This window comes from Nonomuraea sp. NPDC050202 (assembly GCF_040656115.1).
In the GTDB taxonomy this organism is placed as follows: Bacteria; Actinomycetota; Actinomycetes; order Streptosporangiales; family Streptosporangiaceae; genus Nonomuraea.
In genome coordinates this window covers 112,324-167,521 of the sequence record NZ_JBFALF010000014.1, presented here as the reverse complement: position 1 = coordinate 167,521, position 55,198 = coordinate 112,324, and the positions used below count along the sequence as shown (strand labels likewise).

Sequence of the window (55,198 nt, the reverse complement as noted above, 5' to 3'; positions counted from 1 at the left end):
TCGTCCGCTACGGGCTGGAGATGTGCCGCCACTGGCGCTCCCTGGGCCGCGCCGACACCTGCGCCGACACGATGAGCACCGAGCTGGCCCAGCTCCGCGGCACTCCGGAGATCCGCGCGCAGCCCGAGCTGGCGGCGGCCGGCGAGCTGCCGCCGTGGCTCGGCGACGAGCGCCTGCACCTCAGCCACCGCTCGGCCCTGCTGCGCAAGGACCCGGGCTTCTACCGGCCCGTCTTCGGGGACGAACCGGACGACCTCGACTACGTCTGGCCTCGCTCGGACCGCCTGCCCGGCTGAGCGCGCGTGAGGCCGGATCAGACGACCTCGAAGGCGGCCATCATCGCCATGTCCTCGTGTTCGAGGTTGTGGCAGTGCAGCACGTACCGCCCCCGGTAGTCGGTGAAGCGGGTGACGATCTCGACGGTCTGGGCGTCGCGCAGCTCTACGGTGTCCTTCCACTCCGGCGGCCCCTGCGGGCGTTCGCCGTTGACCGACAGCACCTGGAACTGGTCGAGATGCACATGCACCGGATGCGCGACGTCGCTGGTCAGCCGCCAGACCTCGATGTCGCCCAGCTTGGGCCTGGCCTCCATGCGCCTGGCGTCGAACGGCCGGCCGTTGATCAGCCACCCCGTCCCTCCGTGCATGCTCCCGCTGCTGAACTCGAAGTCCCGCGTCACCGCCGCCCTGGCGGGATCGAGCGCCTCCACGGTCGACAGGCGGGCCGGCACGGCGGAGTCGTCGCTCTCGTCCCGCTCCACCGCGAAGCGCATCACCCGCGCCTGCGCCCCCTCCCCCGCCAGGTTCCGCAGTTCGACGTGCTGCCCCACCCGGTACGCCGAGAAGTCCACGACCACTTCGGCCCGCTCCCCCGGCGCCAGCCGGATCTGCCTCACCGTCCTGGGCGCCGCCAGCAGCCCCCCGTCGCTCCCGATCTGCACCATCGGCCCCCCGGTGGACAGCTCGTACGCCCGCGCGTTCGAGGCGTTGCACAGCCGCAGCCGGTACCGCGCCCTGGCCACCCGCAGCTCCGGCCACGGCGCCCCGTTCACCAGGATCACGTCACCGAGCACGCCCCCCATGTACGCCTCCCGCACCCCGGGCTTCCCCTCCAGCGCCGGGTACAGCAGGTGGCCGTCGGCCGCGAACGACCGGTCGCAGATCAGCAGCGGCAGGTCCCGCTCCCCGGACGGCAGCGGCAGCGCCTCCTCCTCCGCGTCCCCGACCAGGAACATCCCCGCCAGCCCGCGCCAGACCTGCGGCCCGGTGTAGTCCATGCGATGGTCGTGGTACCAGAGGGTGGCGGCCCGCTGCTCCAGCGGGAACACGTACTCGCGCGAGGCGCCGGGCGCCACCAGATCCGTCGGGTAACCGTCGGACTCGGGCGGCGTGTGCCCGCCGTGCAGGTGCAGGACGGTCGGCTCGCCGAGCTGGTTGACCAGCTTGACGACCGTGCGCCGCCCGCTGCGCGCCTTGATCGTGGGGCCGGGGAACGTGCCGCCGTACCCCCAGATGGGGGTGCGCAGCCCGGGCAGCAGCTCGGCCTCCGCCGCCCGCTCGGTCAGCTCGTAGAAGTCCACCTCGCCGGCGCTGCGGACCGGCCGGGCGACCTCGGGGACCGGCAGCGGCACCGCGTACGGCTTGGGCAGCGGGGCCGCGCTGGCCAGGAGCTGCGGCTGCGGGGTGCCGGCGAGCAGCGAGCACCCCTGCGCCCCGGCGGCCGCGACGGCCCCGAGCCCGAGCAGCCGCAGCACCTCCCGCCGGGTCGGGCTCATGCCCGTCCCGGCCGCGCCATGACGCGGATGAGCTGGGCCACGCCGCCGCCGAACAGCAACACCCCGAGCGGCAGGTGAACGGTCTTCACATGCATCATGCCGAGCGCCGCCGCCACGATCGTGAACACGAACAGCCCCGCCGCCGGCCCGATGAACCTCGCGCTGCCGCCGCCCGGCCAGCGGACGAGGATCGCGGCGACCAGGTGGAGCAGCCCGATGACGGCCAGGGCCATACCGGAGGCCGCGTGCAGCGCCCGCCCGCCGGGCGAGGACAGCAGCATGCCCGCCGTCACCGCCTGGAACAGCAGCGCGACCACGTGCAGCACGGCCACGGCCTTGAGTGTCTGGACGGTCCAGGTCGCCGGGCGGGCGGCCATGGTGGGGGAAGCGGTCATGATCGGCTCCTGGGACAGGTTCTCTCCATGGCCGCCATCGTGGTCTCACGGACCGCCGCCGGTCGTCGTGCAGCGGGCGAATCCTGCCGCTACGACACGGGACGCAGGAACGGCGGGCGTACTACGCCGGGAGTAGTAGCGAGTTCCGCCCGGGCGCCGACGACCGGCGCCCGGATCACGCCCTAATCTGCAGGAATGAGCTCTGCGCGCGGATGGCGCTCCTTCGCCCTCGACGGCGCCCTCGCCGCCGTGGTGGCCGCCATGCTCTCGCTCACCGTGCTCGCGACCCCCGGCGCGGGAGTCCTGGACCTGGCCGCGGTCCTCATCGCCGCCGCCTCGCTGCTGGCCTGGCGCCGGGCGCCCCTGGTGTCGCTGGCGATCAGCACGGTCTGCATGCTGGTGTTCTCGGCGCACGTCCAGCCGGGGCCGCCCGCCGCGTTCCCCGTGCTGGTGTCGGTGTACGGCGCGGTCAGGGCCGGGCATCGCCTGTTCCCGGTGCTGGCCGGGGTGGTGTTCCTGGGCTCCAGCCTGGCGGGCAGCCTGACCGACGCGACCGGCGCCGCCCAGGAGCAGCAGGTCCTCCAGAACACGACGCTGCTGCTCGGCTGGTTCCTGGCCGCCGGGGTGACGGGGACGGTGAGCATGCACCGGCAGGCGTACGTGGAGCAGGCCGAGCAGCGTGCCGCCGAGGCCGAGCGCACCCGCGAGGAGGTCGCCCGCCGCCGGGCCGGCGAGGAGCGGCTGCGCATCGCCAGGGAGCTGCACGACTCGCTCACCCACAGCATCTCGGTCATCAAGGTGCAGGCCGGGGTGGCGGTGCACCTGGCGCGCAAGCGCGGCGAGGAGGTGCCGGCGGCGCTGCTCGCCATCCAGGAGGCCAGCGGCGACGCCATGCGGGAGCTGCGCACCACGCTGGAGCTGCTGCGCGACGCGGACGGCGAGCCCGGCGAGCAGGACGGTCCGAGCGGCCTGGCCCGGCTCGGCGACCTGGTGGAGCGGGCCCGCTCGGCGGGGCTGCCCGCCACGGTGACGGTCTCGGGCGAGCGCAGGGAGCTGCCCGCCGAGGTGGACCGGGCCGCGTACCGGATCGTGCAGGAGGCGCTGACCAACGTCTCCAGGCACGCCGGCGCCGCCGCCGCGGCCGTACGCGTCGACTACGGCGGGGCGGAGCTGGTCGTGCAGGTGGACGACGACGGCAAGGCCACCAGGGACGCCCCGCCCGTACCCGGTGTGGGCCTGCTCGGCATGCGCGAGCGCGTCACCGCGCTCGGCGGCCGCCTGCTCGCCGAGCCCCGTGCCGAAGGCGGCTTCACCGTACGTGCCGAGCTCCCCCTGGGAGAACCCTCATGATCCGAGTCCTGCTGGTGGACGACCAGGCGCTCATCCGCGGCGGCTTCCGCGCGCTGCTGGAGGCCGAGGACGACATCGAGGTGGTGGCCGAGGCCGCGAACGGCGAGCAGGCCGTCGCGCTCGCCCTCGAACACCTCCCCGACGTGGCCCTCGTCGACGTGCAGATGCCCGTGATGGACGGCATCGAGGCGACCCGCCGCATCGCCGCCGACGAGCGGCTGAGCGGCGTGCACGTGGTGATCCTGACCAACTACGGCCTCGACGAGTACGTCTTCAACGCCCTCAGGGCGGGCGCCGGCGGCTTCCTGGTCAAGGACACCGAGCCCGCGGACCTGCTGCAGGGCGTCAGGGTGGCGGCCAGGGGCGACGCGCTGCTGTCGCCCGCGATCACCCGGCGCCTGATCGGCGAGTACGTGGCCCGCCGCCCCGAGCCCGAGCCCGCCGGGCTGGACGTGCTCACCAACCGGGAGCGCGAGGTGACCGCCCTGGTGGCCCGCGGCCTGTCCAACGACGAGATCGCCGCGCACATGGTGATCAGCCCGATGACCGCCAAGACGCACGTCAGCAGGGCGATGACGAAGCTGCGCGCCCGCGACCGCGCCCAGCTCGTGGTCTTCGCCTACGAGTCGGGCCTGGTCGTCCCGCGGGCGGGTCGTTGACCGTGACGAAACGGGCCCGTGGTGAAATGGCCTCAGGAGGGGGCCATGAGCATCATTTCCCGCGGTTTCCGCGGAAAGCGCAGAGACGACGGCGACCGCGTTCCGCCGGGCCAGTACCTGGTCGACGACTTCCCCGTACTGTCGGCAGGCCCGACGCCGCGGGTGCCGCTCGACCGGTGGGAGTTCGCCATCGACACCGAGGCGGAGCAGACCCACCGCTGGTCGTGGGAGGAGTTCATGGCGCTGCCCAGCGAGACCCCCACGGCCGACATCCACTGCGTCACCAAGTGGTCGAAGCTGGACACCACGTGGGAGGGCGTCTCGCTCGACGTGCTCTTCGAGGACGTGGAGACCGCCGCCGAGTACGCGCTGGTCTACTCCTACGGCGGCTACACCACCAACCTGCCGCTGGAGGACCTGCTCGACGGCAAGGCGTGGATCGTGCACCGCTTCGACGGCGAGGAGCTGGAGCCGCGCCACGGCGGCCCGGCCCGCCTGATCGTGCCGCACCTGTACTTCTGGAAGTCGGCCAAGTGGGTGCGCGGCATCCGGCTGCTGAACGAGGACTGGCCCGGCTTCTGGGAGACCGCCGGCTACCACAACTACGGCGACCCGTGGCGCGAGCAGCGCTACGAGGGCGACTAGGGTGCGCCGCCTGACGTGGCGGCCGGCCGAGCTGGTGGACGGCTCCGCCGAGACCGCGACCGCCCGCACGCTGCGGTTCCGGGTGCCCGGCTGGCCGGGGCACCTGGCGGGCCAGCACGTGGACGTGCGGCTGACGGCCGAGGACGGCTACACGGCGCAGCGCAGCTACTCGATGGCCTCGCCGGCCGACGGCGACCTGGTCGAGCTGACCGTGGAGAGGGTGCGCGACGGCGAGGTGTCGCCGTACCTGACGGAGGAGCTGCGGGTCGGCGACCAGGTCGAGCTCCGCGGCCCGGTGGGCGGCTGGTTCGTGTGGCGGACCGAGAGCAAGGCGCCGGTGCTGCTGGTGGGCGGCGGCTCGGGGATCGTGCCGCTGATGGCCATGATCAGGGCGCGCAGGCAGGCGGGCAGCCGCGTGCCGTTCCGCCTGCTGTACTCCCTGCGCGACCCGGAGCGCCGCTACTACGCCGAGGAGCTGCGCCGGCCCGAGCCCGGGCTGGACATCACCTACCTCTACACGAGATCGGCGCCCGAGGGCGTCTCCCGGCCCGCGGGCCGCATCATGCTGGACGACCTGGCCGAGGGCGGCTGGCCTGCCACGTTCGAGCCCGACTGCTACGTGTGCGGGCCGACGGAGTTCGTGGAGGCCGCTGCCGACCTGCTGCTCGCGCTCGGGCACGCGCCCGAGCGCATCAGAACCGAACGTTTCGGTCCCACCGGAGGCTGACATGACCGAGCACCTGGACGGCAACGCCCTGGCGGGCCCGCTGGGCGAGATCTTCGCCGTGGACGTGACCTCCGCGGTCGGCCGCTGCGCGAGCTGCGGCCTGACCGGCCCGGTCGCCTCGCTGCGCGTGTACGGGCCCGACCCGGGCCTGGTCGCCCGCTGCCCCGGCTGCGAGGAGGTCGTGCTCCGCCTGGTCCGCGGCCCCGGCACGGCCTGGCTCGACCTGCGCGGCACGGTGTCGCTGCGGGTGAACCTGCCCGAGTGAGGGCGCAACTCCCTGTCTGACTGAGTACACTCAGGCACGATCAACGGCCGAGATCTGTACGGCGAGGCTCTTGGCCATGGGCGGTGGCCCGCGGCCCCGTCCTGTGGGAGTCACGTGAGCAGCGGGCTTGTCGACGCGCCGCCCTCCGAACCCGGCACGCCGCCGCCGCGGCGGCGACGCCGCTGGCTGCGCTGGGTGATCGCGGTCACGGTGACCGTCGTCCTCCTCGTCACCGGCGTGGCCGTCGGCGTGTACGCGCGCCTGACCGGCAACATCGAGCACGAGGACGTCACCGCCGAGGACCTCGGCGCCACCCGCCCGCCCAAGGTGGCCGGCACCGCCATGAACGTCCTGATCGTCGGCTCCGACCAGCGCAACGGCAAGAACGCCAAGTACGGCAGGGTCGCGGGCGAGCGCACCGACACGATCATGCTGGCCCACCTGTCGTCCAAGCGCGACAACGCGATGGTGATCAGCTTCCCGCGCGACTCGGTCGTCCAGCTCCCCGCCTGCCGCGCCACCAAGGGCCTGCCCGGCCAGCAGGCGCACGTCGGCATGATCAACGAGTCGTTCAACTCCGGCGGCATCGCCTGCACCTGGAAGACGATCGAGGCGCTCACCGGCATCCACATCGACCACTTCGTGAAGGTGGACTTCACCGGCTTCAAGGGCATCGTGAACGCCATCGGCGGTGTCGAGGTCTGCCTGCCCGAGGCGATCAACGACAAGAAGGCCCTGCTGCACCTGCCCGCCGGCAAGCAGACGCTCAACGGCGAGCAGGCGCTCGGCTACGTGCGTGCCCGCTACAGCCTCGGCGACGGCTCCGACATCGGGCGCATCCAGCGGCAGCAGATGTTCATCGCCTCGATGGTGAAGAAGGTGATGAGCGGCGAGACGCTCACCGACCCGGCCAAGCTCCTGGGCACCCTCGACGCCGCCACCCAGGCGATCACCACCGACCAGGGCCTGACCACCGGCGTCATGAGGGACCTCGCGGGCAGCCTGCAGGGCCTGGACATCAGCAAGATCCGCTTCATCACCACCCCGTGGCACTACTCCCTCACTCAGCCGGGCCGGGTGGAGTGGGTGCCGGACCAGTCCAAGCGGCTGTTCCAGATCGTGGCCAAGGACCAGAGCGTGGAGGGTGTCAAGGGCGGCCAGGCCAAGGTGGGCCGCTCGAAGATCCAGATCGAGCTGCGCAACGGCACCTGGCGCGGCGGCCTGGCCACGGAGGTCGCGGCCTTCCTCGAACAGCGCGGCTACCACATCGCCAAGATCGGCGACTCGGCGAAGAAGCCGCAGGCGAAGACCACGATCTTCTACGGCCCGAACGGCGAGACCCGGGTGCCCACGCTCCGCAACGACCTCCAGGGCTCCGCCACGCGGGCCGTGCCGGGCGCCAGGACGAACCGGCTGATCCTGGTGATCGGGAACGACTGGAAGGGCCTCAAGCCGCTGCGCACGGACGACACGGAGGCGATGAAGGGGTTCGACGCCACCCACGACACCTGCGCCACCTGATCACAGCGCCTCTGACAGGCCACGCCGTCCCGCACGATCCGATCACAGCGCTCCGGCCGGCCGCGCACTCCCGCGCGGCCCGATCACAGCGCCTCTGACAGGCCGCCCCCGTCGATGGCGGTGAACCCGGCGTCCTCGATGAGCGGCACCACGGCCTTCTTGGCCTCGTCGTCGTCGCCCCAGTAGGGCATGTCGGCCCGCGCCCCGCCGCGCTGGCCCGCGATGCCGAGTTCGAGCAGCTCGTTGGGGTACTTCGTGTTGAACGTGCGCACCAGGCGTACCTGGTCGCCCAGCACGTGCTGCTGGTACTGAGGGCTGGTCAGCCCGCCGGGGACGGCCACCACCACGGCCGCGCCGTCGCGCTCGCTGATCGGGTTGCTCGGATCCACGACGATCTTGCCGGCGAGCGTGCCGTCCAGCTCCGCCACCACCGCGGGGAACGACTCCCACCCGACCGCCATGATCACGACCTCGCCGAACCGCGCCGCCTGGCCGGGCTCCCCGCCCCGCGCCTGGCCTTCGGCGGCGCGGGCCGCGGCGGCCGCGCGGGCGGGGTCGGCGTCGCTGAAGAACACGTCATGGCCCGCCACCGCGAGCAGTCGGCCGAGCGGCGAACCCAGCCTTCCGGAACCCACGATTCCTACGCGCATGTCTTGATCTCCTCGTTCCCGGGGGATGTGCCCACAGCGGCGGGCGACATGCCTGCGTTCGCAGACCTTTGCCAGTTGATCAGGCGATGAGGGCGCCCAGGGTGGCGATGGCGTCGACGACCTGGCGGGCGTCGGGGGTGGCCTCGGGATCGAGCAGCCACTGCAACATCAGCCCGTCGGAGATCGCCACCACGACCGACACCAGCACCTCGGGCGCCATCGGCAGCTCGACCCCCAGCTCTCCGCTCGCCCGCCGCAACATGTCGGCCCCCGCCACCCGCGTCCTGGCGTACGCCTCGGCGAGCCTCTCCCGCAGCACGGGCGCGCGCAGCGCCGCCGGATAGCCCTCGACGCACAGGATGAGCACGGGCCGCAACTCGTCGAAGACGTCCACCAGCTCCGCCATGGCCCGCTGTAGCATCTCCCGCGGGGAGCCGAGCTCGGCGCCGAACAGCGCGCGCTCCACCCGCTCCGTCCACTGGTCGAAGATGGCCGCGATGGCCTCGTTGAGGAGCGCGTCCTTGCCGCCGAAGTGATAGCCGATGGAGGCCAGGTTGGTGCCCGAGGCGGCGACCAGGTCTCGTGCGGTCGTGTGGGCGTAGCCCTTCTCCTGCAGGCAGCTCACCGCTCCCGCCAGCAGCCGTTCGCGGTATCCACCGGCGTCTGTTCTTGCCACAGGAATCATGCTACAGATGTATACGAGCGTCTATGACGTACGTACGTCTACATGGAGGACCGACGATGATCCCACCCGGCCCGAAGATGCCCGCGCTGGCGCAGACGGCATGGTTCATGGCCGACGCGCCGCGCGCGTTCGAGAGCTATCACCGCAAGTACGGGCCGATCTTCACGGTCCGCTATGCCGGCTTCCCGCCCGAGGTCTACGTGACGACGGCCGAGCTGGCCGAGCAGGTCTACCGCACCGACCAGAGCGGCGACGGCCGGGCCGGGGAGGCGCGGCGCGACTTCCTGGAGCACATGGTGGGCGCGCACTCGGTGCTCACGCTCGACGGCGAGCCGTGGTGGCGGCACCGCAAGGCGCTCAACCCGCCGCTACGCGCCAAGCAGGTCGCCGGCTACCACGACGACATCGCGGCGATCGCGGCCGAGAAGATCGCGACCTGGCCGCTGGGCCGGCCGTTCGGGCTGCGCGACCGCGTGCAGGAGATCACGCTGGAGATCATCATCCGGCTGATTTTCGGGATCACGGACGCCGGGCGTGTCCGCCGGCTGCACACGCTGCTGCCCGAGCTGATCGAGACCGGCGGATCCATGCAGGTGACGCTGCTGCCCGAGCGGCTGCGCGCGCTCGCGGGCCGGGCGCCGTTCCTGCCCTACAGCCGGTTCCTGCGGCTGCGCGCCGAGGTGGACGCCATCCTGTTCGACGAGATCCGCCGGCGCCGCACCGCCCCCGGCGGGGACGACGTGCTCGGCCGGCTGCTGGAGACGGAGCTGGGCGACCAGGAGCTGCGCGACGAGCTGATCACCATGCTCATCGCCGGCCACGAGACGACCGCGACCGGCCTGGCCTGGGCCTTCGAGCGGCTCCTGCGCATGCCCGAGGTGCTGCGCCGGCTGCCGGACGACGAGCCCTACCTGGACGCGGTCGTCAAGGAGGTGCTGCGGGTCCGGCCCGTCGTGTATGAGGCGCCGAGGCTGCTCGACGCCCCCCTGCGGCTGGGCGGGTACGAGATCCCGGCCGGCTGGTACGCCGGGCCGTACATCCCGCTCGTGCACCGTGACCCCGCCGCCTTCCCCGCGCCCGGGGAGTTCCGTCCCGAGCGCTTCCTGGACGGGCACCAGGGCAAGGCCTGGATGCCATTCGGCGGCGGGCGGCGCTTCTGCGTCGGAGCGCAACTGGCGCTCCTGGAGATGCGCGTCATCATCCGCGAGGTGCTGCACCGCCTGGAGCTCACGGCGCCCGATCAGGCGCCGGAGGCCAGGCGGCTGAAGAACGTGACGCTCGCCCCCGCGAAGCTGACCCGCGTCATCGCCCGCGCTCGGACTCCTGCTCGGACGGCGTAGGCAGGTACATCTCCTCGCGTCGCTCGTCTGCGCCCAGCTCCTCGCGGAGCCGGTCGTAGTCGATGTTGTGGTTGGCGTACTTCAGCTGGCGAGCGACCTTCGTCTGCTTCGCCTTGGCTCTTCCTCGGCCCATGGCAACTCCCTAGTCCCCGCTGTCATGCTATCCGACAACATAGCGACTTGAAGAATTATGCAACTGCACTGGATTACCCTGACAATATGCACGTGGAGGTCTACCAGGCCAAGGCCGACTTCTTCCGAACGCTCGGCCACCCCGCTCGCATCCGAGTGTTGGAGCTACTCCAGGAAGGGCCACTGCCCGTCAGGGATCTACTGGCCCAGATCGACATCGAGGCCTCGAGCCTCTCCCAGCAGCTCGCCGTCCTGCGCAGGGCGGGGATCGTCAGTGCGATCCGCGAAGGCAGCACCGTGGTCTACACGCTCGCCACGCCCGAACTGGCCGACCTGCTGGGCGCCGCCCGGCGCATCCTCACCGACATGTTGGCCGATCAGGGGGAGCTGCTCGCGGAGCTGCGGGCCGAGGTGACATAAATCACACCATGAGGATCACGAACACGTGGACGGTCCAGGGCAGAAAACCTGAGCAGGCGGCACCTCAAAGACGTTCCTGAATTGACATGTCGAAACAAGAACCTCCTGTCAAGATATGTCAACATAGGAACATGAGCCTTCGACACGCCGTGCTGGGACTGCTCTCCGAGGGGCCCGCGAGCGGATACGACCTGATGAAGACGTTCGACGTCTCGCTCGCCAACGTCTGGCCGGCCACGCAGAGCCAGCTCTACTCCGAGCTCGGCAAGCTGGCCGAGGCGGGGCTCGTGGACGTGGTCGCGGAAGGGCCGCGGGGCCGCAAGGAGTACGCGATCACCGAGGAGGGCCTGGCCGAGCTGCGGCGCTGGGTCGCCGAGGTGGAGCCGACCAAGGTGATGCGCAGCGACATGCTGCTGCGGGTCTTCTTCCTCGCCCAGGTCTCGCCCGAGCAGGCCCGCGACTACCTGCGCCGGCAGGCCGGCGAGGCGGCCAAGGACCTGGAGCACATGGAGGGCATCCGCGAGTTCGTCGAGAGCGGCGCCGACAACCTCTCCGTGTACGGCCGCCTGGCACTCGACTACGGCATGCGCCTGGCCAAGGCCCAGAAGGAGTGGGCCGAATGGGCCGAAGGGCGCATCCACTAGGCTGCCGACCATGGTCTCCGAGCTGTTCGATCCCAAGGCGTGGCAGCCGGTCGAGGGATTCGACTTCACCGACATCACCTACCACCGGGCGGTCGACCAGGGCACCGTACGCGTCGCCTTCAACCGTCCGGAGGTCCGCAACGCCTTCCGCCCGCAGACGGTGGACGAGCTCTACCGCGCGCTCGACCACGCCCGGCAGACCACCGACGTCGGCTGCGTGCTGCTGACCGGTAACGGGCCCTCGCCCAAGGACGGCGGCTGGGCGTTCTGCTCGGGTGGCGACCAGCGCATCAGGGGCAAGGACGGCTACCAGTACGCCGACGGCACGCCCGCCACCGGGCGGCTGCACATCCTGGAGGTGCAGCGGCTCATCCGGTTCATGCCCAAGGTGGTGATCTGCGTGGTTCCGGGGTGGGCCGCGGGCGGCGGGCACAGCCTGCACGTGGTGGCCGACCTCACGATCGCCAGCGCCGAGCACGCCCGGTTCAAGCAGACCGACGCCGACGTGGCCAGCTTCGACGGCGGGTTCGGGTCGGCGTACCTGGCGCGGCAGGTCGGGCAGAAGTTCGCCCGCGAGATCTTCTTCCTCGGCGACACCTACACGGCGGCCGACGCGCACCGGATGGGCATGGTCAACGCCGTGGTGCCGCACGAGGAGCTGGAGAGCACGGCGCTGGAGTGGGCGCGCAAGGTCAACGGCAAGTCGCCGACGGCGCAGCGGATGCTCAAGTTCGCCTTCAACGCCGTCGATGACGGGCTGGTGGGGCAGCAGGTGTTCGCCGGCGAGGCCACGCGGCTGGCGTACATGACGGAGGAGGCCGCCGAGGGGCGCGACTCGTTCCTGGAGAAGCGCGAGCCCGACTGGTCGCCGTTCCCCTGGCACTACTAGGAGGTCAGCCGCAGGCTTGGCCGATGGGCCCCGCGACGGTGCGGTGGCGCAGGTAACGGTCGATGGCGTGCGGGGTGTCCTGGTTCTCGACCTCGATCTGGCTCAGCGGCGTCCCCCACGCGCGCTCCAGCGGATGGCCGAGCGCCACGATGTCGTTCACGTCGTACGTGGTCAGCCACCGCACGCCCGGATGCCGGGTCCCCCTGGCCAGCAGGTTGCGCTGGATCGTGGGCAGCCCGAGCGGCGAGCCGGCCGTCACCCAGAACACGACCCGCCTGCGGACCTGCTCCTCCACGAGCAGGTCCCTGGCCACCACCGTCCCCAGGCTGTGCGAGACGAGCACGATGTCGCCGGAGGCGGGCAGCAGGCGGCGCACCTCGTCCAGCACCGGCTTGCGGCCGTGGCTGAGGTAGACGGCGACGTCCTGCAGGAAGACCTTGATGATCTCCTTGTCCACGCTGGAGTTCCTGGAGACCCAGGTGAGCAGGCGCCGGGCCAGCGTCCAGGACAGCAGGTCGGAGATGCCGAGCATCTCCTGCGACGCTCCGGCGCTCGCGGCCAGGTCGGCGAGCAGCAGGCGCTCCAGCTCTCCGACGTCCTCCGGCAGGAAGGGGTGGAACGGCATCTCCTCGTCGCCGCCGGCGGGCAGCGGCAGGGCGGCTGCCTCCTTGGCGGCCTGGGCGGTGACCCGGTGCAGGACGTTGCCGTAGTACGGCAGCACGCACGGCACGGTCAGCCTGGGCACGCCCAGCCCCGCGGCCAGCGCGGAGCACCACTCCCCCTGCAGCGCCCGCGGGTCCTTGCCTTCCTGACCCCGCCCGTGGATGAACACGATCGTCGCCGCCATGGCCGCCCTCCCTGCATCGGGGGCCGTCAGCGTAGGCACGGCCCCCGTCGCGCCGCCTCAGGGTTCGCATAAGGGGAAGCCCTAGACCTGCGGCCCTTGGCACACTGGGGGTCATGAGGATCAAGGTGCCGGAGGCGCTGACCGCGTCACACCTGAAGTACCCGCAGGACGCCGGGCCGGGCTGGAACGCCGCGCTGCCCGCCCTGGCCGAGCGTTATCTGGACGAGTGGGACCTGCGGCTGGACGGCGAGCCGAGCCACGGGATCGTCGCGCTGGTGCTGCCCGTGGTGCGTGCCGACGGCACCCCCGCCGCGCTCAAGCTGCAACCCGTGACCAGCGAGACCGTGGACGAGGCGCTGGCCCTGCGCACCTGGGCGGGCGACGGCTCGGTGCTGCTGCTCGACGCCGACCCGGACACCGGCACCATGCTGCTCGAACGGCTGGATCCCGGCCGGTCCCTGGCCGACCTGCCCGACGTCATGGACTCCCTGGACCTGCTGGCGGGCCTGCTGCGCCGCCTGTCGTCCCACCCGGCCCCCGCGGGCGTGCGCCACCTCGGCGACCTGGCGCAGGGCATGCTGGACCGCGTGGACGGCGCCGTCGCCAAGGTCTACGGCGAGCGCGACCGCTACTGGCTGCGCTGGTGCGCGGGAGCGGTCGCCGAGCTCGTCTCCGAACCCGGCGACCGGCTGCTGCACTGGGACCTGCACTACGAGAACGTGCTGGCGGGCGAGCGCGAGCCGTGGCTGGCCATCGACCCAAAGCCGCTGGCGGGCGACCCGGGGTTCGAGCTGCTGCCCGCGCTGTGGAACCGGTGGGACGAGGTGATCACGGACGGCGACGTGCCGCGCGCGGTGCTGCGGCGCTTCGACTTCATGGTGGACGCCCTCGGCCTCGACCCGCGGCGCGCTGCCGGCTGGACGCTCGGCCGGGTCCTGCAGAACTTCCTGTGGGACGTGGAGGACGGCGACCGCATGCTCTACGAGGTCCTGATCCGGGTCGCGGAGGCCGTACGCGCTAGATGGTGATGACGATCTTGCCCTGGCCGTGGCCGGTCTCGATCTCCCGGTGCGCGTCCGCCGCCTCTTCCAGCCGGTACGTCCTGCGCACCGGGAACGTGAAGGCGCCCTCGGCGTACAGGGCCGCGTAACGCCCGAGCCGCTCGGCCGAGCGGTCCCCCTGGACCAGCCGGACGCCGAGCTCGGCGGCCCTGCCGTGCTCGACCAGCGTGACGATGCGGGAGCGGTCGCTCACCAGCTCCATCGAGACCTCCAGCGCGTGCCCGCCGGCCCCGTCCAGCGCCGCGTCGACGCCGCCCGGGGCGAGCGCGCGCACCCGGTCGGCCAGGCCCTCGCCGTATACGACGGGGATGGCGCCCAGGTCGCGCAGGTAGTCGTGGTTCGCCTCGCGGGCGGTGCCGATCACGGTGGCCCCGCGCCTCCTGGCGATCTGCACGGCCGCCGTGCCCACCGAGCCGGCCGCGCCGTGCACGAGCAACGTCTCGCCCTCGGCCAGGCCCACCCCGTCGATGGCCAGCTCGGCCGTCTGCACGCCCGCGGTCAGCCCGCCGGCCACCTCCCACGGCACGCTTGCGGGCTTGGCCGTCACGTTGGCCGCGGGCACCACGACGTACTCGGCGTAGCTGAACAGCGCCGTGAACCCGAGCACCTCCGCCCCCACGGCCACCCCGGTCACGTCCTCGCCCACCTGGTCCACCACGCCGGCGAACTCGTTGCCGGGGACGCGCGGGAAGGCGACCTCCCCCAGGTACGGCGGCAGCCACCCCGCCCGCACGGCCGCGTCGAACGGTTGCACCCCGGCCGCCCGCACGCGTACCCGCACCTGTCCCGGGCCCGCCTGGGGCTTGGGCAACTCCATCACCTTCAGCACTTCGGGGCCACCGGGTTCGGCGAACGCCGCCGCTCTCATCAGTTCTGTCATGCGGGCCAGCCTGCTGCCTCAACCACACTTGAGGTCAAGACACCAACCGGTTCGGGAACTTTCTGCTTTAGGTGTGCTTTATCTGTATATAGTCCGACAGGACATCACAGGGGGACTTGTAGCACCGAGGCGGGATGACCGACTTCTTACACATCGCACTGAGCTTTCCGACTGTCATTTTCACTTTCCTTCTCGTGGTGGTCGCCGTCTATTGGCTGACCGTCATCACCGGCCTCTTCGAGGCGGATGACGACGCCACGTGGCTGGGCCTCGGGGGAGTCCCAGCGGGGGTCACGCTCTCACTGCTCATCGCGCTGGCCTGGCTGCTCTGCCTGATCGGCAGCGTGCTGGCGCCGGCCGGCGCGCTCATCGCCGTGCCCTTCGCCGCGGTGGCCCTGGCCTGGCTGGCCGTGCGCGGCCTGCTGACGCCGCTACGCAGGCTGTTCCCCGAGGGGGACACGCGCTCGCGCGGCGACTTCGTCGGCCAGATGTGCGTGATCCGCACCGGCACGGCCACACCGGACTTCGGCCAGGCCGAGGTCACCGCCGCCGACGGCTCGTCCGCGGTCGTGCAGGTCCGCACGACCGGCCGGGACCGCCTCGCCCGCGGCGACAACGCACTCATCTTCGAATACGACAAAGACGGCGAATTCTTCTGGGTCATGCCGTACGAAAGCGAGCACTGATGGACGTCATCTCCACTGGCTTCGGGATTTTCCTGGCCGTCATCCTCGTCATCGTGATCGGTCTCCTCTTCGTCATCGGCCGCCTTTTCCGCAAGGTCGAGCAGGGCAAGGCGCTGATCGTCTCGAAAGTCAACAAGGTCGACGTGACGTTCACCGGCGCCGTGGTGCTGCCCGTGGTTCACAAGGCCGAGATCATGGACATCTCGGTCAAGACCATCGAGATCGAGCGGACCGGCCGCGAGGGGCTCATCTGCCGGGACAACATCAGGGCCGACATCAAGATCACGTTCTTCGTCCGCGTGAACAAGACCGCCGAGGACGTCATCAAGGTCGCCCAGGCCATCGGCACCGCCCGCGCCAGCGACGAGGGAACGCTCCAGGAGCTGTTCAACGCCAAGTTCTCCGAGGCGCTCAAGACCGCCGGCAAGCAGCTCGACTTCGTCGACCTCTACACCAAGCGCGACGAGTTCCGTGACGAGATCGTCCGGCTGATCGGCACCGACCTGAACGGCTACAGCCTCGAGGACGCCGCGATCGACTACCTGGAGCAGACCGCGCTGCACCAGCTCGACAAGAGCAACATCCTCGACGCGCAGGGCATCCGCAAGATCACCGAGCTGACGGCCATCGAGCACGTGCGCACGAACGAGTTCCAGCGCAGCGAGGAGAAGGAGATCACCCGCCAGAACGTGGACGCCCGCGAGGCCATCCTGGAGCTGGAGCGCCGCCAGGCCGACGCCGAGCTCAAGCAGCGCCGCGAGATCGAGACCGTCAAGGCGCGCGAGGAGGCCGAGATCGCCCGCGTGCAGGCCGAGGAGCGGCTGCGCGCCCAGGCCGCGCACATGAAGACCGACGAGCAGCTCGGCGTGCAGAACGAGAACCGGGCCCGCGAGATCGCCGTCGCCGAGAAGAACCGCGAGCGCGTGATCGCCATCGAGTCCGAGCGCATCGAGAAGGACCGGCTGCTGGAGGTCATCGCCCGCGAGCGGGAGACCGAGCTGTCGCGCATCGCCAAGGACAAGGAGGTCGAGACCGAGAAGCGGTCGATCGCCGAGGTCATCCGCGAGCGCATCGCGGTCGACAAGACCGTGGCCGAGCAGGAGGAGTCGATCAAGCGGCTGCGCGTGGTCGAGGAGGCCGAGCGCACCCGTCAGCAGGTGATCATCGCCGCCGAGGCCGAGGCCCAGGAGAACCTGGTCAAGGACATCAAGGCCGCCGAGGCCGCCGAGGCCGCCTCCAAGTTCAGGGCGCGCGAGGAGCTCGTGCTCGCCGAGGCACGCCAGCAGGCGGCCGAGCTGGAGGCCAGGGCCAAGATGCGGCTGGCCGAGGGCGTCCAGGCCGAGACCGCCGCCTCCGGCCTGGCGCAGGTGCAGGTCAGGGAGCGCGACGCCGAGGCCATCGAGAAGGTGGGCCGCGCCGAGGCGCTGGTGCTGAAGGAGAAGCTGGCCGCCGAGGCCGACGGGGCCAGGGCCATGGCGCTGGTCGAGGGCGACCGGCTCAAGGCGCAGGCCGCGGGCGAGCAGGCGATGGCCCTGGCCGGCGCCGCCGCCGTGGGCGAGAAGCTCAAGGCCGAGGCCGAGGGCCTGACCCAGAAGGCCGCCGCGATGGCCGCGCTGGACGAGGCCAGCAGGGCGCACGAGGAGTACCGCCTGCGCCTGGAGGCCGACAAGGAGATCAGGCTCAAGCACATCGACGTCAGCCGGCAGGTCGCCGAGTCGCAGGCCAGCGTGCTGGCGGCCGGGCTGGCCAAGGCCAACATCGACATCGTCGGCGGCGACACGATGTTCTTCGACAAGGTGGTCGGCTCGATCACCGCGGGCAAGGTCGTGGACGGCTTCGTGGACCACTCGCGGGTCGCCGGGGCGATCGTCTCGCCGTACGTCAACGGCAGCGCCAGCCTGGCGGCCGACCTCGCGAGCGTGGTCGGCGGCGTCAGCACCGAGGACCTGAAGAACCTGACCGTGTCCGCCCTGCTCATGCGGCTCATCCAGGACGGCGGCCCGCAGTCGACGGCGCTCGGTGAGCTGCTGGAGACGGCCCGCAGGCTCGGCGTGGCCGACTCGCCGGTGGCGGCGCTGGCCGGCGCCAGGTGAGCATGACGACGACGACCGAGCTGGAGGCGGGGACGTACGAAGTCCTGCGTAACCGCCTCCAGGCGCAGGCCAGGACCCTGGCCGCGGCGGCCGAGGCCGTCAACCAGGAGCGGCTGAGCGTCTTCGGCGGCGCGGAGCTGCGCCTGCTGGGCACCGAGCGGATCAGGACCGAGAACAACTGCGTCCCCAGGGACATCGTCTCCCTGGGGAACGTGATGCTCTTCGGCTACAACGTCTTCATCGGGCTCAAACCGGAGACGACGGTGGCGGACGTGTTCGCCGTGCACCGCTTCTCCAGGGACGGCGACGCCTTCCGGTTCGACGCCGACAAGCTGGAGGCGCTGGACGACCCGGCGTTCAGGAAGGACTTCGCCGAGCTCTACCGCTACTACAAGGAAACCAGGCTCCAGCAGTTGCGGCGGGCCGAGGGCAAGCTGCTGGCCGTGTTCCGGACCGGACCGGCGGACACGCGGGTGCTGCGCTGGACGGTCAGCACCGGCGGGGTCCCGAGATATCAGGACAATCGCGGGGAGCGGGACCACACGTTCCCCCCGTCCCACGACTTCGAGTGGACGCCCACCACCCGCGACGACCACGTGCTCGGCCGCCACCCGCACATCTCCATCGGCGGCGAGGTGTTCGTCGAGACCGTCGGCGGCGACCTCACCATCAAGATCGAGGACAACACGGAGACCGGCGCCGGCATCTACTCCGAGCCTGTCGCCGAGCCGCTGCAGAGCCTGGCGGACGCCGACGTCGAGTACGCCCGCGTGGGGCCGCTGATCCTCATGCGGATCCGGCCGTACAAGGAGACCGGCCGGCGGCACCTGGTCTTCAACGTCCGCACCAAGGCGGTCGTCCGGCTCGACGGCATCGGGCAGGCCTGCCAGCGGCTGCCCGAGGACCAGGGGCTGATCTTCCCCGGCGGCTACTACCTGGCCACGGGGGTCAGCAAGACGTTCGACACGGACGTGACGGACCTGGAGTTCGAGCGGGTCGTCCGCTCCCCCAACGGCGAGGACGTCCTGTACGTCTTCCACGCCAGGGGCGACGGGCGGTCGCTGCTGCTGCCGTACAACCTGATCAGGAAGGAGGTGGCCACCCCCATCGTCTGCCACGGGTACTCGCTGTTCGACGACGGCACCATGGTGGTCTTCCGCGCCACCTCCGAGGAGCCGACGCGGGTGCACCCGATGCAGGTGTGGCAGACGCCGTACGTGTCGGACACCTACGCCGCCGCCCAGCCCACCGGCACGGGACCGCTGGAGCGCATCGGCAACGCCGAGCTCGTCCGCGGCATCTCCGACTGCCTGTCCGTGGCGCGCATGGTCGAGGAGATGGCGCCGTCGGCCGGCACGTTCGAGGGCCTGATCGCCGCCTGCACCCGGGCGTTCGACTCCTACCACTGGCTCGGCGAGCACGGCCTGCGCGGGCCGCTCGCCGACGTGCGCGCCACCGCCGAGCAGGTGCTCGACGAGTACGAGAACGTCGAGCAGCTCACCCGCCAGGCCGCGCAGACCCTGGCCACGGCCACGCAGGAGACCACCCAGCTCGTCCGCCGCGCCAGGGCCGACGACCCGGCCACCGCCGACGCCTGGGTCACCCTGCTGGCCACGCTGCGCCGCGCCCAGGGGCACCTGGTGACGCTGCGCGAGATCCGCTACCTCGACCTGGACGCGCTGACCTCGCTGTCCGCGTCCGTGCTCGAAGAGCTGGAGTCGGCAGGCAAGCGGGCCGTCGCGTTCCTGTCGGGCCAGGACGCGTTCACCGCCTACCACGCGGCCGTCGAGGCGCTGGCCGCCGAGGCCGCCGCGATCGGCACCGTGGCCGAGGCCGAGCCCGTCGCCGACCGGCTGGCCGAGCAGGCCGAGGGGCTGGAGGTGGTCACCGAGGTCGTCGGGTCGCTGGACATCGCCGACGCCACCGTCCGCACCTCGATCCTGGGCCGCATCGCCGAGGTGCTCGGCGGCGTGAACCGGGCCAGGGCCGTGCTCGACGGGCGGCGGCGCGAGCTGCTCGGCGCGGAGGGACGGGCCGCGTTCGCCGCCGAGTTCGCCCTGCTGGGGCAGGCCGTCACGGGCGCGCTGGCCATGGCCGACACGCCGGAGAAGTGCGACGAGCAGCTCGGGCGGCTGATGCTGCAGGTCGAGAACCTGGAGTCCCGCTTCGGCGAGTCCGGCGACTTCGCCGCGCAGCTCGCCGCCAAGCGGGACGACGTCTACGAGGCCTTCTCGGCCCGCAAGCAGACCCAGCTCGACGACCTCGCCCGCCGCGCCGACCGCGTCTTCGCCTCCGCCGAGCGCATCCTCGGCAGCATCACCCGGCGGCTGGGGACACTGTCCTCGCCGGACGAGGTCAACACCTACTTCGCGACCGACCCGATGGTGGCCAAGGTCCGCTCGGCCGCCGCCGACCTGCGGAGGCTGGGCGACGCCGTGCGGGCCGAGGAGCTCGACGGCAGGGTGAAGGCGGCCCAGCAGGAGGCGGGGCGGGCGCTGCGGGACCGCCTCGACCTCTTCTCGGACGGCGGCGAGACCCTGCGCCTGGGCCGCCACCGCTTCGCCGTCAACACCCAGCCGATCGACCTGACGCTGGTGCCGCACGTGGAGCGGAGGAGCTCCGGGGGAGAGAGCGAGGCACGAGCCAACGAGCCCGGAAGCGGCCGCGACCATGAGCGCGTGGCCATGAACTTCGCGATCACCGGCACCGACTACCGGGCGCCCGTGCCCGCCTCCTTCGACGACACCCGGGCGTTCTGGGACCAGGTGCTGGTCTCCGAGACCGCGGACGTCTACCGGGGCGAGCACCTGGCCGCCTCGCTGCTCGACTCGGTGACGGCGGGCGCGCCGCTGGACGAGCTCGTCCGCCGGGCCGCCGAGGAACGCTACGACGAGGGCTACGAGCGCGGGGTCCACGACCACGACGCCACGCTCATCCTCGACACGCTGGTGCGGCTGCGGGAGGGCGCCGGGCTGCTGCGCTATCCCGCCGCGACCAGGGCGGCGGCGCAGCTCTTCTGGACATTCGGGACGGACGAGGTTTCACGTAAAACATTGGCCGCCCGGGCCGCGTCGCTGGTCAGAGCCCGCACGATCTTCGGTATCACGCCCGCCCTGGGCTCGCTCGCCGACGAGCTGGACAGGTCGATCGCCGCGTTCCTGCCGGGCCTGGGCCTGCCCGCGGTGGACCTCGCCGGCGAATACCTCGTCGAGGAGCTGGCCACCACGCCCGCCGGCTTCGTCACCGCCAAGCCTGCCCTCGACCTCCTCGACGGGTTCCGGCACGCCCTCGGGCCGGTCAAGCTGCGCGAGTTCGAGGACGACCTCAAGGCGCTGCCCCTCCCCGAGCGCGTCCAGCTCGCCCAGGCCTGGCTCACCGCCTACCACCAGGGGCCGGAGGTGGCGGAGGCGCTGGCCGTACAGCTCTGCGACCACCTGCCCCGCCACGACTCCAGCGCCACCACCGCGGACACCGTGAACGGCCTCCTCGGCGCCCACCCGCGGATCAAGGACCGCAAGCTGGAGATCCGCCTCGACGAGCTCCTGCCCAGGACCCGGCGCTTCGCCCGGGAGCGCGTCCCGGCCTACCGCGCCTACCAGCGCCGCAGGAACGAGCTGGTCGAGGCCGAGCGCCGCCGCCTGCGCCTGGACGAGTACCGGCCGAAGGTCATGAGCGCCTTCGTGCGCAACCGCCTGCTCGACGAGGTGTACCTGCCGCTGATCGGCGACAACCTGGCCAAGCAGCTCGGCGCGGCGGGCGCGGGCAAGCGTACCGACCAGATGGGCCTGCTCCTGCTCATCTCGCCGCCCGGCTACGGCAAGACGACGCTGATGGAGTACGTGGCCAGCCGCCTCGGCCTGGTCTTCGTCAAGGTCAACGGCCCCGCGCTGGGCCACGAGGTCACCTCGCTGGACCCGGCCGACGCGCCCGACGCGACGGCCAGGCAGGAGGTGGAGAAGATCTCGTTCGCGCTGGAGGCGGGCAACAACACCCTGCTCTACCTGGACGACATCCAGCACACCTCGCCGGAACTGCTGCAGAAGTTCATCTCGCTGTGCGACGCCCAGCGCCGCATCGAGGGCGTGTGGAACGGCCGCACCAGGACGTACGACCTGCGCGGCAAGCGGTTCGCGGTGTGCATGGCGGGCAACCCGTACACGGAGTCGGGGCAGCGCTTCCGCATCCCCGACATGCTGGCCAACCGCGCCGACGTGTGGAACCTGGGCGACGTGCTGTCAGGCAAGGAGGAGCTGTTCGCGCTGAGCTACGTGGACAACGCCCTCACCTCCAATCCCGTCCTCGCTCCGCTCTCCGGCCGCGACCGCACGGACGTGGAGCTGCTCGTCCGCCTGGCGAAGGGCGACCCGGCGGTCCGCCCCGACCAGCTCAAGCACCCCTACACCAAGCCCGAGCTGGACCAGCTGCTCAGCGTCCTGGCCAAGCTGGTGCGGGTGCAGGAGGTGGTGCTGGCCAACAACCAGGCCTACATCGCCTCCGCCGCCCAGTCGGACGCGGCCCGTACGGAGCCGCCGTACCGGCTGCAGGGCTCCTACCGGAACATGAACAAGCTGGCCGAGCGCATCGTGCCCGCCATGAACGACGACGAGCTGGAAGCGATGATCGACGACCACTACCTCGGCGAGGCGCAGACCCTCACCTCCGACGCGGAGGCGAACCTGCTCAAGCTCGCCGAGCTGCGCGGCCGCCTGACCCCCGCCCAGGCGGAGCGCTGGGCGGCGGTCAAGGCGGCCTACCTCAAGGCCAGGGCCCTGGGCGGGGCCGAGGACGACCCGATGGTGCGGGCGGTGGGCGCCATCGGCCTGCTGGCCGACCGGGTGGGCGAGGTCGGCACGGCCATCAGGGAGTCAGAGCGCTGAGCCCTCGTGCAGCTCCAGGTGGGAGCCGGTGAAGGCGGCGCGCATGCGGCGGTCGTGGGTGACGATCACCAGCGCGCCCTCGTACGAGGTCAGCGCCTCCTCCAGTTGCTCGACGAGCTGCGGCGACAGGTGGTTCGTCGGCTCGTCGAGCAGCAGCAGGTCCACGGGCTCGCTGACCAGGCGGGCCAGCTCGACCCTGCGTCGCTGCCCGTACGACAGCTCGCCCAGGCGCAACCGCAGGTCCGAGGGCCGGAACAGGCCCAGGGCCAGCAGCGCGTCCGCGTGCTCGTCGAGCGAGCCCGGCCGGCCGGCGGCGTAGGCCCCCAGCACGGTCCGGTCCGGCGGCCCGGCGGGCTCGTCCTGCCTGAGGTGGCCGATCCGGCCCGGCCGCCGTACCGTGCCCGCGTCCGGCTGGAGCTCCCCGGCCAGCACCCGCATGAGCGTGGTCTTGCCCGCGCCGTTCGGACCCGTGACGAGCAGCCGCTCGCCGGAGCGCACGGTGAGGGCGTCCAGCCGCAGCCGGCTCCCCACCCGCACCCCGTCGAGCACGGCCACGTCGCCGTCCACCGCATCCGTCGCGAAGGCAGGCGTGAAGCGGAGCGGGTCGGGCGGCCGGGACGCCGGGTTGTCCCTGAGCCACCGCATCCGCTGCTGCGACTGCCGTACGCGCCCGGCCGCGCCGTGCGTGCGCGACCGGGCCCGCCAGGCCCCGGTGCCCATGCCCGCCTTGGCCATCTTGCGCGGTATGGCGGCCATGCGGCCGGCGTTCGCGGTGACCAGCCCGGAGTGCCGGGCCAGCTCCTGCTTCCACTCCTCGTACGCCCGCAGCCGCGCCGCCCGCTCGGCGGCCTTGGCCACGAGGTAGCCCGGGTACCCGTCCCCGTAACGGCGTACCTGCCCTTCGGCGACCTCCAGGATCGTGGCGGTCACCCGCTCCAGGAACACCCGGTCGTGCGTGATCGCCACCACGGTGCCCCGGTGGGCGCGCAGCCGCTGTTCGAGCCAGGCCACGGCCCGGTCGTCCAGGTCGTTGGTCGGCTCGTCGAGCAGCAGCAGCTCGGGGTCGGCCGCCAGGGTGGCGGCCAGGGCGAGACGGGAGCGTTCGCCGCCGGACAGCGTGCCGACCGGGCGCGCCCGGTCCAGCCCCGGCAGCCCGAGCCCGTGCAGCGCGGCGTCCACCCGCACGTCGGCCTCGTAACCGCCGCGCGCCTCGAACTCCGCCACCAGCCGGGCGTAGACCGCTGCGGGCCCGGTGGAGCCGCCGGCCTGCCCCTCGCGTCCCGCACCCGCTTCGGGGTCGGGCTCCGCCAGCGCGTGCTCGGCGGCCCGCATCCGGGCCTCCAGCTCGCGCAGCTCGGCCAGTGCCAGGTCGATGACGTCCGCCACCGTCGCGTGCGGCGGCAGCTCCAGGGACTGCGGCAGGTATCCCACCCCGCCGGGCGCGACGACCGTGACCTCGCCGTTGTCGGCCCGCTCGACGCCCGCCATGAGTCTGAGCAGCGTCGACTTGCCCGCCCCGTTGTCGCCGATCACCCCGATCCGCTCGCCGGGTCTGACCGTGAAGGACACGCGGTCCAGCACGACGCGGGTGTCGTAACGCTTGGTGATCTCGGTAAGTGCCAGTTGGGCAGCAGCAGTACGCATAAAGGGCCCACCCCCTCTTCTCGGCTCGGGAAATGACCGTGTGAGGCGGCACAGGCGGAGCAGTCAGCTCAACGCGTGTGCGCCTCTGGCGCGAGAATCACAGGGAACCCATATCGGTCGGAAACGCTAACCCTGATCCGCCTTCGTGTCCACCCCTTGTTCTCCGGCGAGCGCGCGGGTGGCCTCCCGCTGCGCGGCCGTGGACCGGTGGACCCAGTCGAGGATCACTGCCAGCTCGTCGTCGCTGTAGTGCGCGTACACGCGTTCCAGCGCCGCCGCGTACGGCTCGGACAGCTCCGCGAACCCGGCCAGCCGCTCGTGGTTGATCTCGACGATGACCCGCCGCCGATCCCGCAGGTCACGTACCCGCCGCACCAGCCACTTGCCCTCCAGCCGGTCGATCAGCCCGGTGACCGTCGCCGGAGCCAGCCCCGCGTGCTGCCCGATCTCTCCGGCGGTCAGCGGCCCGAGGCGGCGCAGCAGGTCGAGCGCCTTCTCCTCGGCCGGGCCCAGCCCGAGCCGCGCCCCCACCGCGTCGCGGTGTCTCACCGTGGCGTCGCTCTGCTCCCGCGCCGCCGCGCCGAGCGCGTCCAGCAGGCTCTTCCGCCGCTCCTCTTCCGCCACAGCCTCCCCTAACGCGTGATATTTCGTTCCACCGAACGAAATATCACGATGGACGGGGCCTAGGCGAGGGCTTGCGACACCGCCTCGGCACTGGCCGGCACCAGCGGCAGCCGCACGTCGGGCGTGGGGATCAGGCCACGGGCGTGCAGCACGCCCTTGAGCACGGTGGGGTTCGGCTCGGCGAACAGCGACGCGGACAGCCGGGCCAGCCGGCGCCCGAGCGCCCTCGCCCGTACGACGTCGCCCGCGTGCCAGGCCTCGGCCAGCTCCACGAACGCGCCCGTCTCCACGTGCGCGGAGGCGAGGATGCCGCCCACGGCCCCCATCGCGAGCAGCGGCGAGACGAACACGTCGTCCCCGCACACCACCTCGAAGCCCTCGGGCAGGTCGGCGAGCAGCTCCACCGTCTCCTGGGTGATGCCGCCGGCCGCGTACTTCATCCCCGCGATCATCGGGTGCGCGCCGAGCTCGCGCAGTGTGGCGGCGCCGACGGCCTGACCGGTCCGGTACGGGATGTGGTAGATCACCAGCGGCACCGGCGTCTCCTCGGCCAGCGCCGCGAAGTGCGCGACGACCCCGCGCTCGCCGGGCCGCAGGAAGGACGGGACCGTCACCAGCGCCGCCCCCACCCCCGGCGGCAGCTCCCGCAGCGCCCGGGCCGTGGAGCGGGTGTCGCCGCCCGTCACCCCCACGGTCAGCAACGCCTGCCGCTCGGCGCACACCTGCGCGCACGCCTCGATCACCCGAGCCCGCTCGCCGGGGTCGAGCGCGGCCACCTCGCCGGTGGTGCCCAGCGCCACCAGGCCGGCGGCCCCCTCGTCCAGCACCTGCCGGCCGAGCTTCTCGATCGCGTCCACGGCCACCTCGCCCGACGCGTCGAACGGCGTGACCAGCGGTACGTGGATTCCTCTCAGCATGCTTCGAGCTTGGCCGACGGCAACCCGTTAGCACCAGCACGGATTTCTACGGTTGAGCTTAAGCTGAGCTTATGCTCGATCCACGCAAGCTCCACCTCCTGCGCGAGCTCGCCAGGCGCGGCACGATCGCCGCGGTCGCCGAGGCGGTGACGTTCACGCCGTCGGCCGTCTCCCAGCAGCTCAGCGCGCTGGAACGGGAGGCGGGCGTGCCACTGCTCGAACGCACGGGGCGCACGGTCACGCTGACGCCCGCGGGGCAGCTCCTCGTCGAGCACGCGCAGGCCGTGCTGGAGCAGCTCGAACGCGCCTCGGCGGCGCTCGCCGCCGCGCGGGGCGGGCCGTCGGGGCCGCTGCGGATCGGCGCGTTCCCCACGGCGGCCCGCGTGCTGCTGCCGCCCGCCCTCGCCGGCCTGACCGGCGCCCACCCGGGGCTGGAGCCGATGGTGGCCGAGATCGACCCGGCGCACGTCTCGGCGGCGCTGCGCGCGGGAGAGCTGGACGTGGCGCTCGTGCACGAGTACGACTTCGTCCCGCCGGTCACCGACGCGTCGATCGAGACCGAGCCGATGTTCAGCGAGCCGATGTACCTCACGGACCGGCCCTCGATCGCCGCCGCCCGGGACGAGGCGTGGATCACCAACAAGCCCGGCACGCTCTGCCACACGATGGCGATCAGGGCCTGCCAGGCGGCCGGGTTCGAGCCGGTCGTACGGCACCACCTCGACGACTTCGACACCGTGCTCGCCTTCGCCGCGGCCGGCCAGGGGGTCGCGCTCGTCCCTCACCTGGCGGCGACCAGCCCACCGCCCGGCGTACGGCTCACCCGCCTGCCGCTGAGCCGCCGCACGCTGGCGGCGTTCAGGCGGGGGAACGGCGGCCACCCGGCGATCGTCGCGGCCGTGACAGCCTTCCGCTCAGCCGTCACCCACCTCCCGCTCTGAACAGCGCTCTGACCAGCTCGGCGAAGCTCGCCGCCAGCCGCTCGTGCTCCCCCGCCCGCAACTGGCTCGCGATCGGCTCCATGTGCAGGGTGCCGAGCAACATGTGGGCGATCTCCTCGGCGTCCACGTCGGGCCGCCCTCGGGCGATCAGCCCGGACACGTGCCGATGCCAGGACACGTAGATCGGGTTGCTCTCCCTGCGCTCCTCGGCGGCACCCTTCCTGGTGGCCATGGCGTGCTCGTGCGCCGCCATGAGGTTCCCGTTGCGCGCCCCCAGCTCGGCCACGCGGGCCAGGAACGCGACCAGCCGTTCCACCGGCTCCGCGCCGGGCCCGAGCGGCGGCGGCCCCTCGGCGACGGCCTGCTCCAGCTCGCGGGCCCGCTCGGCCATGAGCTCGCGCATGAGCCCGGTACGGCTGCCGAACCGGTGGAAGACCGTCCCCTTGCCGACGCCGGCGGCGGCCGCGACCCGCTCGACGGAGACCTGCTCGGGCGGGTGACGCCGCAGCAGTTCCTCGGCCGCCCGCAGGATGGCCTGCCTGTTACGGGCGGCGTCGGCCCGCTCTCGACGTTCCATCCGGCAATTCTTTCCCATGGACAACTTGACCACTGGTCCATATATTAAGTGGACCATCGGTCAACTTAATCGGAGCAACCATGCGCGCGATCGTCCTGACAGCCAGGGGAGAGCCGGACAAGCTGCAGCTCAGCGACCTCCCCCACCCCCGCCCCGAAGCCGGGCAGGTCCTGATCCGTGCCCGCGCCATCGGCGTCAGCTACGCCGAGACCCAGATCCGCGCGGGCACGCTCCCGTTCCCGCTCCCCCTGCCCGCCGTGATCGGCGCGGAGGTGACGGGCGAGGTCGTCGAGGTGGGCGAGGGCGTGGCCGAGAAGCTGATCGGCAGCATGCTGGTGGGGGTGACGGGCGGGCTCGGCGCGTACGCCGAGTACGTGCTGCTCCCGGCCGCCATGACCAGCCCGGTGCCGGACGGCCTGACCCCCGAGCAGGCCCTGGCGGGAGCCACCCCCGGCGCGCTGGCGCTCGCCCTGCTGCACAAGGCGGCCCTGACCGGCGGGGAAACGGTCCTGGTCGAGGCCGGCACCAGCTCGGTGGGGACCTACCTGGTGCGCCACGCCAAGGAGTTCGGCGCCGGGCACGTGATCGCCACGGCCGGATCCCCCGCCAAGCGCGACCGGGCCGCCGAGCTCGGCGCGGACACCGTGCTCGACCACAGCTCCCCCGGCTGGCCTGCCGCCCTGCCGGACGTGGACGTGGCCTTCGAAGCGATCGGCGGCGCGCCGGCCGGCCAGGTGCTCGGCCACCTCACCCCCGGCACCGGCCGCATGCTCTGCTACGGCCTGCTGAGCGGCGAGCAGCCCGCCGTCACCGCCGCCGACCTGATGACCCGTGGCGTGACCGTGACCGGCTGCAGCGCCCCCGCCTGGGCCGGGCAGGTCTTCGGCACGCACTACCCGGAGATGCTGGCCAGGCTGGCCTCGGGCCGGAGCGAGGCGTACCTCGCCCGCACGCTCCCCCTGGAGCGGGCCGCCGACGCCCACCGCCTCCTGGAGAGCCGGGCGGTGACGGGCCGCGTCCTGCTCACCCCCTGAGCACGGCGTCCAGCACGGCCTGGGAGCTGCCGATCCCCGTGTCGTACTCCCCGGCCGTCACCGCCACGACCAGCCCTTCCTCGGGCACCACCACGAGCCGCTGGCCGCCGTTCCCGATCCCCTCGGCCCGCCGCCCGCCGTCACCGAGGTACCACTGGTAGCCGTAACCGCCCCCGCCCTCCATCGCCACGCGGGGCCGTAGCATCTCCTCGATCCACTCGCCGGGCACGATGCCCCGGCCGCCGTCGAGCACGAGCTGCCCGACGGCGGCCAGGTCCACCGGCCGCAGCCGCAGCCCGGACGCCGCCCTCGTGACCCCGTCGCCCCCCTTGGACCACTCGTGGGCGGAGATGCCCAGCGGCGCGAACAGCTTGTCCGCCGCGTACTCCGCCAGCGACCGCCCGGCGCCCCGGGTGATGATCTCGCCGATCAGCGCCGTGGCGCCGCCGCAGTAGTGCCACCGCTTGCCCGCCTCCTCCACGACGGGCCGCTCCAGCACGTACCGGTGCCGGTCGGGGGCGAGCTCCATCGCGATCTCGCTGTTGGCCGGATCGGTGTAGGGAAGCTGCTCGTCCCACTCCAGCCCGAGAGTCATGGTCAGGGCGTGCTCGACGGTGAGATGCTCCCGCCCCGCGATCCCGTACTCGGGGAACTGCCGCACGAGCGAAGCACCCGGCTCCGGCACCAGCCCCTCTTCCAGCGCGATCCCGTACACGAGCGCCACCACGCTCTTGGACACGGACCTGAGGTCGTGCAGCGTGTCCCGGTCGAACTCCACGTGCCCGAGCGGCACGTTCATCGCGTGGTCGGCCCCGGCGCCGTACCGCTCCAGGACGACCTCCCCGCCACGCAGCACCACGACCCCGTGCACGTGCGGCGCCCCGCCCCCGCGCAGGACCTCATCGACCCGCTCCGCCATTCCCACGATGTACCTCCTCCAAAGTCGGCACATCCTGGCATAAGGCCTCACACGGTGTCAGACACAATCTCCCTCGACGGACTCAGGGACCTCATCGCCGCTTGGACGGTCTGACACCCAACTCCGCCAGCGCCCGCCCCCAGGGGTCGTCCCCCGGATCCAGCACCACGCGTACGCCGTCGGCACGCAGGTCCTCCAGGCTGCGGCGGTACGGCGTCCGGGCGGCCAGCGCGTCGTTGACGAACGGCAGCACGACCACCGGAATGCCCAGCCCCGGCGCCTCCGCCAGCACGCCCAGGGCGTAGGTGTCGGTGATGCCCTGGGCGAACTTGTTGATCGTGTTGAACGTGGCGGGCGCCACGATCATGGCGTCGGCCCTGGGCGGTTTCGGCTCGTGCGGCCTGCGGTAGCGGGTGCGTACGGGCCAGCCCGTCCGGCGCTCCAGCTCGGCCACGTCGATGAAGTCCAGCGCGGACGGGGTGGCCACGATCTGCACGATCCACCCCTCGTCCTGAGCCAGGGTGACGAGCCTGCCGACCTCGGCCGCCGTTTCCGCGGCGCTGACGACGACGTAGAGGACCTCGCCGGATGATTCGGTCACGCGATGCACTCCTCCGGGATAGTTCACTGAGATCAAGGATCCCCTCACGCGAATCCTCCGCGACGGCGGGCGCCTCTCATAAGTGCTGAATCGGAATACAGGGAGGTTGTCATGTCAGTTGCCGCCATCGTCGCCGTGGCCGTCGGGGCCGTGCTCGTCTGCGCCTGCGTCGTGGCGCTGCGCAGGAGGGGTCGTTCGCGTGGGTGAGTCCACCTGGCCGGGCGAGCGGCTGATCGTCGCGGCGCAGCGCGGCGACGTCGAGTCGATCTCCGCGCTGGTGTCCGGCTCCCACCCGCACGTACGGCGCTTCGCCCGCACGTTGTGCGCCACGCCCGAGGACGCGGAGGACGCCGCCCAGGAGGCGCTGATCATCCTGTACCGGAAGATCGGCACGTTGCGGGCGACGGGCGCGCTGGCGTCGTGGATGTTCCGCATCGTGCGCAACGAGTGCCTGCGCAGGGCCCGCCTGTCGCTGCGGCGGCCGCCCGAGCCCGGCGGCGAGACGCGGGCGATGTCGGCCGAGGACGAGGTCATGCGGCAGCTGGAGGCCGACAGGGTGGCGGCGGCCGTCGCCGCGCTCCCTGCCGACCAGCGGAACGTGCTGATCATGCGTGACGTCCAGGGGTTGAGCGGCCGGATGGTGGCCGGGGCGCTGGGCCTCAGCGTCCCGGCGATGAAGTCGCGGCTGCACCGCGCCCGCGCGGCGGTGCACCGCTCACTGGAGAGCGCGTCCGTGGGAGGCGGCGATGACTGACGTACTCAGGAAGGCGGAGATGGCCGACAGGCTGACGGAGGCGTCCCGCGCGGCGGCGATGGACGGCGACGTGACGGAGGCGTCGCGGCAGGCCAGGACGGCTGGTGGGCGGAGCTTCGGGAGCACGTCCCTGCCGCGGCACCTGCTGCGCGGCGCGGCCGGGTTCGGCGCGCTGATCGGCTCGGTCGCGCTGATCCCGGTGCTCGGCCTGGTGAGCCTGGCGCTCGCCCCGCTCGGCCTGCTCGCCCTGCGCGGCTGCCCCGCGTGCTGGGCGATCGGGCTGGTGCAGACCGTCTCGATGGGCCGCTTGCGACGGCAGTGCGCCGACGGCCGTTGCGAGCTCACCCGAGCGCCGGCTGCCCGCGCCCGCTGAAGGGGGCTCACCGGCGTCGTGCCGCCCGCACTCGCTGAAGGGCTCACGGGCGCGTACCGCCGCGCTCGCTGAAGGGCACGCTGAGAGGCCCCTCAGCGTTTCTCAGGCGTGGCTCAGGGGCCGGGACGCAGGCTGGGCACCATGGATCAACTACTGCGCAGCCCGGCCATCGCCGCCGGGCTGGCCAAGGTGGAAGCCAGGATCCGGCGGCTGAGCGGCTCCTCCGCGCTGCCCGCCATCAACGCCGGCGCCGGACGCGTCGTCTCGGCGGGCGGCAAGCGGCTGCGGCCCGCCATGACGCTGGCCACCTCCCTCGCGCTCGGCAAGACGCCCGACCGCCGCGTGATCACGGCCGCCGCCTGCGTCGAGCTCGTCCACGCGGGCTCGCTGGTGCACGACGACCTCATGGACCGGGCCACCGAACGCCGGGGCGCCAGGACGCTCAACGCCGAGCTGGGCGACGGCAAGGCGCTGGTGATCGGGGACTTCATGCTGGCCAGGGCCGGGCTGGCGGCGATCACCCACGTGTCGAGGCCGGTGGCGGAGGTGCTGGCGGCGGCCGTGGTGGAGCTGGCGGAGGGCCAGTACCTGGAGACGGCCGCCCTGTTCGACGCGGCGCGTACCCGGGAGAGCGCGCTGAGGTCCATCACCGGCAAGACGGCCGCGCTCTTCAGGGCCGGTTGCCTGGTGGCGGCGGTGTGCGCGCACGCGCCGGCCGAGGACAGGGCGCGGATGGCGACGTACGGGGAGAAGTTCGGGCTGATCTTCCAGGTGCTCGACGACCTGCTGGACCTGACCGCCACCAGCGAGCAGCTCGGCAAGCCGGCGGGGAACGACCTGCGGCAGGGCGTCTACAGCCTTCCCCTGCTCATGTCGGGGATCGAGCTGGGCGAGCTGCCGGGCCGGGGCATCACCGACGAGCAGGTGGCGGAGGTGCTGCGCAGGGTGCGGGCGAGCCGCATGACGGCCGACACGATCGCGTACTGCCGGGGCCTGGCCGCCGACGCGGTGGCCGCCCTGCCGGTGATCCACGACCGGGAGATGGCGGGCCTGCTGTACGGTCTGCCGTCGGCGTACATCGATCATGCGGAGAGCTTGACTCACCTGACTTCGGTGAGTTGAGATTTGTTGGAACAATTGGTAGGAATCTCGGCCCATTCCCGAAAAATGCGCTCATACTGGAGTCACAGCAACCAGGAGCGCGCTCATGCGAAAGATCTCCCATCGCATGGTCAAGGAGGACGACGACCTGGCGCCGAGCCAGTTCCTCCAGCTTGCAGCGGTGGACTTCAACGGTGTCTACGCGGTCCACCTCGCCGCGAAGGAGGAGCGGCTGAAGATGACCAGGCTCTCGCTGAGCCTGTTGTCGGGGCCGTTCTTCGCCGCCATCGCGCTGGCCAGCGCCAAGGTGGTCGACCCGCAGAGCCTCACCAGGTGGCAGGCCGTCCCTTGGTACCTGTTCGCCCTGGTCGTCGCGTTCGGCGTGCTGAGCGTGCTGCCGTACCTGCGCCTCATCGAGGCCGTCAACGCGCACGCCCGCACCGCCCGCGCGATCAACAACTTCCGGTTGCTGTACACCACGAAACTCAGGGACGACCTCGACTGGAGCCCGAACCTACCGGTCGATCCGCGCTTCCCCGAGACCTACGCACCGCTCGCCTGGCCGGGCGTCAACGTCATGGTGCTCGCCACGGTCAACTCGACCTACCTGACCGTCGGCGTCACCGGCCTCAGCGGCCAGGAGCCCAACCTGCTCCTGCTCATGACCGGCATCCTGCTCGTCGCGCTGGTGCACTACGGCGTCTACTACGTCCGCTGCAACGTCAGCAGACGGCGCCGGCTTCCTCGCAACCCGTACCGAATTTCCAATATGGAGGGATAAATGCCCGGCCCAGCAGAATGGGCGTCGTGTGGGGAGGCGTGGATCAGGTTGATGCGCCATGTATGGTCGGCGGGCACCCTCGCCGACGACGATCGGGGTCCGGTCATCGAGGCACCGTCCGTGCTGTTCGAGATCGCGCGGGTCAGCGGGGACGATCCGATCATCGCGCGGTACGGCGACACGGACCGGCTGGCGCTCTACCGCAGGAAGTTCAGCGAGCAGACGGTGGTGCCGCCGTTCAAGTACAGCTACGGGGCGAGGATAGGCGGCCAGCTCGGATGGGCGGCCGACCTGCTGCGGGCCAAGCCGTACAGCAAGAGCGCGTGGATCTCGCTGACCGCGCCCGGCGAGGGGTACGACTCGGTGCCGTGCCTGGTCGGGCTGGCGTTCCGGATCAGGGAGGGCGCGCTCGTCATGACTGCGGCCTTCCGCTCCCAGAACGCCTACACCAGTTACCTCAACTACCTGCCGCTCGCCGACCTGCACACGGCGATGGCCGCGAAACTGGAGGTGGAACGGGGACCGATGCGGGTGTTCGTGGACGTGCCGCACCTGTACCTGTCCGACAGCCCCCGGGTGTTCCCCGTGATGTGGCGTCCGCTGTCATGAGCCGCTGGGAGGCCATCACGTCGTGCTCGCCGTCGAGAGCGGCGCCGCGATGGCCTCCAGCCCCTTGCGCTCGGCCTTGACGCCGAGGAACAGCTCGACCAGCCCGGCGGCGATCATGATGATCGCGCCGATGCCGAACGCGAGCGCCGTGTCCCCCGGCACCCCGCTCTCCACCAGCGTGGAGAACACCAGCGGCCCCGCGATGCCGCCGGCCGCGGTACCGATCGCGAAGAAGAACGCGATGGCCATCGCCCTGGTCTCCATCGGGAAGATCTCGCTGACCGTCAGGTAGGCCGAGCTGGCCCCGGCCGAGGCCACGAACAGCACGACCGACCAGCACGCGGTCAGCGTGACCGCGGTGAGCATGCCCTCGTTGAACAGCCAGGCCGTGCCCAGCAGGAGCAGCCCGGACCCGATGTACGTGGCCGAGATCATGGGGATCCTGCCCACGGTGTCGAAGAGGTGGCCGAGCAGCAGGGGGCCGAGGAAGTTCCCGATCGCGATGACGGCGAAGTAGTAGCCCGTGTGCGTGTCGATCTGGAAGAACGTGGACAGGATCTGCGCGTACCCGAAGGTGATCGCGTTGTAGAGGAACGCCTGCCCGATGAAGAGCGAGAGCCCCAGCACCGTGCGCTTGGGGTAGAGGGCCACCATCGTGTGCGCGATCCGGACGAACCCGATCGACTTGCGCTGGTGAATGGTGATCGACTGCGCGGGCTCCGGCAGGTCGTCCCTGCCGATCTGGTCCTCGATGTCGTCCACCAGCCGCTCCGCCTCGCGCTCCCTGCCGTGGATGAACATCCAGCGCGGGCTCTCCGGCACGTGCCGCCGTACGAGGAGGATGGCCAGGCCCAGCACCACGCCGAGCCCGAACGCGACCCGCCAGCCGATGTTGACCGGCAGGTCGTTCAGCAGCGGCACGGTCAGCAGCGCGCCGCCTGCCGCGCCGAGCCAGTAGCTGCCGTTGATGATGATGTCGATGCGCCCCCGGTGCCGGCTCGGGATGAGCTCGTCGATGGCGGAGTTGATGGCCGCGTACTCGCCGCCGATCCCGAACCCGGTCATGAACCTGAACAGGAAGAACCACCACGCGCTGAACGAGAACGCGGTCAGCAGCGTCGCCACCAGGTACACGACCAGCGTGATGATGAACAGCTTCTTCCTGCCGAACCGGTCGGTCAGCCAGCCGAAGAACAGCGCCCCCGTGCAGGCGCCCGCCACGTAGAGCGCGGCGGCCGTGCCCGCGACCTGCGCCTGGGTGATGTCCAGGCCGCTGCCCGGCTTGGCGAGCTGAGCCGACAGGTTCCCGACGATGGTGACCTCGAGCCCGTCGAGGATCCAGACGGTGCCGAGCCCGATGACGATCATCCAGTGCCAGCGGGACCACGGCAGCCGGTCCAGCCGCGCGGGCACCTTGGTGGTGACGGTGCCGGTTTCCACGTCGCTCATAGGCTCCTCCGGATACCCGACGAACGCCCGGCAAACGCCTTCTACCGCCTACCCGGAGGGTTTCCTGGCCTCCACGAGGCAGGTGGCGGACCAGGGCCCGCCGTACCAGAACCGCCAGCCCGCGTCCCGCCGCCGCACGTCCACCACGCCGAGCCCGCGCAGCGTCTCCTCGTAGTCGGAGGTGTTCCGGAAGTCGGCGATCAGCATCAGCCCTCCCGGCCGCAGCACCCGGTGCGCCTCCCGCACGGCCTTCTCCCGACCCTCGGCGGTGTCGATGCCGTGCAGGGCCTGGCTCGACACCACCACGTCGAAGGCCTCGTCGCCGAACGGCAGGTCCCGCAGGTCGCCGGTGACCAGCTCCACCCGCTCCGAGACCCCTTCCGCCTCGGCGTTCGCCCTGGTCACCGGCTCGGCATCGGCTGAGCGGCCCCTGGTGCGCCACAGGTCGACGCCGGTCGCCCTGCCCTTCTCCAGCCGCTGGGCCGCGAGCAGCAGCACCGCTCCCCTGCCGCACCCCAGGTCGAGCAGCCGCTCGTCGCCGCGCAGCCGCTGGAGCTCCGCCGCCCAGACCGCGAACCTGCCGCGCCGCGTCGTGTAGAGGTGACTCGCCGCGCTGGCCAGCGTGTAGAGCGCGCCGAACAGGAACGCGAGACCGGCGGCGAAGATGTCGAGCGCGAACGAGGCCACCGCCAGGCCCGCCAGCACGATCGCGCCGAGGACCAGACCGGCGGGCGCCCAGGGCGCGTCGAACCCATAGTTACCGTGTCGCTTGCTCACATTCACGTCAAATCTCAAGGTGGTCTTGACGGGTATTTGACCGAAGCATTCCCTTACGCACCGCCTATCACGCACATCACCTGACTAGGGTCACTTGGATGGGCACACAATGGGGGTTTGACCAGGGATGACGGGAGAAGATCGACGTTTCGGCCTGGGTGCGAGCATCGCACTCACGCTGGCCTCAGCCCTGCTGTGGGGGGTCGCGCACCTGGCCGCGGAGCGCCGCAAGAGCGGCCTGGCGCTCATGGCCGCCTACGTGGTGATGCTGGCCGCCGTGCTGACCGTCTTCACCGCGTTCAGCACCCACCTCCTGTCGCTGGCCGTCCAGCCCCGCTGGCTCATCTGGCTCACGGTCGCGCTGGTGACGATCGCGCTCCTGTGGACCGGCGTGATCATCTGGTCGTTCCTGCTGGTGCGCCCCGCCCGCTCCGACACCGTCGGCCGCTTCCTGAGCACCACGCTGGCCATCGCGCTGTGCGCGCTCGTCCTGGCGCCCACGGCGTACGCGACGCGGCTGGCGTACCTGTCGCGTGACGTCGTCAACACCCTGTTCTCGCCCAGCAACACCGCCGCCCCCGTGCTGTCCCAGGACCCGTGGAACGGGGCGGAGCGGGTGAACTTCCTGCTCCTCGGCGGCGACTCCGCGCCGAGCCGGCCGGGCGTGCGTACCGACAGCATGACCGTGGCCAGCGTGGACGTGCACACGGGCGCCGCCGTCCTGTTCGGCCTGCCGCGCAACCTCCAGCAGGTGCAGCTCCCCGAGGGCCCGGCCAGGCAGGCCTTCCCGTACGGCTTCACCGGCGGCGGCCCCGACACCCCCGGCCTGCTCAACGAGGTCTTCCAGTACGCCGAGGACCACCCGGAGATGGTGCCCGGCGCGGCGAAGGGCCAGCGCGGCCCCACCCTGCTCAAGCAGACCATCTCCGACATCCTCGGCATCCCCGTGAACTACTACGCCATGGTCGACATGAAGGGCTTCGCGGAGATCATCGACGCCATGGGCGGCGTGCAGGTCACCATCAAGGACCCCATCGTGTACGGCCGCCACCGCGAGGGCCTCCTCCCCGCCGGCACCCGCAAGCTGTCCGGCCAGGAAGCCCTCTGGTACGGCCGCTCGCGCACCGACAGCGACGACTACGTGCGCATGGGCCGCCAGAAGTGCCTGCTCAACGCCGTGGCCAAGCAGGCGGACCCGATCACCGTGCTCAACAGCTTCGAACGCCTCGCCGCCGCCACCAAGCGCGCCATCTCCACAGACCTCCCCCAGGACCTGCTGCCCGCGGTCGTGGACCTGTCCCAGAAGGTCAAGAGCGCCAGGATCCGCAGCCTCAACTTCGTCCCGCCGCTCGTCAACACCGCCGACCCGGACTGGTACCTGATCCGCCGCAAGGTCTCCGACGCCCTGGAGGACCACGCCTCCACCACGACCGCCCCGGCCCACACCCCGTCCACCAGCCCCGGCGCCGAGTCCCCGGTCAACCTGGACGCCATCTGCGCCTGACGCGGAGCAGCCCGCCCTTCACCACGCACCCCTCCGCCCTCCGGCGGAACTCCGCCACAGGACGGGCACCGCCGGCCTCTTCCCCCAGCCGCTCACGAGACGCGCTCCGAAACAGCCCCCGGCCGAACGCGGGCTGTGGCATGATGGTGACCGTCCCGAACGGAAACGATTTTCATCCTCATCTGGAGCAGACAGTGAGAGTGGCGTTCGTCGGAAAGGGCGGCAGCGGCAAGACGACGATGTCGGCCCTGTTCGCCAGGCACGTGGCAGCCCAGGGCGCCCCGGTGGTGGCCATGGACGCCGACATCAACCAGCACCTGGCCCTGGTGCTCGGCCTGGACAGGCAGCCGGAGCCCCTCGGCGCCCACCTCACCGAGATCAAGGACCGCCTGCGCGGCACCAACCCCCGCATCCCGTCGGCCGAGGTCATGGTCAAGACGACCCCGCCCGGCCGCGGCTCCACGCTCCTGCGCTTCGAGGACCTGGCCACCGACCCGTACGGCCTGACCACCCCCGACGGCCTGCGCCTGCTCGCCACGGGCCCCTTCAGCGAGGACGACCTGGGCGTCGCCTGCTACCACTCGAAGGTCGGCGCGGTGGAACTGCTGCTCAACCACCTGATCGACGGCCCCGGCGAGTACGTCGTGGTGGACATGACCGCCGGTGCCGACTCCTTCGCCTCCGGCCTGTTCACCCGCTTCGACCTGACGTTCCTGGTGGCCGAGCCCACCAGGCAGGGCATCAGCGTCTACCAGCAGTACCGCGAGTACGCCGCCCGGTACGACGTGGCCCTGGCGGTGATCGGCAACAAGGTGCACGGCCAGTCCGACGTCGACTTCCTGCGCGAGCACGTGGGCGACGACCTGCTCACCTGGATGGAGCACTCGGCGGCCGTCCGCGCCATGGAGCAGGGCCGCCACTTCACGCTCGACGACCTGGAGCCGGCCAACTCCGACGCGCTGGCGCTGCTCCGCAAGACCCTCGACGAGCAGGAGAAGGACTGGGCCCGCTTCGGCCGCCAGACCGTGGAGTTCCACCTGCGCAACGCCCGCGCCTGGGCCAACGAGCGCACCGGCGCCGACCTGGCGGACCAGGTGGACCCCGACTTCGTCTACGGGCCCTGACCCTGACCCGGCCGTCAAGAACACACGACTGTCCCCGCAAGGATTCTGGAGCGCCTACCTCCGGGGACCTAGCGTCAATGTGAACCCCTTCGAGAGGAGACAGCATGTCGCTGACCGTTCCGAACGATCTGCTCGACCAGGCCAGAGCCGGTGAGGTGGACGACGCGGCGTTCCTCGCCTGCGTCCGCGACTCGCTGCCCTACGCGTGGTCGCTGATCAGCGAGCTGGTCAAGCAGCGTGAGCACAGCGGGGCCGAGTTCGCCGACAACCAGGTGCCGCCGCCGTCCGAGGAGGCCCGCGGCCAGCTCCTGCGCTGCCTGGCGAGCGACTCCATGCGTGGCGCGCTGGAGCGCCACTACGGTGTGCGCCTGGCCTTCCAGAACTGCCACCGGGTGGCCGTCTTCGACCCGACGGCGACGAAGGCGCTGGCCGACTTCGTCACCCCGCGCGCTCAGATCCTCAACCAGAAGCCGGAGCTCGTCGACTGCTGAGCCCCCGTCCGGTGAGCCGGGCACGAGCCCGGCTCACCCCGGGAAGGCTCAGCGCAGCAGCACCTCCGGAAGCTCAGCGCAGCAGCGGGAGCACCTCGGCGCCGAACCGCCTGATGTTCGCCAGCGTCCGCTCGTGCTCCCCCAGCCCCTCCACGAGCAGGACGAAGTGCTCGATCCCGGTGTTCTCCGCGGTACGCAGCAACGTCTCGGCACAGTGCGCGGCGGACCCCACCGGATGGATCTTCGTCAACAGATCCACATATTCACCGACATCCCGTACCTTGCGCGGCCGATCGTCCACCGGCACGTACCCGGCCAGCCCGGGCCCGAGCCAGGCAGGCATCGCCGCCTTCAGATCGCGCACCGCCTCCTGCGTCGAGTCGGCCACGTACGCCAGCCCCGCCGCCACGTGCCCGGCTCCGCCCCCGCCCCCGTACCGCTTGACCAGGGCGGCCTTGTCCTCGTCCCCGATGTGCAGCCCCAGCAGCATGGGCAGCCCGCGCGCGGCGGCCAGCTCCACGGTCCCCTCGGAGGTGCACGCGACCACCGGGCGCATCCGCGCCGGCGGCACCATCGCCACCTCCCTGAACCGGAAGAAATCGCCGTCAGCGGCCACGGACCCGCCGCCTGACAGGGCGTCCACCAGCAGGTCGAGCGATTCGGCGAAGCCGCGCTCGTACCGCTCCAGCCCGGTCCCGAACACCTCCAGGTCCACCCACGGCCCGCCCCTGCCCACGCCGAGCGTGAACCGCCCGCCGGACAGGTGGTGCAACATGGCGGCCTGCTCGGCCAGCGCCATGGGGTGCTGCGTGGACAGCACGCTCACGGCCGTGCCGAGCCCGATGCGCGTGGTCCTGCCGATCGCGACCGCGGCCAGCGTCGCGGGCGACGGGCACACCCCGTACGGCATGAAGTGGTGCTCGGCGATCCACGCGTCGTCGAACCCGGCCTCCTCGGCCGCGACGATCCACTCGACGGCGTTCGCGAGCACCCGCCCAGGCTCCTGCCCGGGGAACAACCCGGCGACGACAAAGATCCCGATCCGCATTCCCCGAATGATGGCCGATCACCGGCAGGATCGCGGCCGTCATGCGCAAACCTTGACCGGGCTAGGCGAAGAGACTTTCCTGCCCCTCACCCGCCAGCGGATCACGGTGATGCTTGAGATGCCGCCACTGGGGCAGCTCGTCAAGGTATGACCATGAAAGCCGATGATGCGGGGTCGGCCCCAGCCGGGCGAGGGCCTCCTGGTGCACGGGCGACGGGTAGCCGGCGTTCTCCGCGAAGCCGTACTCCTCGCAGCCGATCGTCGCCATGTACGCATCGCGCCGCACCTTGGCCAGCACGGAGGCGGCGGCCACGGAGATGCTCGCCGCGTCACCCTTGACCTCCAGCCGCACCGGCCACGGCGCGCCGATGTAGTCGTGCTTGCCGTCGAGGATCACCGCGTCGGGGCGGGCGGGGAGCGACTCCAGCGCCCTGCGCGCGGCCCTGCGCAGCGCCTCGGTCATGCCGAGGGTGTCGATCTCCTGGTGAGTGGCCTCGCCGTAGCCGATGCCGGCCGCCCACGCGGCCAGCTCCAGGGCCAGGGGCCCGCGCTTGGCCTCGGAGACCTGCTTGGAGTCGGTCAGCCCGGCCGGCGGCTCGGTCAGGTCGGTGACGACCGCGCAGACCGTGACGGGCCCGGCCCACGCGCCGCGGCCCACCTCGTCGACACCCGCGACCGTGCGGATGCTGGGCTGGGAGAGCAGGAGCTGCTCGATGTCGTACGTCGGCGCCATAGGCGCAGACGCTATCGCGTTCGTTCCTGGAGGGTTCACTCCCCGAAGGAGCGGCCCACCACGTCGCTCGCGGAGCGCACCGGATGGCGCAGCAGTTCCTCGCCGGCCGGCCCGCTGTCCCGGGTCCGCTCGGCGGGACGGACGGGGTCCAGATCGGCCGCCAGGTAACGCGCGGCCACGTGGATGGCCCGCAGCGTCACCGACACCGACGGCCGGTGCACGCTGGACCCGCGCGCCACGGCGTGCACGTCCCGCCCGACGGGGTTGCCGGGGAACTGCCGCACGGCCAGGCCGCGCACCCCCGCGGCCAGGGCGAGCGCGGGCACGGCGGCGATGCCGATGCCCTTGGCGACCAGCGAGAGGATGGTTCCCAGACCTTCGAACTCCCACGGCGTCGGCCGGGTGCCGCCCACGTCCACCAGCAGGCGGTCCACCGCCAGCCGCGAGGGCTCGCCGTCGGGCGTGGCCATCCACGGCTCGTCGCGCAGCTCGCGCAGGTCGAGTGGCACCTCGGGGTCGGCCAGGCGGTGCTTGCGCGGCACCACCAGCACGAGGGGGTCGCGCAGCAGCGGGAAGACCCGCAGGGTCTCGCTGTCGCGCACGCCGCCGTACCAGTCGTCCACGAGCGCGATGTCGACCTCGCCGGACTGCACCTCGCGCATGCCGCGCCCGGACCTGCTCTGGCCCAGCCGGAGGGTCAGCTCGGTGTGGCGGCGCAGCGAGCGGGCGAGCGCCGGCGCGAACGCCACCGCCGCCGTCGGGAAGGCGGTCACCACGACGCGTCCCGCGGGCTTGCCCGCGTGCGCGGACAGGTCGGACTCCGCCTCCTCCACCATCGAAAGGATGCGCTCGGCATGCAGGACCAGCCGCCGGCCCGCGTCGGTCAGCTCGGCGCTGCGCGCCGTCCTGTCGATGAGGGCCGTGCCGGTCTCGCGTTCGAGCGCGGCCAGTTGCTGGGAGACCGCGGACGGACTGTAACCGAGCGATTCGGCCGCCGCCGCGATACTTCCCTTCCTGGCGAACTCGCAGATCAGGACCAAACGCCGCAATTCGAGCATCAGACTTCCTTATGCCTACCCACAAAAAGCCTCGCTTGTGCTGATGCCTTCATCCAACCACCCTGGGAACGTGACAAACATGACCGTTACCTTGTCCGCCACTCTGGCGGCGAATGAGGACATCGAACGAAGACGACGCGCCGGGGAACGTGTGCTGCACCTGGCCTTCGGTGAGGCCGGTCTGCCCGTCCACCCGGCGCTGCGCGACAGGCTGGCCGCCGCCTCCGAGTGCAACGGCTACGGGCCGGTCGCGGGGGCGTCCGGGCTCCGGGCCGCGGCGGCGGGCTACTGGACACGACGGGGGCTCGTCACCGACCCCGAGCTGGTCGTCAGCGGACCGGGCAGCAAGTCACTGCTGTACGGCCTGCTCCTGGCGATCGGCGGAGACATCGTCCTGCCCATGCCCAGCTGGGTCAGCTACGCCGCGCAGGCCGATCTGGTCGGCTCCCGCCCCCTCCTGGTGCCCGCACCACCAGGAGAAGGCGGCGTGCCCGATCCGGACCTGGTGACCGCCGAGGTCGTCCGGGCCAGAGCGCAGGGCAGGACGGTCAGCTCGATCCTGGTGACGCTGCCCGACAACCCGACGGGACGGCTGGCCCCGCCCGCCACCGTCGCCCGCCTCGTGCGGGTGGCCAGGGAGCTCGACCTGACGATCATCTCCGACGAGATCTACCGGGACCTCGTGCACGACCCGGCCCTGCCGTACACCTCGCCGGCCGATCTGGCGCCCGAGCGCACGATCATCACCACCGGGCTGAGCAAGAGCCTGGCGCTGGGCGGCTGGCGGATCGGCGTGGCCAGGCTCCCGGAGAACGGTCACCTGCTGCGTACCCGCCTGCTCGCCGTGGCCAGCGAGATCTGGTCGGCGCCCGCGGCGCCCGTGCAGGAGGCCGCCGCCTACGCCTTCGGCGACCCGTCCGAGCTGACCGAGCGCATCGCCCGCAGCCGCCGGCTGCACGGCCTGGTCGCGCGGGCGGTGTACGAGAGGTTCGCCGAGGCCGGGGCGGACGTCCCGGAGCCCCAGGGCGGCTTCTACCTCTATCCCGACCTCGGTCACCTGAGGCTCGGCGGCTCCGCCGAGCTCACCAAGCTCCTGCTGGAGGAGCACGGCATCGGCGTCCTGCCGGGGCACGCCTTCGGCGACGACCCCTCGGCCGCCCGGGTGCGCGTCGCGGTGAGCCTGCTCTACGGCGACTCCGCGCAGGAGCGCCTGGCCGCTCTGAACAGCCCCGATCCGCTCCGGCTGCCGTGGATCGCCGACAATCTCGACTTCCTCTCGGAGGGTCTGCGAGAACTGTCGCCGAGCCGCCGCGGCGCGCTGCCGAAGCCACGTCCCGCCCTGTGCGGCGGCTAGGGTCACGGTTAGGCGAATCTTTCCCCAAGAGCGGGTTTACCATCCCCCAAAAGGGGCCTTTGACCTGCGGAAACTCTGCCGGGAGAAAACCGGCGGAAAGTTGGTTCGCACGGCCTGGTTACGTGCACGTCAGGCAACCCCCATCATGTGCTCATGCCCGCTCTTGTCACCTTGTCCGGGCGCCTCGTGCGCCTGGAGCCTCTCAGCCTCGCGGCGGTCGATGACCTGGTCGCCGCGGCGAGTGAAGACCGCTCCACCTACACCTTCACTCGCGTCCCGAACGGCCGGGACGAGGTGGTCTCCTACGTGAAGGCCGCCATGGCTGAGCAGGCGGAGGGCCGCACGTTGCCCTTCGCCATCCGGTGGCTGAACACCGACCGCGTGGTCGGTGCCACCCGTCTCATGCACCTGGAGTACTGGCAGGGCCCCATGCCCTGGCCTCCGGGTACACGCGGTGCGGTGGGTGACGTTCCGTCCGTGGCCGACATCGGTTACACCTGGCTGGGCGCCGGCGCCCAGGGCACGGGTGTCAACCGGGAGAGCAAGTTCCTCCTGCTGTCGCACGCCTTCGAGACGTGGAACGTCCACCGCATCACCTTGAAGGCAGACGTACGCAACACCAGATCCCGGGCCGCCATCGAGGCACTCGGCGCACACTTCGACGGGGTGCGGCGAGCGGATAGCCGAGGCGCCGACAACACGGTCCGAGATACCGCGTTCTACTCGATCCTGAACTCCGAATGGCCGCTCGTACGCGAGCGGCTGCTCATGAGGCTCGGACTGGTCGAGGCAGCCTGAAAACCGTTCACCGACGGCCCCGCCCGACATCGGAGGGCGGGGCCGGTATTTTTTCCCGCCTGCACGGCCTCTACATGACACACGCCCCCGCGGTGCGAATCACGTGTGGCTCCGGCCACCAGCATCCGGGGACGGGCTCAAAACCCTATTAACGGCGGATCAACGCGCAGATGAACGATCTGCCTGGATCTAGGGGACGAGCAGTGATGGATCTATCATTTGGTAACAAATCGTTCCATTGGCTTGGAGACAGACGGCATGGCTGGTCAGAGCGTTGAGAGCGGGCTGCGGTTCGCCGTGCTCGGTCCTGTCCGCGCGTGGCGTGATGGCCAGGAACTCGACCTGGGCACCCCGCTGCAGCGCTCCATCCTCGGCATGCTGCTCCTGCGGGAAGGCCACGCGGTCACCCCCAACGAGATGATCGACGCGGTGTGGGGCGAGGAGGCCCCACCGCGGGCCCTGGGCGCGCTGCGCACGTACGTCTCCAGGCTGCGCACCGTGCTCGAACCGGACAGGCCCGCCCGCTCCCGCCCCGAGCTGCTCACCTCGATCGGCCGCGGCTACGCGCTGCGCCTGCCGGAGGACTCCCTCGACCTGACCCGCTTCGAGCGCGGCATCCAGCAGGCCGAGGCCGCCCGCAAAGCCGGCAAGCCGGCCGAGTGCGCGCGCACCCTGCGGGCCGCGCTGGCGTTGTTCGAGGGCGAGCCGCTGGCCGGCACCGTCGGCCCCTACTCCGAGCACCAGCGCGACCGCCTGGTCGAGCGGCGCATCAGCGTCGTCGAGACACTCATGGACGTCGACCTGGAGCTCGGCAACCACGCCAAGATCGTGTCCGAGCTGATCGCGCTCACCGCCGACCACCCGCTGCGCGAGCGGCTGCGCGCCCAGCTCATGCTGGCCCTGTACCGCTGCGGCCGGCAGGGCGACGCGCTCAACGTCTTCACCGAGACCCGCGAGGCGCTCATCGACGAGCTGGGCATCGAGCCCGGCCCCGAGCTGTCCGCGCTGCACCAGCGCATCCTCGCCGCCGACCCGACGCTCGCCGCCGCGGAAGTGCCCTACGAGGAGGAGCCCGCGGGCGAGGAGGAGCAGCAGCCGGCGCTGGAGCTGCCGCGCCCGGCCCAGCTCCCGGCCGCCGTCAGCGACTTCACCGGCCGCAAGGAGATCGCGGTACGCCTGCGCACGCTCCTGTCGGCCCAGCCGGCGGCCGAGGGCGTGCCCATCGCCGCGATCTCCGGCATCGGCGGCGTCGGCAAGACCACCCTGGCCGTGCACGTGGCGCACCTGGTGGACGACGTCTTCCCCGACGGCCAGCTCTACACCGACCTGCGCGGCTACACCGACCAGGCCCTCGCGCCCGAGTCGGCGCTGGGCGGCTTCCTGCGCGCTCTCGGCGTGCCGCCCGACGTCATCCCCGACGCCCCGGCGGAGCGCTCCGCGCTCTACCGCTCCATCCTGGCCGAGCGCCGCATCCTCGTGCTGCTGGACAACGCCCGCGACGCCGAGCAGGTCAGCCCGCTGCTGCCGGGCACGCCCGGGTGCGCCGCCATCGTCACCAGCCGGGTCAAGCTGGCCGACCTGCCGTCGGCCAAGCTCGTGGACCTCGACGTGATGGAGCCGGACGAGGCGCTGTCGCTGTTCTCCTCCGTCGCCGGCGCCGAGCGGGTCGCCGCCGAGCACGGCGCGGCCATGGACGTGGTGGCCGCGTGCGGGTTCCTGCCGCTGGCGGTGCGGATCGTGGCCTCCCGGCTCGCCGCCCGGCCCTCCTGGACGGTCGCCTCGCTGGTGCCCAGGCTGGCCGACGAGCAGCGCCGCCTCGACGAGCTGCGGGTGGGCAACCTGGCTGTGGAGGCCACGTTCGCGCTCGGGTACGGGCAGCTCACCCCCACCCAGGCGCGCGCCTTCCGCCTGCTGTCGCTGCCCAACGGGCCGGACATCTCCGTCGGGGCCGCCTCGGCCGTGCTGTCGATGAGCGCGTTCGAGGCCGAGGAGGTGCTGGAGTCGCTGGTGGACGCCAGCCTGCTGGAGGCGCCCGCGCCCGGCCGCTACCGCTTCCACGACCTGCTCAAGCTGTTCGCCCGCCGGGCGCTGGACAGGGGCGAGCGGCCCCAGGCCCGTACGATGGCGCTGCGCCGGCTGCTCGGCTTCTACCTGGCCTCGGCCCAGTCGGCGCACACCCTGGCCTACGAGGGCAGCATGATCCCCGCCAACCTCGTGGTCGTCGGCAGCGGGCTCACCTTCACGAGCGTGGACGAGGCCGTGGCCTGGCTGATCTCCGAGGGCGACTCGCTCTTCGCGGCCATCGACCAGGCCGCCGCGACGGCCCGTACCGCCGAGCAGTTGCTGCCCGCCGCGGACCTGCTGGTGGCGATGGAGCCGCTGCTGGAGGCGGGCACCCACACGCGCGAGTTCGACCACAGCACCAGGGCCGTGCTGGCCACCGCGCAGCGCAACGCCGACCAGGGCAGCGAGCTGCGTGCCCGCTACGTGCTGGGCCGGGTGCTGTTCGCCGACAACCGGCTCAAGGACGCCGAGCAGCACTTCAGGATCGTGCACGAGCTGTCGCGCGCCCGCCAGGAGAAGATCGTCACCGGCGAGGTGCTGAACGCCCTGGCCGTCGTCGTCGGCCGCCAGCGCCGCCACACCGAGGCGCTGTCGCTGTTCGAGGCCGCCATGCGGTGGTACCGCGAGAACGGCGTGCCGGCCGGCGAGGCGCTGGTCCTCAGCTACTCGGCCCGCGACCACCTCGGCCTGGGGCGCGCCGAGGACGCGATCGCGGCGGCGGAGAAGGGCCTGGCCATCTTCACCGAGATCGGCAGCGGCGCCGGCACCGCCCGCGCCCGCTACCATCTCGGCATCGTCCTGAGCAGGGTGGGCCGCCTCACCGAGGCCGTGCACCACCACGCCGAGTGCCTGGCCTTCTTCCGCGCCAGCAAGCAGCGCGTCTGGGAGCAGCGGGTGTGCTCCCGGCTGGCCGAGACGTTCATCGCCGCCGAGCGGTATCCCGACGCGGTCCGCCACGCCGAGCAGGCGCTGGTGGTCGCCCGCGAGATCGGCCACCCGTACGGCGAGGCGCTCTCGCTCACCGTGCTGGGCAAGGCGCTGCGCGGTCTCGGCAGCACGACGAGAAGCCTGGACTGTCTACGGCAGGCCTTCGACATCTTCTCCAGGCTCGGCGCTCCCGAGGCCGGGGATCTCAAGGTCCTGCTCGACAGCCTCTCCACTCCCGAACCCGCCGGCGATGGGCCCGTCGTCGAGTCCTGAGTACAGCTCGTCGTCCAGACGTGTCATCCACACATGGTTGATCAAGGCTGTCCCTAGGAAATCGGATGTGTTCAGCCCGGCCGGCCATCCTGCCGTCACGCGTCGCTAGGGGGCCCGGTTATCCGGATGCTCCGCGCAACGGCTAGCCGCCTCACTCCGGACGACCGGCCGGACCTGACACGGCCCTCGAACCCCCCAGGTCCGTGTCCAGGCCCCCAGCATCCAACACCGGGGTTGACGTCCGATCAACACCCGATCAAAGGAGGAAGTAACCCTCCGCGATCAAGGGCCTGACCGCGTCGGAGTCGGGGATCTCGCCGTCTCCGACCAGCTCGGCGATCACGTTGAGCAGCGGCCCGAGCGCCAGCTCGCCGTCGCACACGCCGGCCAGCGCGGCCTCCACCGTGCCGACCTCCCTGCTGCGCCGCAGCCCCTGCGTCTGGCGCAGGACGATGCGGATCGGGTCCTCCGCGCCCGGCAGGCCGATGCGCTCGTCGAGCAGCCCGTCGGCGGTGCGCAGCAGCGCGGCGTCCAGCCCCTGCGCCCGGTGCGCGGCGGCGATGGCGTCGATCACGGAGTCGACGTAGTCGCCGACCGGCAGCGCGACCTGGTGGGCGAGGTGCTCGACGCGCACGACCGGGTCGAGCGTGCCGGAGTTGCGCATCGTGATCCAGCCGAACCCGATGCCCTCGATCCGCCGCTCGTCGAACCAGCCCAGCCACCGGTCGTAGTGCTCGGTGTACGCGCTCGTGCCCTGCTCGGCCGCGTCCTTGAGCCACAGCTCGACGTACTCGGCCGGGTCCTGCACGTCGCGCTGCACCACCCAGGCGTCGCAGCCGGTCTCGCCCAGCCAGCCGCCGACCCGGTCGTGCCAGTCCTCGCCCTCGACGTGCAGCCAGTTGGCCAGGAAGTGCGCCTGGCCGCCGGGGTTGAGGTGGCGGGGCGTGCGGCGGACGAGGTCGCGGCAGAAGTCGTCGCCCTCGCGGCCCGACTCCCGGTAGGTCAGCTTGCCCGCGCGGGCCGGCGCGATGACGAACGGCGGGTTGCTCACGACCAGGTCGAACAGCTCCCCCTCGACCGGCTCGAACATCGAGCCCGCGCGCGCGTCCACCTCGCCCACCCCCGACAGCTCCCAGCTCAGCCGGGCCAGCTCCAGGGCGCGCGGGTTGAGGTCGGTGGCCACGATCCGCTCGGCCCGCCCCGCCAGGTGCAGCACCTGCACGCCGCACCCGGTGCCCAGGTCGAGGGCGCGCCCCACCGGGCGGCGGGTGACGAGCTGGGCCAGGTTGGCCGAGGCGCCACCGGCCCCCACCACGTGGTCGGGCCGCAGCGCGGGGTCGCCGGGCCGCACCTTCCTGTCGGAGACCAGGTAGCCGCCGGTCTCCCACGGCTGGAGGTGCACGGTGGCGGAGACCTGGTCGCCGTCGGCCTCGACCAGCCCCGATTCGAGCACCTCCGGCGGCACGGACTTGGCCGGGACGGGGACGCCGAGCCACCACAGCCTGATCAGCGTGCCCAGCGGGTCGCCGCCGGCGGTCGCGCGCAGGGCCGGCACCAGCTCCTCGCGGGCCAGCGCCGAGGCCGCCATGCTGCCCAGGCGTTCGCGCACGCCGTCGATCGTGTATCCGGTGTCGAGGAGGTGATGGCGCAGTCGTTCCACAGGAGCATCCTTTCACCGCCGGCTCACGAGCATGATCTGATACCGACAGTGCTCATACTGTTACTTAAACACCCAAGCATTCTGCAAGCGACGGACAAGTGACGCGCGGTATCTCTATGCGTACCGAAACGTCGTCCCGAGGAGCGGACCTCATGCTGATCCCCTGCTTGGCCTGCGAGTCCCGATTCAGGCCGGACGAGTACTTCAGCGCCTGCTCCGACTACAACCGCAGCCTGGACCTGGTCTCGTGGACGTGCCCGCGCTGCGGCAACCGTGATGATCTTCGGGTGCTGCCGGGTGAGCTGGGGTTCGGCTATCCGCATCGGGGCAGGTTCGACGTGCACGACAGGGTGCGCGTGCCTGGGTTGCGCAGGCAGCGTGGTGACCTGCGGCTGGACATCTCGCTCGACCGCGCGAGCTGGCACGTTCCCACACGCCTGCGCCAGCTGGCCTGATCCGCCGCTACGCCCTCCACGCGGGCACGTACGCGTGCGCGGGCCGCTCCCCGCGCAGCAGCCGCGCGATGTCCTCCACCAGCGTCTCCGCCAGCTCCTCGCGGCTCTCCCCGGTGGCCTCGCCGAGCCGGGGCGTGAGCACCACGTTCGGCAGCCGGGTCAGGGGATGGGCCCGGTCGAGCCACTCGCCCTCGAAGTGGTCGAGCCCGGCGCCGCCCACCTGGCCCTCGCGCAGCGCGTCGACCAGCGCCCGCAGGTCGTGCAGCGCTCCGCGCGAGGTGTTGAGGTAGATCGACCCCGGCCGCATCGCGCCGAACTCGGTGTAGCCGAACAATCCCCGCGTCTCCTCGGTGAGCGGCACGTGCAAGGAGACCACGTCGGCCTCGGCGAGCAGCCCGGGCAGCGTGTGGGTGGCCTCCGCCACGAACGGGTCGCAGACGATCACCTTCATGCCCAGGCCCTCGCACCGCCAGCGCAGGGCCCTGCCGACCCGGCCCAGGCCGACGATGCCGAACGTGCGCCCGGTCAGCCTGCGACCGCGGTGGCGCTGCGCCGGAGGCACCCTGCTCTGGTGGACGGGAGCGTGGTAGACGCGCCCCCTGCGCACCTCGCGGTCGGCGCTGACGATGTTCCTGCTCACCGCGAACAGCAGCGCGAGCGTCAGCTCGGCCACCGCCTCGGAGTCGCGCTCGGGGGCGTGCAGGACGGTCACCCCGCGCTCGGCCGCCAGCCTCAGATCCACGCTCGCCGGCGGGCCCATGCTGGCCACGACGTCCAGGTGCAGGCCGAGCACCGACGTGCGCACCTGGTCGCCGTCGGTGATGAGCACGGTCGCGCCGGTCTCGATGACCAGGTCGGCCAGCTGCTCGTCGGTGAAGCCGAGGCTCGGTCGTGCGGGAACCTCGGTCAGCTCGGCGATCTCACCCAGGCGGGCGAGCGCGCGCTCCGGCAAGGTGGGCAGCACCAGCGCCCGAGGTCGTCTCACATTTGGACAATAACACCACAGACGGTGCTCAGATCATCGCTCCCCGCGCAGGGTTCATTCCGCCCGCTGGCGCAGGCTCTGCCAGGCCGCCTCGCCCAGCCCCTTGATCTCCTCCTCCGTCGGCGTGTGCGCCCCCGCGAACCACAACCGGCACATCTCCTGCGCAGGGCCGAGCCACAGCACGTAACACATGGTCGCGTGGACGGGCTGGAGCCGGCCGTTCTTCATGTGCGGCCGCCACCAGTCGGAGACCTGGCGGAAGAACGCGCGACGCGCCTCCGCCACCTCCGCGCCGCCCGGCTCGTGCTTGCGCGGCGGACGCTCGCTGATGAGCAGCCTGGCCCGCTCGGGGTGCTCGCCCGCCCACCGCATGTGGAAGGCGACGATGGCCTCGATGCCGGCGCGGGCGTCCTCGTGGCGGACCAGCTCGGCGAGGAAGTTGGCCTGGTAGGAGTCGAGGATCTCGCCGTACAGCACGCCGAAGACGTGCTCCTTGCTGGCGAAGTGGTGGTAGAAGCTGCCGACGCTGACGCCGCTTTCCTCACGGAGGCTGGCCAGGGTGGTGGCGGAGACGCCGTCCTGGCTGAAACGGCGGAGGGCGCCCTCGATGATGCGTGTGCGGCCGTCGCGTCCGTTCTTGACACTCTTCACACTGTCAATGGTGTGGCACCAGAACCTTGTTCCGCAAATAGGCCAGCCTGATCGATCATAGCGGTTACCTCGACCGACCCGGAAGCCACCGTCATCGTGGCGTCCGGCCAGAGCCGCCGGATGAGCCTGAGCACGCGCCGGTTCTCGCCCAGGACGTCCATGCCCACGGTCCTGGCACCGCGCACGGAGGCCCGCAGCAGCAGCGTGTCCACCAGCCTCGGCCCCAGGCCGCGGCCCTGCCACTCGTCCGCCACGACCACGGCGATCTCCACGTCGGCGCAGTCGCCCTTGAAGCTCATGGCGTGGCCGACGATCTCACCGCACTCCGTGGTCGCCACGAGCGCGTCGCGGCGTTCGTCCACCGACAGCAGTACCCGGACGAGGCCGGCGGCGGGCTTGGAGACGCCGGTGAAGAACCGGAGCGTCTGCGTGTGCAGCGACAGGCCGGCCAGGAAGCGTCTGATCCGCTCCTCGTCGTCGGGACGGGCCGGGCGGATCTGGGTTCCCTGCATAGACCCAGCCTGCTCCTCGACGGCTGAGTCTGTCAACTGAACTCAGGTATAATGCAAAAATGAACGTTCCCTTCCGGGTGAACAACTGCTCGATCGAGCGCACCCTGGACATCGTCGGGGAGAAGTGGACCTTCCTGGTGCTGCGCGAGGCGTTCAGCGGCGTGCGGAGGTTCGCCGACATGCAGGCGATCACCGGCGCCCCCCGCCAGGTGCTCAGCGCGCGCCTGGCCCGGCTGGTCGACGAGGGCCTGCTGCGCAAGGAGCCGTACCGCGAGCCGGGGCAGCGGCAGCGCGACGAGTACCGGCTCACCGAGAAGGGCCGCGACCTCTATCCCCTGCTGGTCGCGCTCATGCACTGGGGCGACAAGCACCTGACGGGCGACGAGGGCCCGCCGGTGATCCTCACCCACCGCGACTGCGGCGCCCCCATCGAGCTGCGCTTCCGCTGCGTGGACGGCCACGAGGTGGGCGGGCCGCGCGAGGTCACGCCCGTTCCCGGGGAAGGTGCCGACGTCCGGAGCGCCTGAGTGCGGGACCACCGGTGGCGGTGCCTAACCTGGAAGGCGTGTACCGGTTCCTGCTGACGCCCAGATGGCTCGCGCTCCACGTGGTGGTGCTCCTGGTCATCCCCGCCTTCGTGTTCCTCGGGCGCTGGCAGTTCGGGCGGTTCGAGGAGCGTTCGGCCAACAGCGAGCGGGTGACCGCCAACATCGAGGCCGCGCCCGTGCCACTGGAGCGGCTGGCGAGCGCGGGCCGGCAGGTCGAGGAGGACGACCGGTTCCGGCGCGTCACGGTCGCCGGCACGTACGACGCGGCCCACGAGCTCGTCGTCCGCCGCCGCCCCCAGGAGGGACGCAACGGCTACTACGTGCTGACCCCCCTGGTCACCGGTGGCGGCACGGGCGTGCTCGTCAACCGGGGCTGGGTGCCCGCCGGGGCCACCGCCGACGCCGCGCCCGAGGTGCCCGCCGCGCCCACCGGGCAGGTAACTGTAACGGGGCGGCTACGCCCCAGCGAGACCGAGGAGAACAGCGGCATCACCGACCGCCCCGGCCTGCCTGCCGGCCAGGTGCTCCTCATCGACGCCGGCAAGATCGGGCAGGGCCTGCCCTACCGCCTCGTGGGCGGCTACGTCGAGCTGACCGAGCAGCAGCCCAGGCCCGCTTCGGCGCCCGCGCCGGTGCCCGAGCCCGACGTCGGCGCGGGAGGCGGGCTCAACCTGGCGTACGGCGTGCAGTGGTGGCTGTTCATCGGCATCGCGGTCGGCGGCTGGGTACTGCTGATCCGGCGCGAGCTCGCGGAGCGGAAAACGCAGGGGGCCAAGGAGACAGCTGGGGTCCCGGAGGCGAAGACCCCCGCCAATTAGTCTGTTAAGGGTGATCCGCCACATCGAGTTCACCAATCTCTGCAACTTCCGCGACGTAGGCGGCTATGCCGCCGGCGACGGGCGCACCGTCAGATGGCAGCGGCTCTACCGGGCCGACTCACTGGGCTGGCTGACCGGAGCCGACCTGACGGCCTTCCGGGCGCTGCGCGTGCGCAGCGTCATCGACCTGCGCCACCCGTACGAGGTCGAGAAGGCCGGACGGGTCCCCGAGTCCGAGGGCCAGCACTACCAGAACCTGCCCATCGAAGGGCGCCGCTGGGACACCGGCGCCTTCAGCGAGGAGCTGGGCGTCGCCCGCTACCTCGCCGACCGCTACCTGGAGGTCACCGAGGACGGCGTCGAGAACCTCAGGACCGCCCTGGAGACCATCACGCGGGCCGACAACGCGCCCGTGGTCGTGCACTGCGCGGCAGGCAAGGACCGTACGGGAGTGCTCACCGCGCTCGTCCTGTCGCTGGCGGGGGTGAGCCAGGACGACATCGTGGCGGACTACGCGCTCACCGGCCTGGCCACCGAGCGCTTCGTCGCCGACTGGACGAGGCGGCACCCCGACGCGCCCCTGTGGCCGGGGTTCGGGCTCGCGCCCGCCGAGGCCATGCGGCTCTTCCTCACCGACCTCACGGCCCGGCACGGCTCCGTCGAGGGCTACGTCAGGGAGGTTCTCGGGCTCTCCCCCGCGGCAATCTCCGAACTCCGCGGACATTTGCTGACTGAACAGGCACCGCCGGGGTAGTGGGCGTGCGGACCCGTCCCTGCGCGAGGCGGGTTCGCCACTCCCGGGATCGCCAGCCATCCCCCTCCCGGCGGTCCCGGGTCAAAAACCCCCTCGGATACCCAACGGATACGTCGCAGCTTGTTCGACGTTATCCCGCCGTCGTACGGTTACCTGCGTGACTACGCCGCTGCTCCCCGACCCTGACCCCAGGCGGCGCGACTATGTGATCATCTCTGCCGACGATCACCTGATCGAGCCTCCCGACCTGTTCGAAGGCCGCCTGCCGGAGAAATACGCCGAGGCCGCGCCGAAGGTAGTCGAGACGGAGGCGGGTCACCAGGTCTGGCGCTACAACGGCGCGACCTACCCGTGCGCCGGCATCGACGTGGGCGCGGGGCTGCCTCGCGAGCAGCGCACGCTCGACCCCGTCAGGTTCGAGCACATGCGCCCCGGCTGCCACGACATCGAGGCCCGCGTCCAGGACATGGACGTCGCCGGCATCTGGGCCGCGCTCTGCTTCCCCGGCATGCTCGCCGGGCAGGCCGGCATGCCGTTCGCCAGGACCCGCGACCAGGAGCTCGGCCTGGCCCTGGTCAAGGCGTGGAACGACTGGCACATCGACGTCTGGGCGGGCACCTACCCCGAGCGCATCATCGGCCTGCAGCTGCCGTGGCTGCCCGACCCCGACGTGGCGGCCAAGGAGATCCGCGCCAACGCCGCCAGGGGCTTCAAGGCCGTCGTCTTCCCTGAGTTCCCCACCCGGCTGCGGCTGCCGTCGATCCACACCGGCCACTGGGATCCGTTCTTCGCCGCCTGCGAGGAGACCGGCACCGTGGTCTGCCTGCACACCGGCGACTCCTCCTGGTCGCCCGTGCCGTCGCCCGACACGCCCATCGAGGCCATCACCACGCTGATGCCGACCAGCGCCATGTTCGCCTGCGCCGACTGGCTCTGGTCCGGCGTGCCGCTGCGCTTCCCCTCGCTGCGCATCCTCATCGTCGAGGGCGGCGTGGGCTGGCTGCCGATGCTGGCCGAGCGCGCCGACTACGCCCTCGACCACCCGGTCGCCGGCGAGGCGTCGTGGGAGGGCGGCATCAAGCCGAGCGAGGTGCTGCGCCGCAACTTCTTCTTCGGCACGCTCGACGACCACGCCCTGTCCGGGGTGCGGCTCGCGGTCGGCCTCGACCACGTGCTCCAGGAGAGCGGCTACCCGCACTCCGACTCGACCTGGCCCGACACCCAGAAGTCGGTGGCCCGCAACCTCGGCACGCTGCCCCCCGCCGACATCGCCAGGGTCGCCTACGGCAACGCCGCCCGGCTCTTCGGGCACCCGCTGCCCTCCCGGGCCTGGCTGCGGATGGAGGAGATCTAACCCTCTTCCAGCCTGGCCTGGATCACGTGGCGCTCGTGCTCGACGTACCGCCCGCTCTCGCCGAGCAGCGAGGCCATCAGCCACAGGAAGACGCCGAAGTCGTCGGCGACGCCGATCAGCATGAGGAAGTCGGGCACGACGTCGATCGGCGAGATGAGGTAGACCACGCCGAGGCCGAGCATGGCCAGCTTGCCCTTGCCCATGCCGGCGTACTCGCCGCGCATCACCGCGCCCGCCATCCGCGGGATCGCCCTGAGCCTGGTCGTCAGTTTGGGCGACCCGGGCTTGGTCACCTCGCGGTAGGTCCGCCATGCCGCCGCTGCCCGTGCTGCCTTCGCCATCATGTCGATCCCCCTACCCCCGGCTTTTCACGACATAACGCGTCGCCGGGGGTAGGAGTTCCCTACGTCACGGCATGGCAAGGTGCTCGAACGGCCTGACCTGCT

The 55,198-nt window shown here is 71.6% G+C and carries 56 protein-coding genes and 1 pseudogene (2 of these 57 running past the window's edge); 33 read left to right on the top strand and 24 right to left on the bottom strand.

What is annotated here, in order from left to right; genetic code table 11:
* Positions 1–296, top strand: the 3' portion of a protein-coding gene (locus AB0I79_RS32190) for an MSMEG_6728 family protein (RefSeq protein WP_357880895.1). The gene continues 175 nt to the left of window position 1, outside the view; only the last 296 of its 471 coding nucleotides appear in the window; the start codon falls outside the window, past its left edge; its stop codon occupies positions 294–296.
* 17 nt (positions 297–313) lie between these two features.
* On the opposite strand, the gene AB0I79_RS32185 is transcribed toward AB0I79_RS32190, so the two are convergent.
* Both AB0I79_RS32185 and AB0I79_RS32180 read right to left on the bottom strand, forming a co-directional pair.
* Entirely contained in the window at positions 314–1,774 is a 1,461-nt protein-coding gene (locus tag AB0I79_RS32185) for a multicopper oxidase family protein (RefSeq protein WP_357880892.1), read from the bottom strand.
* Complete coding sequence (locus tag AB0I79_RS32180) at positions 1,771–2,169, bottom strand: hypothetical protein (protein WP_357880889.1); 399 nt, start codon at positions 2,167–2,169, stop codon at positions 1,771–1,773. The genes AB0I79_RS32185 and AB0I79_RS32180 overlap by 4 nt, the downstream gene beginning before the upstream one ends.
* A gap of 195 nt (positions 2,170–2,364) precedes the next feature.
* On the opposite strand from AB0I79_RS32180, the gene AB0I79_RS32175 reads away from it, so the two are divergent.
* The 6 genes from AB0I79_RS32175 (at position 2,365) to AB0I79_RS32150 (ending at position 7,336) form a co-directional block, all read left to right on the top strand.
* Complete coding sequence (locus tag AB0I79_RS32175; RefSeq protein ID WP_357880886.1) at positions 2,365–3,519, top strand: sensor histidine kinase; 1,155 nt, start codon at positions 2,365–2,367, stop codon at positions 3,517–3,519.
* Entirely contained in the window at positions 3,516–4,178 is a 663-nt protein-coding gene (locus tag AB0I79_RS32170; protein WP_357880883.1) for a response regulator transcription factor, read from the top strand. The genes AB0I79_RS32175 and AB0I79_RS32170 overlap by 4 nt, the downstream gene beginning before the upstream one ends.
* Positions 4,179–4,223: 45 nt before the next feature.
* The gene (locus AB0I79_RS32165; RefSeq protein WP_357880880.1) at positions 4,224–4,823 is read left to right on the top strand and encodes a sulfite oxidase-like oxidoreductase; all 600 of its coding nucleotides are present in this window, start codon (positions 4,224–4,226) and stop codon (positions 4,821–4,823) included.
* Position 4,824: 1 nt separating this feature from the next.
* Positions 4,825–5,550: a ferredoxin reductase gene (locus AB0I79_RS32160; RefSeq protein ID WP_357880877.1), complete on the top strand. Its 726-nt coding sequence runs from the start codon at positions 4,825–4,827 to the stop codon at positions 5,548–5,550.
* A gap of 1 nt (position 5,551) precedes the next feature.
* Positions 5,552–5,815 carry a DUF6510 family protein gene (locus AB0I79_RS32155; RefSeq protein WP_357880874.1) on the top strand — a complete coding sequence of 88 codons (264 nt, stop codon included), beginning with the start codon at positions 5,552–5,554 and terminating at the stop codon, positions 5,813–5,815.
* 114 nt (positions 5,816–5,929) lie between these two features.
* On the top strand, positions 5,930–7,336 hold the full coding sequence (locus tag AB0I79_RS32150; protein ID WP_357880871.1) for an LCP family protein: 1,407 nt from the start codon (positions 5,930–5,932) through the stop codon (positions 7,334–7,336).
* A gap of 83 nt (positions 7,337–7,419) precedes the next feature.
* On the opposite strand, the gene AB0I79_RS32145 is transcribed toward AB0I79_RS32150, so the two are convergent.
* Both AB0I79_RS32145 and AB0I79_RS32140 read right to left on the bottom strand, forming a co-directional pair.
* Complete coding sequence (locus AB0I79_RS32145; RefSeq protein WP_357880868.1) at positions 7,420–7,986, bottom strand: NAD(P)-binding domain-containing protein; 567 nt, start codon at positions 7,984–7,986, stop codon at positions 7,420–7,422.
* A gap of 79 nt (positions 7,987–8,065) precedes the next feature.
* Entirely contained in the window at positions 8,066–8,662 is a 597-nt protein-coding gene (locus tag AB0I79_RS32140; RefSeq protein WP_357880865.1) for a TetR family transcriptional regulator, read from the bottom strand.
* Positions 8,663–8,727: 65 nt separating this feature from the next.
* On the opposite strand from AB0I79_RS32140, the gene AB0I79_RS32135 reads away from it, so the two are divergent.
* On the top strand, positions 8,728–10,011 hold the full coding sequence (locus tag AB0I79_RS32135) for a cytochrome P450 (protein WP_357880862.1): 1,284 nt from the start codon (positions 8,728–8,730) through the stop codon (positions 10,009–10,011).
* Between the two features lie 16 nt (positions 10,012–10,027).
* Here the strand turns inward: AB0I79_RS32135 and AB0I79_RS32130 are convergent.
* A pseudogene (locus AB0I79_RS32130) lies at positions 10,028–10,144 on the bottom strand (DUF3073 family protein); the annotation flags it as partial.
* Between the two features lie 86 nt (positions 10,145–10,230).
* Between AB0I79_RS32130 and AB0I79_RS32125 the strand changes: the two are divergent.
* From AB0I79_RS32125 to AB0I79_RS32115, 3 genes are all read left to right on the top strand, one after another.
* Positions 10,231–10,563: a metalloregulator ArsR/SmtB family transcription factor gene (locus AB0I79_RS32125; protein ID WP_043615149.1), complete on the top strand. Its 333-nt coding sequence runs from the start codon at positions 10,231–10,233 to the stop codon at positions 10,561–10,563.
* A 131-nt stretch (positions 10,564–10,694) separates the two neighbouring features.
* Complete coding sequence (locus AB0I79_RS32120) at positions 10,695–11,207, top strand: PadR family transcriptional regulator (protein ID WP_357880859.1); 513 nt, start codon at positions 10,695–10,697, stop codon at positions 11,205–11,207.
* A gap of 10 nt (positions 11,208–11,217) precedes the next feature.
* A complete protein-coding gene (locus AB0I79_RS32115; protein WP_185111441.1) occupies positions 11,218–12,096 on the top strand; it encodes a 1,4-dihydroxy-2-naphthoyl-CoA synthase in 879 nt (292 codons plus the stop codon).
* Between the two features lie 4 nt (positions 12,097–12,100).
* Here AB0I79_RS32115 and AB0I79_RS32110 read toward each other — a convergent pair whose 3' ends face one another.
* Positions 12,101–12,943, bottom strand: coding sequence for a hypothetical protein (locus tag AB0I79_RS32110; RefSeq protein ID WP_357880856.1), 843 nt, complete (start codon positions 12,941–12,943; stop codon positions 12,101–12,103).
* Between the two features lie 113 nt (positions 12,944–13,056).
* Between AB0I79_RS32110 and AB0I79_RS32105 the strand changes: the two genes are divergently transcribed.
* Positions 13,057–13,971, top strand: a complete 915-nt coding sequence (locus AB0I79_RS32105; RefSeq protein WP_357880853.1) for an aminoglycoside phosphotransferase family protein — start codon at positions 13,057–13,059, stop codon at positions 13,969–13,971.
* Here AB0I79_RS32105 and AB0I79_RS32100 read toward each other — a convergent pair.
* Positions 13,961–14,872, bottom strand: a complete 912-nt coding sequence (locus tag AB0I79_RS32100) for an NADP-dependent oxidoreductase (RefSeq protein ID WP_357881157.1) — start codon at positions 14,870–14,872, stop codon at positions 13,961–13,963. The genes AB0I79_RS32105 and AB0I79_RS32100 overlap by 11 nt on opposite strands.
* 146 nt (positions 14,873–15,018) lie before the next feature.
* Between AB0I79_RS32100 and AB0I79_RS32095 the strand changes: the two genes are divergently transcribed.
* From AB0I79_RS32095 to AB0I79_RS32085, 3 genes are read left to right on the top strand one after another with little or no spacing between them, the layout of a single operon-like run.
* A complete protein-coding gene (locus AB0I79_RS32095) occupies positions 15,019–15,570 on the top strand; it encodes a hypothetical protein (RefSeq protein WP_357880850.1) in 552 nt (183 codons plus the stop codon).
* On the top strand, positions 15,570–17,663 hold the full coding sequence (locus AB0I79_RS32090) for a flotillin family protein (protein WP_357880846.1): 2,094 nt from the start codon (positions 15,570–15,572) through the stop codon (positions 17,661–17,663). The genes AB0I79_RS32095 and AB0I79_RS32090 overlap by 1 nt, the downstream gene beginning before the upstream one ends.
* 2 nt (positions 17,664–17,665) lie before the next feature.
* Complete coding sequence (locus AB0I79_RS32085; protein WP_357880843.1) at positions 17,666–22,540, top strand: DNA repair ATPase; 4,875 nt, start codon at positions 17,666–17,668, stop codon at positions 22,538–22,540.
* Here the strand turns inward: AB0I79_RS32085 and AB0I79_RS32080 are convergent.
* The 3 genes from AB0I79_RS32080 to AB0I79_RS32070 form a co-directional block, all read right to left on the bottom strand.
* Positions 22,529–24,184 carry a TlrC/CarA/OleB/SrmB family ABC-F type ribosomal protection protein gene (locus tag AB0I79_RS32080; protein WP_357880840.1) on the bottom strand — a complete coding sequence of 552 codons (1,656 nt, stop codon included), beginning with the start codon at positions 24,182–24,184 and terminating at the stop codon, positions 22,529–22,531. The genes AB0I79_RS32085 and AB0I79_RS32080 overlap by 12 nt on opposite strands.
* Positions 24,185–24,310: 126 nt before the next feature.
* The gene (locus AB0I79_RS32075; protein ID WP_357880837.1) at positions 24,311–24,808 is read right to left on the bottom strand and encodes a MarR family transcriptional regulator; all 498 of its coding nucleotides are present in this window, start codon (positions 24,806–24,808) and stop codon (positions 24,311–24,313) included.
* A gap of 59 nt (positions 24,809–24,867) precedes the next feature.
* Complete coding sequence (locus tag AB0I79_RS32070) at positions 24,868–25,725, bottom strand: dihydrodipicolinate synthase family protein (protein WP_357880834.1); 858 nt, start codon at positions 25,723–25,725, stop codon at positions 24,868–24,870.
* Between the two features lie 71 nt (positions 25,726–25,796).
* Between AB0I79_RS32070 and AB0I79_RS32065 the strand changes: the two genes are divergently transcribed.
* Positions 25,797–26,666 carry a LysR family transcriptional regulator gene (locus tag AB0I79_RS32065; protein WP_357880831.1) on the top strand — a complete coding sequence of 290 codons (870 nt, stop codon included), beginning with the start codon at positions 25,797–25,799 and terminating at the stop codon, positions 26,664–26,666.
* Here the strand turns inward: AB0I79_RS32065 and AB0I79_RS32060 are convergent.
* Entirely contained in the window at positions 26,647–27,243 is a 597-nt protein-coding gene (locus AB0I79_RS32060) for a TetR/AcrR family transcriptional regulator (protein ID WP_357880828.1), read from the bottom strand. The genes AB0I79_RS32065 and AB0I79_RS32060 overlap by 20 nt on opposite strands.
* An 80-nt stretch (positions 27,244–27,323) precedes the next feature.
* Between AB0I79_RS32060 and AB0I79_RS32055 the strand changes: the two genes are divergently transcribed.
* Complete coding sequence (locus tag AB0I79_RS32055) at positions 27,324–28,277, top strand: zinc-binding dehydrogenase (RefSeq protein ID WP_357880826.1); 954 nt, start codon at positions 27,324–27,326, stop codon at positions 28,275–28,277.
* Here AB0I79_RS32055 and AB0I79_RS32050 read toward each other — a convergent pair.
* Positions 28,267–29,196, bottom strand: a complete 930-nt coding sequence (locus tag AB0I79_RS32050) for a serine hydrolase domain-containing protein (RefSeq protein WP_357881154.1) — start codon at positions 29,194–29,196, stop codon at positions 28,267–28,269. The two genes, AB0I79_RS32055 and AB0I79_RS32050, sit on opposite strands and share 11 nt — an antisense overlap.
* A 91-nt stretch (positions 29,197–29,287) precedes the next feature.
* Positions 29,288–29,797, bottom strand: a complete 510-nt coding sequence (locus AB0I79_RS32045; protein WP_357880824.1) for a flavoprotein — start codon at positions 29,795–29,797, stop codon at positions 29,288–29,290.
* Between the two features lie 199 nt (positions 29,798–29,996).
* Here AB0I79_RS32045 and AB0I79_RS32040 point away from each other — a divergent pair, with 199 nt between their 5' ends.
* From AB0I79_RS32040 to AB0I79_RS32020, 5 genes are all read left to right on the top strand, one after another.
* Positions 29,997–30,551 carry an RNA polymerase sigma factor gene (locus tag AB0I79_RS32040; RefSeq protein WP_357880821.1) on the top strand — a complete coding sequence of 185 codons (555 nt, stop codon included), beginning with the start codon at positions 29,997–29,999 and terminating at the stop codon, positions 30,549–30,551.
* Positions 30,544–30,924 (top strand): hypothetical protein, encoded by a 381-nt coding sequence (locus AB0I79_RS32035; protein WP_357880818.1) that lies wholly within the window; start codon positions 30,544–30,546, stop codon positions 30,922–30,924. The genes AB0I79_RS32040 and AB0I79_RS32035 overlap by 8 nt, the downstream gene beginning before the upstream one ends.
* Before the next feature lie 141 nt (positions 30,925–31,065).
* A complete protein-coding gene (locus AB0I79_RS32030) occupies positions 31,066–32,046 on the top strand; it encodes a polyprenyl synthetase family protein (protein ID WP_357880815.1) in 981 nt (326 codons plus the stop codon).
* A gap of 85 nt (positions 32,047–32,131) precedes the next feature.
* The gene (locus AB0I79_RS32025) at positions 32,132–32,806 is read left to right on the top strand and encodes a hypothetical protein (protein WP_357880812.1); all 675 of its coding nucleotides are present in this window, start codon (positions 32,132–32,134) and stop codon (positions 32,804–32,806) included.
* Positions 32,807–32,857: 51 nt separating this feature from the next.
* Positions 32,858–33,415 carry a hypothetical protein gene (locus AB0I79_RS32020; protein ID WP_357880809.1) on the top strand — a complete coding sequence of 186 codons (558 nt, stop codon included), beginning with the start codon at positions 32,858–32,860 and terminating at the stop codon, positions 33,413–33,415.
* Between the two features lie 15 nt (positions 33,416–33,430).
* Here AB0I79_RS32020 and AB0I79_RS32015 read toward each other — a convergent pair whose 3' ends face one another.
* The gene (locus AB0I79_RS32015) at positions 33,431–34,864 is read right to left on the bottom strand and encodes an MFS transporter (protein WP_357880806.1); all 1,434 of its coding nucleotides are present in this window, start codon (positions 34,862–34,864) and stop codon (positions 33,431–33,433) included.
* 48 nt (positions 34,865–34,912) lie between these two features.
* Complete coding sequence (locus AB0I79_RS32010; protein ID WP_357880803.1) at positions 34,913–35,641, bottom strand: class I SAM-dependent methyltransferase; 729 nt, start codon at positions 35,639–35,641, stop codon at positions 34,913–34,915.
* A gap of 127 nt (positions 35,642–35,768) precedes the next feature.
* Between AB0I79_RS32010 and AB0I79_RS32005 the strand changes: the two genes are divergently transcribed.
* The 3 genes from AB0I79_RS32005 (at position 35,769) to AB0I79_RS31995 (ending at position 38,760) form a co-directional block, all read left to right on the top strand.
* A complete protein-coding gene (locus AB0I79_RS32005) occupies positions 35,769–37,145 on the top strand; it encodes an LCP family protein (protein ID WP_357880800.1) in 1,377 nt (458 codons plus the stop codon).
* A 194-nt stretch (positions 37,146–37,339) separates the two neighbouring features.
* A complete protein-coding gene (locus tag AB0I79_RS32000; RefSeq protein ID WP_357880797.1) occupies positions 37,340–38,269 on the top strand; it encodes an ATP-binding protein in 930 nt (309 codons plus the stop codon).
* A 104-nt stretch (positions 38,270–38,373) separates the two neighbouring features.
* Complete coding sequence (locus tag AB0I79_RS31995; protein ID WP_357880795.1) at positions 38,374–38,760, top strand: SCO5389 family protein; 387 nt, start codon at positions 38,374–38,376, stop codon at positions 38,758–38,760.
* A gap of 73 nt (positions 38,761–38,833) precedes the next feature.
* On the opposite strand, the gene AB0I79_RS31990 is transcribed toward AB0I79_RS31995, so the two are convergent.
* From AB0I79_RS31990 to AB0I79_RS31980, 3 genes are all read right to left on the bottom strand, one after another.
* A complete protein-coding gene (locus AB0I79_RS31990) occupies positions 38,834–39,808 on the bottom strand; it encodes an LLM class flavin-dependent oxidoreductase (protein WP_357880792.1) in 975 nt (324 codons plus the stop codon).
* Positions 39,809–39,869: 61 nt separating this feature from the next.
* Positions 39,870–40,541: a ribonuclease HII gene (locus AB0I79_RS31985; RefSeq protein WP_357880789.1), complete on the bottom strand. Its 672-nt coding sequence runs from the start codon at positions 40,539–40,541 to the stop codon at positions 39,870–39,872.
* Between the two features lie 35 nt (positions 40,542–40,576).
* Complete coding sequence (locus AB0I79_RS31980; protein WP_357880786.1) at positions 40,577–41,599, bottom strand: LysR family transcriptional regulator; 1,023 nt, start codon at positions 41,597–41,599, stop codon at positions 40,577–40,579.
* A gap of 79 nt (positions 41,600–41,678) precedes the next feature.
* On the opposite strand from AB0I79_RS31980, the gene AB0I79_RS31975 reads away from it, so the two are divergent.
* The 3 genes from AB0I79_RS31975 (at position 41,679) to AB0I79_RS31965 (ending at position 47,015) form a co-directional block, all read left to right on the top strand.
* Entirely contained in the window at positions 41,679–42,953 is a 1,275-nt protein-coding gene (locus tag AB0I79_RS31975; protein WP_357880783.1) for a pyridoxal phosphate-dependent aminotransferase, read from the top strand.
* Positions 42,954–43,106: 153 nt separating this feature from the next.
* Positions 43,107–43,751, top strand: coding sequence for a GNAT family protein (locus tag AB0I79_RS31970; RefSeq protein ID WP_357880780.1), 645 nt, complete (start codon positions 43,107–43,109; stop codon positions 43,749–43,751).
* A gap of 258 nt (positions 43,752–44,009) precedes the next feature.
* Entirely contained in the window at positions 44,010–47,015 is a 3,006-nt protein-coding gene (locus AB0I79_RS31965) for a BTAD domain-containing putative transcriptional regulator (protein ID WP_357880777.1), read from the top strand.
* A gap of 256 nt (positions 47,016–47,271) precedes the next feature.
* Here AB0I79_RS31965 and AB0I79_RS31960 read toward each other — a convergent pair whose 3' ends face one another.
* Positions 47,272–48,675: a class I SAM-dependent methyltransferase gene (locus AB0I79_RS31960; RefSeq protein ID WP_357880774.1), complete on the bottom strand. Its 1,404-nt coding sequence runs from the start codon at positions 48,673–48,675 to the stop codon at positions 47,272–47,274.
* Between the two features lie 152 nt (positions 48,676–48,827).
* On the opposite strand from AB0I79_RS31960, the gene AB0I79_RS31955 reads away from it, so the two are divergent.
* Positions 48,828–49,130, top strand: a complete 303-nt coding sequence (locus tag AB0I79_RS31955) for a hypothetical protein (protein WP_357880771.1) — start codon at positions 48,828–48,830, stop codon at positions 49,128–49,130.
* A 7-nt stretch (positions 49,131–49,137) separates the two neighbouring features.
* On the opposite strand, the gene AB0I79_RS31950 is transcribed toward AB0I79_RS31955, so the two are convergent.
* Genes AB0I79_RS31950 through AB0I79_RS31940 form a run of 3 tightly spaced genes read right to left on the bottom strand, consistent with a single transcriptional unit; the run spans position 49,138 to position 51,278 of the window.
* Positions 49,138–50,115 (bottom strand): NAD(P)-dependent oxidoreductase, encoded by a 978-nt coding sequence (locus AB0I79_RS31950; protein ID WP_357880768.1) that lies wholly within the window; start codon positions 50,113–50,115, stop codon positions 49,138–49,140.
* A gap of 54 nt (positions 50,116–50,169) precedes the next feature.
* Positions 50,170–50,766, bottom strand: a complete 597-nt coding sequence (locus tag AB0I79_RS31945; protein WP_357880765.1) for a TetR/AcrR family transcriptional regulator — start codon at positions 50,764–50,766, stop codon at positions 50,170–50,172.
* Complete coding sequence (locus AB0I79_RS31940; protein ID WP_357880762.1) at positions 50,763–51,278, bottom strand: GNAT family N-acetyltransferase; 516 nt, start codon at positions 51,276–51,278, stop codon at positions 50,763–50,765. Before AB0I79_RS31940 ends, AB0I79_RS31945 begins: the two co-directional genes overlap by 4 nt.
* Positions 51,279–51,337: 59 nt before the next feature.
* Between AB0I79_RS31940 and AB0I79_RS31935 the strand changes: the two genes are divergently transcribed.
* From AB0I79_RS31935 to AB0I79_RS31920, 4 genes are all read left to right on the top strand, one after another.
* On the top strand, positions 51,338–51,805 hold the full coding sequence (locus AB0I79_RS31935) for a helix-turn-helix domain-containing protein (RefSeq protein WP_357880759.1): 468 nt from the start codon (positions 51,338–51,340) through the stop codon (positions 51,803–51,805).
* A gap of 38 nt (positions 51,806–51,843) precedes the next feature.
* Positions 51,844–52,644 (top strand): SURF1 family protein, encoded by an 801-nt coding sequence (locus AB0I79_RS31930; RefSeq protein ID WP_357880756.1) that lies wholly within the window; start codon positions 51,844–51,846, stop codon positions 52,642–52,644.
* Positions 52,645–52,654: 10 nt separating this feature from the next.
* A complete protein-coding gene (locus tag AB0I79_RS31925; RefSeq protein WP_357880752.1) occupies positions 52,655–53,398 on the top strand; it encodes a tyrosine-protein phosphatase in 744 nt (247 codons plus the stop codon).
* Positions 53,399–53,555: 157 nt separating this feature from the next.
* Complete coding sequence (locus AB0I79_RS31920; RefSeq protein WP_357880749.1) at positions 53,556–54,752, top strand: amidohydrolase family protein; 1,197 nt, start codon at positions 53,556–53,558, stop codon at positions 54,750–54,752.
* On the opposite strand, the gene AB0I79_RS31915 is transcribed toward AB0I79_RS31920, so the two are convergent.
* Together AB0I79_RS31915 and AB0I79_RS31910 are read right to left on the bottom strand one after the other, a co-directional pair.
* Entirely contained in the window at positions 54,749–55,096 is a 348-nt protein-coding gene (locus AB0I79_RS31915; protein ID WP_357880746.1) for a YkvA family protein, read from the bottom strand. The genes AB0I79_RS31920 and AB0I79_RS31915 overlap by 4 nt on opposite strands.
* A 64-nt stretch (positions 55,097–55,160) precedes the next feature.
* Positions 55,161–55,198, bottom strand: the 3' end of a protein-coding gene (locus AB0I79_RS31910; protein WP_357880743.1) for an amidase. It continues 1,381 nt past the right edge of the window; 38 of the gene's 1,419 nt are visible here — the last part of the coding sequence; its start codon lies beyond the right edge, outside the window; the stop codon is at positions 55,161–55,163.

Excerpts from the sequence above, each read along its gene's own strand:
- AB0I79_RS32185 (WP_357880892.1), bottom strand. The coding sequence starts at position 1,774 with ATGAGCCCGACCCGGCGGGAGGTGCTGCGGCTGCTCGGGCTCGGGGCC.
- AB0I79_RS32180 (WP_357880889.1), bottom strand. The coding sequence starts at position 2,169 with ATGACCGCTTCCCCCACCATGGCCGCCCGCCCGGCGACCTGGACCGTC.
- AB0I79_RS32175 (WP_357880886.1), top strand. The coding sequence starts at position 2,365 with ATGAGCTCTGCGCGCGGATGGCGCTCCTTCGCCCTCGACGGCGCCCTC.
- AB0I79_RS32170 (WP_357880883.1), top strand. The coding sequence starts at position 3,516 with ATGATCCGAGTCCTGCTGGTGGACGACCAGGCGCTCATCCGCGGCGGC.
- AB0I79_RS32165 (WP_357880880.1), top strand. The coding sequence starts at position 4,224 with ATGAGCATCATTTCCCGCGGTTTCCGCGGAAAGCGCAGAGACGACGGC.
- AB0I79_RS32155 (WP_357880874.1), top strand. The coding sequence starts at position 5,552 with ATGACCGAGCACCTGGACGGCAACGCCCTGGCGGGCCCGCTGGGCGAG.
- AB0I79_RS32145 (WP_357880868.1), bottom strand. The coding sequence starts at position 7,986 with ATGCGCGTAGGAATCGTGGGTTCCGGAAGGCTGGGTTCGCCGCTCGGC.
- AB0I79_RS32135 (WP_357880862.1), top strand. The coding sequence starts at position 8,728 with ATGATCCCACCCGGCCCGAAGATGCCCGCGCTGGCGCAGACGGCATGG.
- AB0I79_RS32125 (WP_043615149.1), top strand. The coding sequence starts at position 10,231 with ATGCACGTGGAGGTCTACCAGGCCAAGGCCGACTTCTTCCGAACGCTC.
- AB0I79_RS32120 (WP_357880859.1), top strand. The coding sequence starts at position 10,695 with ATGAGCCTTCGACACGCCGTGCTGGGACTGCTCTCCGAGGGGCCCGCG.
- AB0I79_RS32115 (WP_185111441.1), top strand. The coding sequence starts at position 11,218 with ATGGTCTCCGAGCTGTTCGATCCCAAGGCGTGGCAGCCGGTCGAGGGA.
- AB0I79_RS32110 (WP_357880856.1), bottom strand. The coding sequence starts at position 12,943 with ATGGCGGCGACGATCGTGTTCATCCACGGGCGGGGTCAGGAAGGCAAG.
- AB0I79_RS32105 (WP_357880853.1), top strand. The coding sequence starts at position 13,057 with ATGAGGATCAAGGTGCCGGAGGCGCTGACCGCGTCACACCTGAAGTAC.
- AB0I79_RS32100 (WP_357881157.1), bottom strand. The coding sequence starts at position 14,872 with ATGAGAGCGGCGGCGTTCGCCGAACCCGGTGGCCCCGAAGTGCTGAAG.
- AB0I79_RS32095 (WP_357880850.1), top strand. The coding sequence starts at position 15,019 with ATGACCGACTTCTTACACATCGCACTGAGCTTTCCGACTGTCATTTTC.
- AB0I79_RS32090 (WP_357880846.1), top strand. The coding sequence starts at position 15,570 with ATGGACGTCATCTCCACTGGCTTCGGGATTTTCCTGGCCGTCATCCTC.
- AB0I79_RS32085 (WP_357880843.1), top strand. The coding sequence starts at position 17,666 with ATGACGACGACGACCGAGCTGGAGGCGGGGACGTACGAAGTCCTGCGT.
- AB0I79_RS32080 (WP_357880840.1), bottom strand. The coding sequence starts at position 24,184 with ATGCGTACTGCTGCTGCCCAACTGGCACTTACCGAGATCACCAAGCGT.
- AB0I79_RS32070 (WP_357880834.1), bottom strand. The coding sequence starts at position 25,725 with ATGCTGAGAGGAATCCACGTACCGCTGGTCACGCCGTTCGACGCGTCG.
- AB0I79_RS32065 (WP_357880831.1), top strand. The coding sequence starts at position 25,797 with ATGCTCGATCCACGCAAGCTCCACCTCCTGCGCGAGCTCGCCAGGCGC.
- AB0I79_RS32060 (WP_357880828.1), bottom strand. The coding sequence starts at position 27,243 with ATGGAACGTCGAGAGCGGGCCGACGCCGCCCGTAACAGGCAGGCCATC.
- AB0I79_RS32055 (WP_357880826.1), top strand. The coding sequence starts at position 27,324 with ATGCGCGCGATCGTCCTGACAGCCAGGGGAGAGCCGGACAAGCTGCAG.
- AB0I79_RS32050 (WP_357881154.1), bottom strand. The coding sequence starts at position 29,196 with ATGGCGGAGCGGGTCGATGAGGTCCTGCGCGGGGGCGGGGCGCCGCAC.
- AB0I79_RS32035 (WP_357880818.1), top strand. The coding sequence starts at position 30,544 with ATGACTGACGTACTCAGGAAGGCGGAGATGGCCGACAGGCTGACGGAG.
- AB0I79_RS32030 (WP_357880815.1), top strand. The coding sequence starts at position 31,066 with ATGGATCAACTACTGCGCAGCCCGGCCATCGCCGCCGGGCTGGCCAAG.
- AB0I79_RS32025 (WP_357880812.1), top strand. The coding sequence starts at position 32,132 with ATGCGAAAGATCTCCCATCGCATGGTCAAGGAGGACGACGACCTGGCG.
- AB0I79_RS32020 (WP_357880809.1), top strand. The coding sequence starts at position 32,858 with ATGCGCCATGTATGGTCGGCGGGCACCCTCGCCGACGACGATCGGGGT.
- AB0I79_RS32015 (WP_357880806.1), bottom strand. The coding sequence starts at position 34,864 with ATGAGCGACGTGGAAACCGGCACCGTCACCACCAAGGTGCCCGCGCGG.
- AB0I79_RS32005 (WP_357880800.1), top strand. The coding sequence starts at position 35,769 with ATGACGGGAGAAGATCGACGTTTCGGCCTGGGTGCGAGCATCGCACTC.
- AB0I79_RS31995 (WP_357880795.1), top strand. The coding sequence starts at position 38,374 with ATGTCGCTGACCGTTCCGAACGATCTGCTCGACCAGGCCAGAGCCGGT.
- AB0I79_RS31990 (WP_357880792.1), bottom strand. The coding sequence starts at position 39,808 with ATGCGGATCGGGATCTTTGTCGTCGCCGGGTTGTTCCCCGGGCAGGAG.
- AB0I79_RS31985 (WP_357880789.1), bottom strand. The coding sequence starts at position 40,541 with ATGGCGCCGACGTACGACATCGAGCAGCTCCTGCTCTCCCAGCCCAGC.
- AB0I79_RS31980 (WP_357880786.1), bottom strand. The coding sequence starts at position 41,599 with ATGCTCGAATTGCGGCGTTTGGTCCTGATCTGCGAGTTCGCCAGGAAG.
- AB0I79_RS31975 (WP_357880783.1), top strand. The coding sequence starts at position 41,679 with ATGACCGTTACCTTGTCCGCCACTCTGGCGGCGAATGAGGACATCGAA.
- AB0I79_RS31970 (WP_357880780.1), top strand. The coding sequence starts at position 43,107 with ATGCCCGCTCTTGTCACCTTGTCCGGGCGCCTCGTGCGCCTGGAGCCT.
- AB0I79_RS31965 (WP_357880777.1), top strand. The coding sequence starts at position 44,010 with ATGGCTGGTCAGAGCGTTGAGAGCGGGCTGCGGTTCGCCGTGCTCGGT.
- AB0I79_RS31955 (WP_357880771.1), top strand. The coding sequence starts at position 48,828 with ATGCTGATCCCCTGCTTGGCCTGCGAGTCCCGATTCAGGCCGGACGAG.
- AB0I79_RS31940 (WP_357880762.1), bottom strand. The coding sequence starts at position 51,278 with ATGCAGGGAACCCAGATCCGCCCGGCCCGTCCCGACGACGAGGAGCGG.
- AB0I79_RS31935 (WP_357880759.1), top strand. The coding sequence starts at position 51,338 with ATGAACGTTCCCTTCCGGGTGAACAACTGCTCGATCGAGCGCACCCTG.
- AB0I79_RS31915 (WP_357880746.1), bottom strand. The coding sequence starts at position 55,096 with ATGATGGCGAAGGCAGCACGGGCAGCGGCGGCATGGCGGACCTACCGC.